Source organism: Pyruvatibacter sp., from assembly GCF_040219635.1.
Classification (GTDB): Bacteria; Pseudomonadota; Alphaproteobacteria; order CGMCC-115125; family CGMCC-115125; genus Pyruvatibacter.
Genome location: NZ_JAVJSC010000009.1, coordinates 112,600 through 167,990, shown reverse-complemented (window position 1 = coordinate 167,990; position 55,391 = coordinate 112,600). Strand labels below are relative to the sequence as shown.

General features: G+C 59.3%; 56 protein-coding genes (2 of these 56 only partly in view). 29 read left to right on the top strand and 27 right to left on the bottom strand.

Annotated elements, in window-relative coordinates; all coding sequences use genetic code 11:
* Together RIB87_RS13045 and RIB87_RS13040 are read left to right on the top strand one after the other, a co-directional pair.
* Window positions 1-498 carry the 3' portion of a hypothetical protein gene (locus RIB87_RS13045; RefSeq protein ID WP_350147358.1) on the top strand. Its footprint begins 246 nt before the window's first position, so only the last 498 of its 744 coding nucleotides appear in the window; the start codon falls outside the window, past its left edge; it ends in the stop codon at window positions 496-498.
* 100 nt (window positions 499-598) lie between these two features.
* Window positions 599-1,219 (top strand): class I SAM-dependent methyltransferase, encoded by a 621-nt coding sequence (locus tag RIB87_RS13040; RefSeq protein WP_350147356.1) that lies wholly within the window; start codon window positions 599-601, stop codon window positions 1,217-1,219.
* Between the two features lie 28 nt (window positions 1,220-1,247).
* Here RIB87_RS13040 and RIB87_RS13035 read toward each other — a convergent pair whose 3' ends face one another.
* From RIB87_RS13035 to RIB87_RS13025, 3 genes are all read right to left on the bottom strand, one after another.
* Window positions 1,248-1,628 (bottom strand): VOC family protein, encoded by a 381-nt coding sequence (locus tag RIB87_RS13035; RefSeq protein ID WP_350147354.1) that lies wholly within the window; start codon window positions 1,626-1,628, stop codon window positions 1,248-1,250.
* A 7-nt stretch (window positions 1,629-1,635) separates the two neighbouring features.
* A complete protein-coding gene (locus RIB87_RS13030; protein ID WP_350147351.1) occupies window positions 1,636-2,100 on the bottom strand; it encodes an SAM-dependent methyltransferase in 465 nt (154 codons plus the stop codon).
* A gap of 80 nt (window positions 2,101-2,180) precedes the next feature.
* Window positions 2,181-2,924, bottom strand: coding sequence for a MerR family transcriptional regulator (locus tag RIB87_RS13025; RefSeq protein WP_350147348.1), 744 nt, complete (start codon window positions 2,922-2,924; stop codon window positions 2,181-2,183).
* Between the two features lie 222 nt (window positions 2,925-3,146).
* On the opposite strand from RIB87_RS13025, the gene RIB87_RS13020 reads away from it, so the two are divergent.
* Window positions 3,147-3,758, top strand: a complete 612-nt coding sequence (locus RIB87_RS13020) for a DsbA family protein (RefSeq protein WP_350147346.1) — start codon at window positions 3,147-3,149, stop codon at window positions 3,756-3,758.
* Here the strand turns inward: RIB87_RS13020 and RIB87_RS13015 are convergent.
* The 4 genes from RIB87_RS13015 to RIB87_RS13000 all read right to left on the bottom strand — a co-directional run bounded on the left by RIB87_RS13015 (window position 3,755) and on the right by RIB87_RS13000 (window position 6,681).
* A complete protein-coding gene (locus RIB87_RS13015) occupies window positions 3,755-4,177 on the bottom strand; it encodes a hypothetical protein (RefSeq protein WP_350147344.1) in 423 nt (140 codons plus the stop codon). The two genes, RIB87_RS13020 and RIB87_RS13015, sit on opposite strands and share 4 nt — an antisense overlap.
* Window positions 4,174-5,349 (bottom strand): vWA domain-containing protein, encoded by a 1,176-nt coding sequence (locus RIB87_RS13010; protein WP_350147342.1) that lies wholly within the window; start codon window positions 5,347-5,349, stop codon window positions 4,174-4,176. The genes RIB87_RS13015 and RIB87_RS13010 overlap by 4 nt, the downstream gene beginning before the upstream one ends.
* A 171-nt stretch (window positions 5,350-5,520) precedes the next feature.
* The gene (locus tag RIB87_RS13005) at window positions 5,521-6,072 is read right to left on the bottom strand and encodes a fasciclin domain-containing protein (protein ID WP_350147340.1); all 552 of its coding nucleotides are present in this window, start codon (window positions 6,070-6,072) and stop codon (window positions 5,521-5,523) included.
* A 165-nt stretch (window positions 6,073-6,237) separates the two neighbouring features.
* Window positions 6,238-6,681: a YaiI/YqxD family protein gene (locus tag RIB87_RS13000; protein WP_350147338.1), complete on the bottom strand. Its 444-nt coding sequence runs from the start codon at window positions 6,679-6,681 to the stop codon at window positions 6,238-6,240.
* Between the two features lie 98 nt (window positions 6,682-6,779).
* Here RIB87_RS13000 and RIB87_RS12995 point away from each other — a divergent pair, with 98 nt between their 5' ends.
* Entirely contained in the window at window positions 6,780-7,025 is a 246-nt protein-coding gene (locus tag RIB87_RS12995; protein WP_350147335.1) for a GlsB/YeaQ/YmgE family stress response membrane protein, read from the top strand.
* Here the strand turns inward: RIB87_RS12995 and RIB87_RS12990 are convergent.
* A complete protein-coding gene (locus RIB87_RS12990; RefSeq protein ID WP_350147333.1) occupies window positions 7,022-7,675 on the bottom strand; it encodes an enoyl-CoA hydratase-related protein in 654 nt (217 codons plus the stop codon). The genes RIB87_RS12995 and RIB87_RS12990 overlap by 4 nt on opposite strands.
* A 19-nt stretch (window positions 7,676-7,694) precedes the next feature.
* Window positions 7,695-8,540 (bottom strand): AAA family ATPase, encoded by an 846-nt coding sequence (locus RIB87_RS12985; RefSeq protein ID WP_350147331.1) that lies wholly within the window; start codon window positions 8,538-8,540, stop codon window positions 7,695-7,697.
* A 342-nt stretch (window positions 8,541-8,882) separates the two neighbouring features.
* On the opposite strand from RIB87_RS12985, the gene RIB87_RS12980 reads away from it, so the two are divergent.
* The 3 genes from RIB87_RS12980 (at window position 8,883) to RIB87_RS12970 (ending at window position 13,758) form a co-directional block, all read left to right on the top strand.
* Window positions 8,883-10,274 (top strand): flagellar hook protein FlgE, encoded by a 1,392-nt coding sequence (locus RIB87_RS12980; RefSeq protein ID WP_350147329.1) that lies wholly within the window; start codon window positions 8,883-8,885, stop codon window positions 10,272-10,274.
* 74 nt (window positions 10,275-10,348) lie between these two features.
* On the top strand, window positions 10,349-12,229 hold the full coding sequence (gene flgK, locus RIB87_RS12975; RefSeq protein ID WP_350147327.1) for a flagellar hook-associated protein FlgK: 1,881 nt from the start codon (window positions 10,349-10,351) through the stop codon (window positions 12,227-12,229).
* A 35-nt stretch (window positions 12,230-12,264) separates the two neighbouring features.
* Window positions 12,265-13,758, top strand: coding sequence for a flagellin N-terminal helical domain-containing protein (locus tag RIB87_RS12970; protein WP_350147325.1), 1,494 nt, complete (start codon window positions 12,265-12,267; stop codon window positions 13,756-13,758).
* Window positions 13,759-14,003: 245 nt separating this feature from the next.
* Here the strand turns inward: RIB87_RS12970 and flaF are convergent, their stop codons facing one another.
* From flaF to RIB87_RS12925, 9 genes are all read right to left on the bottom strand, one after another.
* On the bottom strand, window positions 14,004-14,372 hold the full coding sequence (gene flaF / locus RIB87_RS12965; protein WP_350147323.1) for a flagellar biosynthesis regulator FlaF: 369 nt from the start codon (window positions 14,370-14,372) through the stop codon (window positions 14,004-14,006).
* Window positions 14,344-14,748, bottom strand: coding sequence for a flagellar biosynthesis repressor FlbT (gene flbT / locus RIB87_RS12960; protein ID WP_350147321.1), 405 nt, complete (start codon window positions 14,746-14,748; stop codon window positions 14,344-14,346). The genes flaF and flbT overlap by 29 nt, the downstream gene beginning before the upstream one ends.
* 225 nt (window positions 14,749-14,973) lie before the next feature.
* Entirely contained in the window at window positions 14,974-16,107 is a 1,134-nt protein-coding gene (locus RIB87_RS12955; protein ID WP_350147319.1) for a flagellin N-terminal helical domain-containing protein, read from the bottom strand.
* 226 nt (window positions 16,108-16,333) lie between these two features.
* Window positions 16,334-17,473, bottom strand: coding sequence for a flagellin N-terminal helical domain-containing protein (locus RIB87_RS12950; RefSeq protein WP_350147317.1), 1,140 nt, complete (start codon window positions 17,471-17,473; stop codon window positions 16,334-16,336).
* Window positions 17,474-17,855: 382 nt separating this feature from the next.
* A complete protein-coding gene (locus tag RIB87_RS12945) occupies window positions 17,856-20,000 on the bottom strand; it encodes a tetratricopeptide repeat protein (RefSeq protein ID WP_350147315.1) in 2,145 nt (714 codons plus the stop codon).
* 82 nt (window positions 20,001-20,082) lie between these two features.
* Complete coding sequence (locus RIB87_RS12940; protein ID WP_350147313.1) at window positions 20,083-20,457, bottom strand: flagellar protein FlaG; 375 nt, start codon at window positions 20,455-20,457, stop codon at window positions 20,083-20,085.
* Between the two features lie 171 nt (window positions 20,458-20,628).
* The gene (locus tag RIB87_RS12935) at window positions 20,629-21,036 is read right to left on the bottom strand and encodes a hypothetical protein (RefSeq protein ID WP_350147311.1); all 408 of its coding nucleotides are present in this window, start codon (window positions 21,034-21,036) and stop codon (window positions 20,629-20,631) included.
* A gap of 68 nt (window positions 21,037-21,104) precedes the next feature.
* Window positions 21,105-21,506: a rod-binding protein gene (locus RIB87_RS12930; RefSeq protein WP_350147309.1), complete on the bottom strand. Its 402-nt coding sequence runs from the start codon at window positions 21,504-21,506 to the stop codon at window positions 21,105-21,107.
* Window positions 21,506-22,645: a flagellar basal body P-ring protein FlgI gene (locus RIB87_RS12925; protein ID WP_350147307.1), complete on the bottom strand. Its 1,140-nt coding sequence runs from the start codon at window positions 22,643-22,645 to the stop codon at window positions 21,506-21,508. The genes RIB87_RS12930 and RIB87_RS12925 overlap by 1 nt, the downstream gene beginning before the upstream one ends.
* Window positions 22,646-22,956: 311 nt before the next feature.
* Between RIB87_RS12925 and RIB87_RS12920 the strand changes: the two genes are divergently transcribed.
* Both RIB87_RS12920 and dksA read left to right on the top strand, forming a co-directional pair.
* Window positions 22,957-23,394 (top strand): flagellar assembly protein FliX, encoded by a 438-nt coding sequence (locus RIB87_RS12920; RefSeq protein ID WP_350147305.1) that lies wholly within the window; start codon window positions 22,957-22,959, stop codon window positions 23,392-23,394.
* 240 nt (window positions 23,395-23,634) lie between these two features.
* Entirely contained in the window at window positions 23,635-24,000 is a 366-nt protein-coding gene (gene dksA, locus RIB87_RS12915) for an RNA polymerase-binding protein DksA (RefSeq protein WP_502943267.1), read from the top strand.
* A gap of 212 nt (window positions 24,001-24,212) precedes the next feature.
* On the opposite strand, the gene flgH is transcribed toward dksA, so the two are convergent.
* From flgH to flgF, 4 genes are all read right to left on the bottom strand, one after another.
* Window positions 24,213-24,971 (bottom strand): flagellar basal body L-ring protein FlgH, encoded by a 759-nt coding sequence (gene flgH / locus RIB87_RS12910; RefSeq protein ID WP_350147301.1) that lies wholly within the window; start codon window positions 24,969-24,971, stop codon window positions 24,213-24,215.
* A 73-nt stretch (window positions 24,972-25,044) separates the two neighbouring features.
* Window positions 25,045-26,025, bottom strand: coding sequence for a flagellar basal body P-ring formation chaperone FlgA (gene flgA, locus RIB87_RS12905; protein WP_350147298.1), 981 nt, complete (start codon window positions 26,023-26,025; stop codon window positions 25,045-25,047).
* A gap of 24 nt (window positions 26,026-26,049) precedes the next feature.
* Window positions 26,050-26,835, bottom strand: a complete 786-nt coding sequence (gene flgG, locus RIB87_RS12900) for a flagellar basal-body rod protein FlgG (protein ID WP_350147296.1) — start codon at window positions 26,833-26,835, stop codon at window positions 26,050-26,052.
* An 81-nt stretch (window positions 26,836-26,916) separates the two neighbouring features.
* Window positions 26,917-27,666: a flagellar basal-body rod protein FlgF gene (gene flgF, locus RIB87_RS12895; RefSeq protein WP_350147294.1), complete on the bottom strand. Its 750-nt coding sequence runs from the start codon at window positions 27,664-27,666 to the stop codon at window positions 26,917-26,919.
* 431 nt (window positions 27,667-28,097) lie between these two features.
* On the opposite strand from flgF, the gene RIB87_RS12890 reads away from it, so the two are divergent.
* The 7 genes from RIB87_RS12890 to RIB87_RS12860 all read left to right on the top strand — a co-directional run bounded on the left by RIB87_RS12890 (window position 28,098) and on the right by RIB87_RS12860 (window position 36,362).
* Entirely contained in the window at window positions 28,098-28,625 is a 528-nt protein-coding gene (locus tag RIB87_RS12890) for a flagellar basal body-associated FliL family protein (RefSeq protein ID WP_350147292.1), read from the top strand.
* A gap of 59 nt (window positions 28,626-28,684) precedes the next feature.
* Window positions 28,685-29,848: a flagellar motor switch protein FliM gene (gene fliM, locus RIB87_RS12885; protein ID WP_350147290.1), complete on the top strand. Its 1,164-nt coding sequence runs from the start codon at window positions 28,685-28,687 to the stop codon at window positions 29,846-29,848.
* The gene (locus tag RIB87_RS12880) at window positions 29,845-30,291 is read left to right on the top strand and encodes a DUF6468 domain-containing protein (RefSeq protein ID WP_350147287.1); all 447 of its coding nucleotides are present in this window, start codon (window positions 29,845-29,847) and stop codon (window positions 30,289-30,291) included. The genes fliM and RIB87_RS12880 overlap by 4 nt, the downstream gene beginning before the upstream one ends.
* Window positions 30,292-30,311: 20 nt before the next feature.
* Complete coding sequence (locus RIB87_RS12875) at window positions 30,312-31,070, top strand: MotE family protein (RefSeq protein ID WP_350147285.1); 759 nt, start codon at window positions 30,312-30,314, stop codon at window positions 31,068-31,070.
* Window positions 31,071-31,270: 200 nt separating this feature from the next.
* Entirely contained in the window at window positions 31,271-31,957 is a 687-nt protein-coding gene (locus RIB87_RS12870) for a hypothetical protein (RefSeq protein ID WP_350147282.1), read from the top strand.
* Complete coding sequence (locus RIB87_RS12865; RefSeq protein ID WP_350147280.1) at window positions 31,954-32,676, top strand: flagellar motor protein MotB; 723 nt, start codon at window positions 31,954-31,956, stop codon at window positions 32,674-32,676. Before RIB87_RS12870 ends, RIB87_RS12865 begins: the two co-directional genes overlap by 4 nt.
* Window positions 32,673-36,362 (top strand): hypothetical protein, encoded by a 3,690-nt coding sequence (locus RIB87_RS12860; protein ID WP_350147278.1) that lies wholly within the window; start codon window positions 32,673-32,675, stop codon window positions 36,360-36,362. The genes RIB87_RS12865 and RIB87_RS12860 overlap by 4 nt, the downstream gene beginning before the upstream one ends.
* Window positions 36,363-36,654: 292 nt before the next feature.
* Here the strand turns inward: RIB87_RS12860 and fliP are convergent, their stop codons facing one another.
* Both fliP and RIB87_RS12850 read right to left on the bottom strand, forming a co-directional pair.
* A complete protein-coding gene (fliP, locus tag RIB87_RS12855) occupies window positions 36,655-37,410 on the bottom strand; it encodes a flagellar type III secretion system pore protein FliP (protein ID WP_502943256.1) in 756 nt (251 codons plus the stop codon).
* Window positions 37,407-37,886 carry a FliO/MopB family protein gene (locus RIB87_RS12850; protein ID WP_350147276.1) on the bottom strand — a complete coding sequence of 160 codons (480 nt, stop codon included), beginning with the start codon at window positions 37,884-37,886 and terminating at the stop codon, window positions 37,407-37,409. The genes fliP and RIB87_RS12850 overlap by 4 nt, the downstream gene beginning before the upstream one ends.
* Window positions 37,887-38,211: 325 nt before the next feature.
* Here RIB87_RS12850 and flgB point away from each other — a divergent pair, with 325 nt between their 5' ends.
* The 9 genes from flgB (at window position 38,212) to alaS (ending at window position 48,708) form a co-directional block, all read left to right on the top strand.
* Window positions 38,212-38,634, top strand: a complete 423-nt coding sequence (gene flgB, locus RIB87_RS12845; protein ID WP_350147274.1) for a flagellar basal body rod protein FlgB — start codon at window positions 38,212-38,214, stop codon at window positions 38,632-38,634.
* Window positions 38,635-38,668: 34 nt separating this feature from the next.
* Window positions 38,669-39,079, top strand: a complete 411-nt coding sequence (gene flgC / locus RIB87_RS12840; RefSeq protein ID WP_350147272.1) for a flagellar basal body rod protein FlgC — start codon at window positions 38,669-38,671, stop codon at window positions 39,077-39,079.
* A 27-nt stretch (window positions 39,080-39,106) separates the two neighbouring features.
* Window positions 39,107-39,433, top strand: a complete 327-nt coding sequence (fliE, locus tag RIB87_RS12835; RefSeq protein ID WP_350147270.1) for a flagellar hook-basal body complex protein FliE — start codon at window positions 39,107-39,109, stop codon at window positions 39,431-39,433.
* 35 nt (window positions 39,434-39,468) lie between these two features.
* Window positions 39,469-39,732: a flagellar biosynthesis protein FliQ gene (gene fliQ, locus RIB87_RS12830; protein WP_350147268.1), complete on the top strand. Its 264-nt coding sequence runs from the start codon at window positions 39,469-39,471 to the stop codon at window positions 39,730-39,732.
* Window positions 39,733-39,750: 18 nt separating this feature from the next.
* Window positions 39,751-40,521, top strand: a complete 771-nt coding sequence (gene fliR / locus RIB87_RS12825) for a flagellar biosynthetic protein FliR (RefSeq protein WP_350147266.1) — start codon at window positions 39,751-39,753, stop codon at window positions 40,519-40,521.
* Window positions 40,522-40,541: 20 nt separating this feature from the next.
* On the top strand, window positions 40,542-41,612 hold the full coding sequence (gene flhB, locus RIB87_RS12820) for a flagellar biosynthesis protein FlhB (protein WP_350147264.1): 1,071 nt from the start codon (window positions 40,542-40,544) through the stop codon (window positions 41,610-41,612).
* A 62-nt stretch (window positions 41,613-41,674) separates the two neighbouring features.
* Window positions 41,675-44,413, top strand: coding sequence for a response regulator (locus tag RIB87_RS12815; RefSeq protein ID WP_350147262.1), 2,739 nt, complete (start codon window positions 41,675-41,677; stop codon window positions 44,411-44,413).
* 358 nt (window positions 44,414-44,771) lie between these two features.
* Window positions 44,772-45,824 carry a recombinase RecA gene (gene recA, locus RIB87_RS12810; protein WP_350147260.1) on the top strand — a complete coding sequence of 351 codons (1,053 nt, stop codon included), beginning with the start codon at window positions 44,772-44,774 and terminating at the stop codon, window positions 45,822-45,824.
* Between the two features lie 205 nt (window positions 45,825-46,029).
* Window positions 46,030-48,708 (top strand): alanine--tRNA ligase, encoded by a 2,679-nt coding sequence (gene alaS / locus RIB87_RS12805; RefSeq protein WP_350147258.1) that lies wholly within the window; start codon window positions 46,030-46,032, stop codon window positions 48,706-48,708.
* A gap of 63 nt (window positions 48,709-48,771) precedes the next feature.
* On the opposite strand, the gene RIB87_RS12800 is transcribed toward alaS, so the two are convergent.
* Window positions 48,772-49,995 (bottom strand): NADP-dependent isocitrate dehydrogenase, encoded by a 1,224-nt coding sequence (locus RIB87_RS12800; RefSeq protein WP_350147256.1) that lies wholly within the window; start codon window positions 49,993-49,995, stop codon window positions 48,772-48,774.
* A gap of 369 nt (window positions 49,996-50,364) precedes the next feature.
* Here RIB87_RS12800 and RIB87_RS12795 point away from each other — a divergent pair, with 369 nt between their 5' ends.
* The 3 genes from RIB87_RS12795 (at window position 50,365) to rpsD (ending at window position 53,241) form a co-directional block, all read left to right on the top strand.
* Window positions 50,365-51,153, top strand: a complete 789-nt coding sequence (locus tag RIB87_RS12795) for an RNA methyltransferase (RefSeq protein ID WP_350147254.1) — start codon at window positions 50,365-50,367, stop codon at window positions 51,151-51,153.
* Window positions 51,150-52,406 (top strand): MFS transporter, encoded by a 1,257-nt coding sequence (locus RIB87_RS12790; RefSeq protein ID WP_350147252.1) that lies wholly within the window; start codon window positions 51,150-51,152, stop codon window positions 52,404-52,406. Before RIB87_RS12795 ends, RIB87_RS12790 begins: the two co-directional genes overlap by 4 nt.
* A 217-nt stretch (window positions 52,407-52,623) precedes the next feature.
* Complete coding sequence (gene rpsD / locus RIB87_RS12785) at window positions 52,624-53,241, top strand: 30S ribosomal protein S4 (RefSeq protein ID WP_350147250.1); 618 nt, start codon at window positions 52,624-52,626, stop codon at window positions 53,239-53,241.
* A gap of 77 nt (window positions 53,242-53,318) precedes the next feature.
* Here rpsD and RIB87_RS12780 read toward each other — a convergent pair whose 3' ends face one another.
* Window positions 53,319-54,359, bottom strand: coding sequence for a zinc-dependent alcohol dehydrogenase (locus tag RIB87_RS12780; protein ID WP_350147247.1), 1,041 nt, complete (start codon window positions 54,357-54,359; stop codon window positions 53,319-53,321).
* A gap of 103 nt (window positions 54,360-54,462) precedes the next feature.
* Between RIB87_RS12780 and RIB87_RS12775 the strand changes: the two genes are divergently transcribed.
* A complete protein-coding gene (locus tag RIB87_RS12775; protein ID WP_350147245.1) occupies window positions 54,463-55,041 on the top strand; it encodes a TetR/AcrR family transcriptional regulator in 579 nt (192 codons plus the stop codon).
* A 56-nt stretch (window positions 55,042-55,097) separates the two neighbouring features.
* On the opposite strand, the gene grxD is transcribed toward RIB87_RS12775, so the two are convergent.
* Window positions 55,098-55,391, bottom strand: the 3' portion of a protein-coding gene (gene grxD / locus RIB87_RS12770; RefSeq protein ID WP_350147243.1) for a Grx4 family monothiol glutaredoxin. The gene runs 54 nt beyond the window's last position; the window shows 294 of its 348 coding nt (coding positions 55-348); the start codon falls outside the window, past its right edge; its stop codon occupies window positions 55,098-55,100.

Below are 55,391 nucleotides of genomic sequence, written 5' to 3'. Positions count from 1 at the left end.
CTGGATGAAGCGTTGCTGCTGCATTGCCGGGATGCGATGCCCAAATGCCTGGGCCTGGCACAGAGCCACGCAATTGCGTTTGTTCTTGGCCAGGGGCAGGCATTTCCGGCAAATCTGGATGCCCCTGACGGCATGGTGTTTGAGCTTTTGCGATCACTCGATGCACCGATTTCCCTTAAGGGTGACGTGGGCGGCGTGGCTGTTGTGACGGCGGATAACTGGTCTGCGTCCGCGGAGGCTGTGGGTGTTGTGGCGCGGTCGGCGGCGCTGGCGCAGTTGTGTGCGTCGGCCATAGAAAAATCCATCACGCGGCCTGCCGGTGAATTGTCGCCTGAGGTGGTGTGGGATGTCCTGGGTGCCGGAGCGCGGGTGGCTTCAGCTCTGCGCGCGGCGGGGCACCTGCGTGGCGCTGTGCTTACATTTCGGGGGCGCGGACGCGTCATTGGACCGCTGGAGGGTGACCGGCTGCTGAGGTTTGGTGTTTCCAACTGGCGCTAGCTATTTGCGGCAGATGTGTTTTCGGCGCAGGTTAATGCAACTAGACTTCAGCATTGCGCTTTCCCAGCACCTTCCCAGCACCTTTTCCGGAGACGACCTGATGGGCCTGTACGAAAAATATGTTCTGCCGCGTTTTCTGGATACAGCATGCGGCGCCAAGCCCATTACCTATCAGCGCCGGAAAGTTGTGCCGCTGGCCGAAGGCCGCGTGCTTGAAATAGGCATGGGCACCGGCTTGAACCTGCCATATTACGACAAAGCCAAGGTAGAGATGATCTTTGGTCTTGAGCCTGCCCAAGAGATGCGCAAACGCGCGGAACCCAAGGTGGCCGAATATGGCATTCCCGTTGAGTTCATTGACCTGCCGGGCGAGGAGATACCGCTTGATGACAAGTCAATCGATACGGTTCTGCTGACCTACACCCTGTGCACCATTCCCGATGGTATCAAGGCGTTGAAGGGCATGGCGCGGGTGCTCAAGCCCGGCGGCAAGCTGATTTTTTGCGAGCACGGCAAAGCTCCTGATGCCAATGTTGCCAAATGGCAGAACCGCATCAACCCGATCTGGAAAAAGATTGCCGGCGGCTGCAATGTCAACCGGCCGATCCCCGACATGCTGGCTGAAGGCGGCTTCAGGATTGAAGGCATGGAGACCATGTACCTGCCATCAACACCGAAGTTCGCAGGCTTCAATTACTGGGGTCAGGCGGTGCAGGGCTGACGCGGGGCAGATTGCTTCCCTCGTGCTTTCAGCTTTTCCGCCCGTCCAGCCGCCACGGCGGAAAACGGCGGTTGCTGCTTTTTTGCAGGAAACACAGCGGGTTGCCGTCGGGGTCACTTAGCAATGCCTCGCGCCACAGCCAGCTTTGGTCCGTTGGTTGCTGGGTAAACACAACACCGCGTGCTTCTGCATCACGCACAGCCTTGTCCACATCATCAAACTCGAAATAGATGCGCGTGCCTGAGGAAAGCATTTTGTCTGCGAGGTGGATTGAGTATGTCTCGCCGCCCGGCAGTTCAAACCGGGCGTAGTGGTCATCCCTTACGATGAGCGCCATGCCAAGTTTTTGATAGAACTCTATGGCGCGCGGGATATCAGTCACGCTGACTGTGACCTGGTTCAGTCTCATGCTGATGCTACCAGTAGCTTGTCATGATTTGCGCGGCCCAATCGGGTTCGCGGACATCGCCTCGGGGCAAGAAGCCTTTCATTACCGGCTTAAGGTCCAGCACAGGCGTGCCGTCGATGGCGTCCAACCCGGTCAGATGAAGTGTCCGGCCGTCAACACGCTCAATGCGGGCAATGGTGGCGCCAATGCGGTTGGGCCTGCCCTTGCCGCGTTGGGCGAAGATGCCGACGCGCGGCCACTGTGTATTGCCGCGCGGGTGGCGGGCTTTGCTCTCAACCTCGGTGTCGGGCACCTGATGAAACAGGTAGATGACTTCAACGTGACTGAAGGCGTCGATACCCATCAGGGCTTCAGCGTCAAAGCGCTCGTCGAGCACGATAGAAGCGGCGACCGAATCCCACTCGTCATCAATCGGTTCCGTGCGTCCAGTGATTACGTGGCCGATTGCAGTTACGTGAAAAGTATCAGGCACGGGTTCCCTCCTGTTGAGGACGCGGGGTTATCAGGCGACGGTGCAGTTTCCCACGCACCCGGCGGCGCAGAAGCCCCGGTTTACGCGCGCTTGCGGTTGGATGTCGTCGTGGGGACTGCCATTGCTTCAGCGTTGCGTTCTGCGATGCGGGTGAGCAGGGCTTTGGTGCGCAGTTGGCCAAATACGTCAAGCGCCTGGGGAATGGCAGCGGAGGCCATGGCTGATGCGGTGTCGGTATCCATACCGTCTGCGAGTTGATCGTAGAAGGCGTTCACTTCCAGTGCGGCCATTGCGTCTGCAAGGTCGGCATATTTTTTCAGGTAGGATGGGCCGTAGCCTTTTTGCGTTGTGAAGCCAAGCGCCTGAATGTTGCGCCACGCGCATAACAACGCGGCGTCATGGGGGCTGAGGGTGGTTTTGCCATCGCTGGTTTGGGCAAGGGCAACAATGCCTGCGGCAGCCATCTCGCGGATTTCTGCAAGCGGCATACCGCTGTCTTCGCTGACCTTGTTGATATCCACCATGCTGCGGCCGGTGTCTGCGCCCAATCTGTTGGCCAACATGATGTCGAGGCCGAACAGGCCGGGCACCATGTCGGGCTCACGGTCTCCGGCTTGCTCGATCAGGCGGCGGATGACGCCGAGCGGCAAAAACCTTTCGCGCTGGAGGGTGCGGATGAGCGTTAGCCGACGCAGGTGATGCTCGCTGTAGATTGCTACATTGGTTTTGGGGCGGTCGGGCTCCGGCAGCAGTCCTTCGCGGATGTAATACCGAATGGTCTCGCGCCCGATACCGCTCTTTTCCTCAAGTTCTTTCATCTTCATGGGCAGCGTCTTTCCTGACAGGACGGCGTAACGGTGCGGATGTATGTTCTTTTATACGGAGCCACACTCCGCATTGATTGCGGAGTGACTTGAAAAGGTCAAGTGTTGCGCTTGTGAACAGACAATTTGGCGCAGCAAAGCTGGTGCTTTGGCGCATTTCATGCTTTGGAGCAGGGCATGGATTTTCCTGATGCGTTCCGATAGGCCATACGCAGCCCCGATATGACAAACATCCCTTTCCGCTTTTATTTCTCGCTTCGCAGCCCGTATGTGTGGGTGGCCCTTGAACGTCTTATGCGCGATTGCATTGATGTGGATCCCATTCCTGTCGTGGCGTTTCCTGATGGCATCGAGTTCAATGACCCTGCGGCCAATGCAGCCCGTCTGGCCTATCTGATTGAGGATGTGGCGCGTCTTGTTGCCCCGTATGGCCTGTCGCTCGCACCACCTACCGAAGGCGTCAACTGGGGCAAGGTTCACCGCACATTCGAGTTTGCCAAGCGGGCGGGCAAGGGCATGGCATTTGCCCATGCTGCTGCCCGCGCCCGGTGGACCGCGAGTGCCAACCTTGGACATGAGGAGGTGATTGCGACGCTCGCATCGCAAGTGGGCATTGACCCCGGCGGCGCTGTGGCGGCACTTACCGATGAAAGTCTGTATGCGGAGTTACTTGACGCTTACATGCCGCTTCTGGAAAAAGATCAGGTGTTTGGCGTGCCGTTTTTTGCGTTTGATGCGGGCGGCAAGACGCACCGGTATTGGGGGCAGGACCGGATTGACATGATGCTTGCGGATGCAGGGGATGCGGGCGTGGCGGCTCAGCCCGGGGCTTAGCTACCCTTCCGGGGCCACACAACATACAGCGCGCCGCCGATCTCGGTGGCAACGAATAGTGTCAGCATCGGCGTCGCACCCTGCCATATCCAGAACACCAAAATGGCCGCGATTGTTATGCGTGCATAGGCATCTGTCAGTGCAAACTCACGGATGGGGTAACGCAGCCGCACCAGTGCCCACATAACGGCCATGACGCCGACGATATTGATGAAGGCCCAGTGGATGGGGGCAAAGCCGGGCACGGCTCCCTGCAAGCCAAGCGCCACATGCAGCGCGTGCAGTATGGAAATATAGATTTCAGAAAAGAAGGGCAGCGCCAGCGGCGTGGTCAGCCACAGGTCCAGCCATGCCACACGGCGGGCCTGGGGCGCGTAACGCTGGCGGGCGGCATCGGTCGCAGCTTGTGTGTCACTCAACGCGACAGCTCACGCATGGCGCGGTCGAGGCCGTCCAGCGTTAGCGGGAACATGCGGTCGCCGATGATCTGGCGCATGATCTCGATGGACGGCGTGTACTCCCAATGGCGCTCGGCAACCGGGTTGAGCCACACAACGTTTTCATAGACCTGCTGCAGACGCTCAAGCCACACGCCGCCGGGTTCTTCATTCCAGTGTTCAACGGAACCACCTGCATAGGTGATTTCGTAGGGGCTCATGGAAGCGTCGCCAACGATGATGACCTTGTAGTCGGATGGATATTTATGCAGCACGTCCCATGTCGCCATCTTCTCGTTGTGGCGGCGGCGGTTGTCGCGCCACAGGTCTTCATAGAGGCAGTTGTGGAAGTAGAAATATTCCATGTTCTTGAACTCGGTACGGGCGGCCGAGAACAACTCCTCACACACCTTGATGTGCGGGTCCATGGAGCCGCCGACGTCAAAGAAAAGCAACGTCTTGATGGTGTTGCGACGCTCGGGCACCAGCTTGATATCGAGGTAGCCGCGATCAGCGGTGGATTTGATGGTGTCATCGAGGTCCAGCTCTTCGGCGGCTCCGTCGCGGGCCCATTTGCGCAGGCGGCGCAGGGCCACTTTGATGTTGCGGGTGCCAAGCTCGACTGAATCATCGAGGTTCTTGTATTCGCGCTTGTCCCACACTTTCACGGCCTTGCCGTGGCGGCCTTCCTTCTGGCCGATGCGCACGCCTTCGGGGTTGTAGCCTTCAGCCCCGAATGGCGACGTACCGGCGGTGCCGATCATCTTGTTGCCGCCTTCGTGGCGCTTTTCCTGTTCTTCGAGGCGCTTTTTCAGCTCCTCCATGATCTTTTCCCAGCCACCCAGGGCTTCGATCTCGGCTTTTTCCTCTTCGGTGAGGAACTTTTCGGTGAGTGCCTTGAGCCAGTCTTCGGGGATTTCAGACACATCCCCCTCGCCGAGGCTCTCTAGGCCCTTGAATACATGGCCGAACACCTGATCGAACTTGTCGAGGTTCTTTTCGTCTTTCACCAGCGCTGAGCGCGACAGGTAATAAAAATCCTCCACCTCGCGGTCGATGACCTCGGCGTCCATCGCTTCCAGCAGCGTCAGATATTCGCGCAGGGAAACCGGCATACCGGCGTTTTTGAGCTCATGGAAGAAATTGACGAACATGGGGACTACCTGAAGGCAAACGTGAAATGACAAGTTGTAGTAAAATCCCACGTCTTGCCCCCAAAGCGCAAGGTTGCGGGTGAAATACCTCTGTGCATGGAAAACGGGTGTACAGACACAAAAAGGGCGGCAATTCCTCAAGGAAACTGCCGCCCAAAATGTGCCAGGTGATTATTCCTGCGGGGGAAGGATCACGGCATCAATGATGTGAATGACACCGTTTGATGTTTCCACGTCAGTTGTGGAAATGGCGGCACCGTTGATTGTCGGCACGTCGCCGGTGGCATCAATGGTCACCTCGGCACCCTGCACTGTGGCAACGGTTGTCACCTTCCCGATGATATCGGCAGCCATCACCTTGCCCGGCACCACATGGTAGGTGAGGACACCGGCAAGAGCCTCTGTGTCTGCAAGAAGGCCATCAAGTGCGCCTTCGGGGAGGGCTGCAAAGGCTGCATCTGTCGGCGCAAATACCGTGAACGGGCCTTCGCTCTTGAGGGTATCAACCAGGCCTGCTGCCTGTACGGCCGCTACAAGTGTGTTGAAGTCGTCAGCGGCGACCGCTGTGTCCACCACATCCATCTGCACGGCTGCTTCCGTCATTGATGCGGCTTCTGCCTTTGCGCCGCTGTCGTAGCCGGAGCCTGCCAGGGCAGGGCCCGCAATCAGGCCGGCTGTTGCGGCCAGCGTCAACGCAAGAGACGTTCGTGTGAGCTTGGTCATAAAGGGGTTTCCTGTTGGGGTAAGCATTTACAAGTCCGGCGCCTGTTGGCGTCGGCGCAGCCATTTCAACGTGCTGCCCTTAAGGTACGCGGGGTGCGAAACGCCGGATCACGCAATCGGCTGCCGCAGGTGTGGTCATTGTGTGGCGGCAATGTGGCGGGTAGCTCAGGCTGGTTTGCGTATCGCCTGTTCAAGCTGGTTCATGAAGCGCGACCGGTCCGCTTTTGAGAACTGCGCGTTGCCGCCCGTCATGATGCCGGTTTCGCGCAGGTGCTGATTGAGCTCACGCGATGCCAGCGCGGAGCCGATGTTTTCAGGCGTGAATGCACGCCCGGTTGGCCCCAATACCTGTGCTGATTTTTCAAGACAGCGGGCGGCGAGCGGAATGTCGGCGGTAATGGCGATGTCTCCGGCTTCAATGTGCTCGGCGATCCAGTCGTCCGCGGCATCCGCGCCGTCTGACACCATGATATTTTTGACGTTGGGGTTGGTGCCAGTGCGCATACCTGAGTTGGAGACAAGAAACACAATCAGGTTGTGCCGCTCGGCGATGCGAATGGTTTCAGCCTTCACCGGGCAGGCGTCGCCGTCAATGTAGAGCGTTGGCATCGGTCGGTTTCCCGTCTTGTGGTTTGCTGCGCTGCATCCTAGCCCGCTGCGTGCGTGTGCCCTACGGTTGGTCTGCGATGAATCACAAGGAGAGAAACATGGCTGGAATGGGCTGGATACTTACAATCATTGTCGGTGGGCTTGCGGGCTGGATTGCTGAAAAGCTGATGAAGGCGGATCACGGGCTGCTGACCAACATTTTGCTGGGCATTGGCGGCGCGGTTGTTTTCAACTTCGTGCTGGGGCTGCTCGGCGTGGCGTTCGCCGGCATTATCGGGCAGCTCATCATTGCGGTGGCGGGTGCGTGTGCGCTGATTTACGGCTACCGGCTTATCCGCTCCTAGCGGACACCTAGCGACAGTTTCATTTCTTGAACGGCGGCGGCACGCAGTGTCGCCGCCGTTTGTGTATAGGCGGTGCGAGGAAGGGCGGCGAGGCGTTCTGCACCCTGCAAGGCGGCTGCATCCACGTTGTCTGTTACGTGATCCAGAAATCCTGCGGCCTGCGCATCATCGGGCGGCAGGAGGTCTGCCAGCGCGGTAGTGCGTGTCAGCCATGTGGGGGTGAGGCGATGGCGGGCCAGCGCGAGCGGCAGGCCGGGCAGGGGCATGCCGATGCCGACTTCCGAAAACCCGACCCGGTAGTTGCCTGGCGTGCCGATGCGCAGGTCTGACACCAAAAGCAGCATGGCACCGGCGGCAACAGCGTGGCCCTCCACCTGCGCGACAATGCGCAAATGTGAGGTGAACAAGCGCAACAACAGGTGTCCCATGGCATTGAGAAGATCCGCTGCTGCGGCTTCACCGTCTGCCAGAACGGCGTTGTCTAGACCCACGCAGAACGCGCCGCCGGGCTTACCCTTAAGGAGTATTGCCTCGACGGCCGGGTCTGCTTCGGCTTCATCAAGTGCGCTGGACAGCGCTGCGATAGCCTCGACCGTCAGCGCGTTGGGGCCTTTGCCCTCAATGGCAATGACGCTAACGGCTGAGGTCATATCGGAAGTCCCCGCTTCGCTAGTTGCGTTCGCGGCGGGCGAGGAAGGCCAGGCGCTCAAACAGGTGCACGTCCTGCTCGTTCTTGAGCAGGGCGCCGTGCAGCGGCGGGATCAGCTTAGTGGCGTCGCGCTCTCGCAGGGTTTCGGGCGAAATATCCTCGTTCATCAGCAGCTTGAGCCAGTCCAGAAGCTCTGACGTTGAGGGCTTCTTTTTGAGGCCGGGCACGTCGCGCATTTCGTAGAACACGTCGAGTGCTTCCTTCACCAGTCGCTCTTTCAGCTTGTCGAAGTGCACATCGACGATCTGCTTCATGGTGTCGGCGTCGGGAAACTTGATGTAGTGGAAGAAGCAGCGGCGCAGGAAGGCGTCGGGCAGTTCTTTTTCGTTGTTCGAGGTGATGATGACGATGGGGCGTTCTTTCGCCTTGATGACCTGATCGGTCTCGTACACGTAGAACTCCATGCGGTCGAGTTCCTGCAACAGGTCATTGGGGAACTCGATGTCGGCCTTGTCCACCTCGTCAATCAGCAGCACCACTTTCTGGTCGGCGTCGAAGGCCTCCCACAGTTTGCCCTTGTTGATGTAGTTGCTGATGTCCTTGACGCGCTCGTCGCCAAGCTGGCCATCGCGCAGGCGGGTGATGGCGTCATATTCATACAGACCCTGATGCGCCTTGGTGGTGGATTTGATGTTCCACGTAATCATCGGCAGGCCCAGCGACGACGCAATCTGCTCGGCGAGCACGGTTTTGCCGGTGCCTGGTTCGCCTTTTACCAGCAGCGGACGCTCAAGGGTGATAGCTGCATTCACCGCAACGCGAAGATCCTCGGTTGCGACGTAATCCTTTGTGCCTTCAAAACGCATCAACAAGTCCTGCCATTTTTCGATGTCGGGTTTTCGAGATCGGGTTTTCGAATATCTGAACGGGCGCAAACCTAGGGGCACGCGCGCCTGCGGGCAAGTCGCATGACACATGGTCAGTTATGCGGGTGGCCGGTCGGGCAGGAGCGCAGGTTGCCCGGCAAAAGCTGCCGCTGACGGCAGATAGTGCTTGGATGCCAATGACAAGGATTCTGCTAACTCATTGAAATTGCTTACGTAAAGTTCTGGCCCGGCGCTTGCTCATGTGGTCGTGAGTTTCTGCGCGTGCCACCCGGATTTGTCGGGGATGCCGCCAGCCATCTGACCGTCTTTAGGAGAGATCCGATGACCATCTTCGGCGCAATGACCACAGCCATTACCGGCCTCAAGGCCAATTCGAAGGCGCTGGGCCATATCTCAGACAATATCGCCAACACGCAGACCATCGGGTTCAAGCGGACCGAAACCAATTTCCGCGATCTGGTGACCTTTGCCACCTCGCGCAACAATGCTCCGGGTACGGTGCTGGCGGAAGCACGATTTACCAACACCGTTCAGGGCGCGCTGGAAGCCGCTCAGGTGCCCACGCACATGGCCATCAATGGTGACGGCTACTTCATGGTGTCTGAGCGGGTGGCCACGCTGGACAACTCGCCGGTGTTTAACCAGATCGACTATTACACCCGTCGCGGTGACTTTGAGGTGGACCGGTTCGGCTATCTGCAGAACGGTGCCGGCTATTACCTGCAGGGCGTGGAAATCAATCCACTGACCGGCAACAAGGTGGGCGACGTGCCGACGCGCATTCAGATTGAAAGCGACTTCGTGTCTGCGCGCCAGTCCACAACCATGGAATATACCGCCAACCTGGCATCGTTCCCCAAGACGGTGGTCGCAGATGCCAACACGCCCAACTCCGAACTGATGCTGGACGCGACCTTCACCAACAACCCGTCAACGTTTGGTGGTGACGGGTTTGTGCAGGGGCAGGACGAGCAGCTGTTTTTGGACCGCTCGCTCGCCGGTGGTGCCATCACCATGTATGACGCGATCGGCAACCCGGTGAATGTTGAAATGCGTTGGGCCAAGGTGAACAACACCGGCAACGGTGCGGCTCAGGCCGGTGGTGCTGACACCTGGAACCTGTTTTACCAGACCAGCACCACAGCCACGGGCGCAACCGCCAAATGGAACAATGTGGGCCAGGCTTACGTGTTCAATGGCTCAGGCGTTGCAACACCTGCTGTAACCTCGGCCACCGTCACCGGCCTTACAGTGGATGGCGTGAACCTTGGCAACATCACGCTCAATCACGGCTCCAACCAGATTACACAGTTTGCGGACACCAACGGCTCTGTGTCGGTAACGGAAATTGAACAGGACGGCTTTGCCTCCGGCGCTTTGGCCTCTATCGCCATTTCTGATGCGGGCCGCGTTGTGGGCACCTACACCAATGGCAAGCAGCTTGATCTGGCGGAAGTGACGCTGGTGAAGTTCAATGCCGACAACAAGCTGCGCAAGCTTGATGGCGGTGCCTGGGCTGCGACGCAGGATTCAGGTGAGGCCATTCAGGGGGCTTCCGGCGAGATTGTGGCGGAGGCGCGCGAAGCGTCCAACGTGGATATCGCTGACGAGTTTTCGAAACTCATCATTACCCAGCAGGCTTATTCAGCCACAACGCGCATCGTGACCACGTCAGACGAACTGGTCCGTGAAACGCTCAACATGAAGCGCTAAGGCACAAGCGCTCGTGATGGCGGCAGAAGCCGCCACCTCTCTTTCATTCGGTTCATTCAGGTTTTCAGGAAACCATGTCCCTCTCCAACGCCCTCAATGCCGCCGTCTCCGGGCTCAAGGCCAATCAGGCTGCGGTCGATCTTGCATCACGCAATATCGCCAACGCCACGACGCCTGGGTACACGCGCAAGGTTGGCAGCCAGACCAACCTCATTGCCGGTGGCGAAGGTATTGGTGTGTCTGTGCGGGCGGCCGTGCGCGAGGTGGACAACTATCTGTTTGGTCAGTTGCAGCGGTCGTCCGGCATTACATCCAAGCTGGATGTACGCTCGGAGTTTCTGACCCGCGTTGACCAGATGTTTGGTACGCCCGACAGTGAAACGTCGGTGGCAGCCTACATCAACCGTCTGGGCACGGCGTTTCAGGATCTGGCGACGACGCCTGAAAGCACCGTGACCCGTGAGGCCACGCTGGCGGCGGCAGAAGAAATGTCGGTTGAACTCAACCGCATGTCTGACGAAATCCAGCAGATGCGGCGTGAGACTGAGCGCCGGTTGAATGATGCGGTGTCACGCGCCAATGGTGCGCTGGAAAAAATCCACGATCTCAACCTCAAGATTTCAGCCAACCAGGGCGGCTCTATTGCCGACCTGCAGGACGAGCGTGATGTGGCGCTGCGTGAGCTTGCGTCGCTGATGGATATCCGCACGGTGGAGCGTGAAGGCGGGCGGCTTTCGGTGTTCACCACGGGTGGGAACCTGCTGCTGGATACACAACCGGCCAAGCTCTCGTTTGATGAGCACCCGACGCTTTCGGCATCCTCTTTTTACAATTCAGACCCTGCCTTGCGCGAGGTCGGTACGGTTACATTGCAGATTGGCGGCTCGGCGCCGATTGACCTTTTGCGTGATGGTACAATCCGGCAGGGCGAGATCGCCGGTCTTGTGGAAATGCGCGACACCACGCTTGTGGAAGCGCAGGCACAGCTTGATGAAATTGCCCACGCGCTTGCCAAGTCGCTGTCGGAAACTACCATCACATCGGCGGCAGTTGCAGGGCCGCCTGCGGGCTTTGATGTTGATCTGGCCGGGTTGCAGAACGGCGATCAGATAAACCTCACCTACACCCAAACGCCCGGCGGCACGCAGCGCCAGGTGACAATCATTCGGGTGGACGACCCCGCCACGTTGCCGCTTTCCAACACAGTGACACCCAATGCCGGCGACACGGTTGTGGGTGTTGCATGGGGTGGCAGTGCGGGCGCGTTTGCCACCAACCTTGATGCGGCCCTGGCGGCGGCCAGCATCAACATTGATACGTCCAACCCTGCGGGCACAACGCTGCGCATTGTGGATGACGGCGTTGGCGCAACCACCGATGTGGATGCGGTGACGGCCACGGTTACGGCTACAGGCCTGACCGGGCAGGGCACGGGATTGCCGCTGTTTGTTGATGGCATCAACGCGCAGGCAGCCTATACCGCGTCGCAGGACGGTGTAACGCAGAAGGTTGGCTTTGCCAGCCGTATTGCTGTGAATGCCAGCGTGGCGGCGGACCCGTCGTCGCTGGTGGTTTATTCAACGTCACCGGCAACGGATGCGGGTGATCCCGCCCGCCCGACAGATTTGCTTGAGCGTCTGACCGGTACGTCGCGGGCGTTTGACCCGGCAACGGGTATTGGCGGCACGGGCCAGCCTTTTGAGGGTGGCGTTGATGAGTTCGCCCGCCGGGTCGTGTCTTTCCAGGCCAATGAGCTGGTGCTCGCCAACCGGGCGCTGGACAGCCAGCAGGTTGTGCAGCTTGGGCTGGAAGAGAAAGTTCAGAACACCACGGGTGTGTCGATTGATGACGAAATGGCGCAGCTGTTGCTGCTGCAAAATGCGTATGCCGCAAATGCGCGGGTGATGTCGGCGGTTCAGGACATGATGTCCCTGCTGACAAGCATTCTTCGCTAGGCGGCGGGCGTTCACAGGATAATCAGGATCAGGCCATGCAGGTTCCCTCACTCCTCCAGTCGCTGACAACGCGCGATCAGATCAAGACCATGCAGCTCCAGTTGACGGATCTGCAGACGCAGCTTGCTACCGGCAAGAAGGCGCGCACCCATGCGGGCCTGGGCGTTGACGCGTCGCTGGTGCTCAATCTGCGTGCTGAACTCAACACCATGGACGGCTATATCCGCACCATCGACCAGACGCAGCTTCGGTTGACTACCACCCAGATGGGTTTGTCACGGATTGACGATATTGCTGCTGAAATGCGCACGGCGTCGCTGACTTCGGGCTACGAAACGCTCGACACCAAGCAGACACAGCTTCAGTTCACAGCGGCAGAGCGCCTTGAAGAAGTGCTGGCGGTGCTCAATACGGATATTGGCGGGCGGCATCTGTTTGGCGGTGCGGCCACGCAGACCCAGCCCGTTGAGCCAGCGTCCCGCATGATGGATGGTGACATCGGCCTGGCCGGGTTCAAGCAGATTGTCAGCGAACGTGCGCAGGCTGATCTGGGTGCGGACAATCGCGGGCGGTTGAACATTCCGGTGCCGGCGGGTGCGTCTGTGACCGTTACTGAAGACAACGCGCCACCGTTCGGGTTCAAGCTCAACGCGGCCGACACCAACATGAACGGCACGACGGTTGGTATTGCCGGTGTGCCGCAGGTGATGACGGTTGATTTTACAGCCACCTTGCCGGCGCATGGGCAGACACTGAACGTTTCGTTTGATCTGCCTGATGGCACCACTGAAACCCTTGAACTGCGGGCAATCACCACCGGCACGCCGAAAGCTGGCGAGTTTCTGGTGGGGGCGGATGCCAATGCCACGGCAGCGAACTTTCAAACGGCACTTGCAGCGGAAGTTGAAATTCTGGCGCAGACATCGCTCAAGGCGGCGTCGGCCCAGCGCGCTGCGACTGAGTTTTTTGAGTACGACCCGTCGAACCCGCCGCAGCGTGTGGACGGTCCGCCGTTTGCCACAGCAACGGGCGTGCGGGATGCGACAACGGCGGACACAGTGTTCTGGTACAAGGGCGACGGCACCACGACGCCGATCCGCAACAGTGCGCTGGCAAAAATTGATGGCGGGCGCACCATTGGCTATGCATCGCGGGCTGACGAAGGGCCTGTGCGTGACACAGTGAAGGCGCTGGCTGTATTGGCGGCGCTTGAGTTTCCCGAAGCGGATGCGTTGTCGCAGCGCGGCTACACTGAAGCAACGAGCCGGTTGAGCCGTGCGTTTGCGTTTGAAGGCACAACGTCACTTGCGGATGTGCGCACGCAGCTTGGGCTCAAGGAAAGCAGCCTGGCGAGAACCAAAGACCGGCATGAGCGCACGATCAACGCAACACAGCAGTTGCTGGCAGAAACCGAGAACTCGGATACCAACGAGGTGGGCTCAATGATCTTGCAGTTGCAAAACCAGTTGCAGGCGAGCTTCCAGGCGACGTCCATCGTCTCGCGACTGACGTTGACAAACTACCTCTAGGATCACGCTTAGCGTCTTCTTCGGCTCACGGAACACAAACACCATCCTCCGGCATGACTGGAGGATGGTGTTTTTCGTGAGGGAGCAGGGAGGCGGCAACGCCCACACACCTGTCACCCCGGACGTGATCCGGGGTGACAGGTGTGTGGGCGTAACTGGTTGCAGTTCTGCGCTACAAAACCAAAGTCGTGCGATGAGACCGGGGAAAGATCACGTGATGCGGTGGTGGTCGCAGTCAGCGGTGCCTAGGCTGGCTTCTGATAGAGGCCGGCGGCAATCTCGCGGTTGATGTTTATCAGCACATCGAGTTTTTCAGGCGCGGGGTTGGCCTGCACGCTGACAGTGTGCTTGAGAATGAAAATGCCCAGATTGGCGATGTTCTGCTTGATCTGGTCGGGCAGGGGGTTGTCTTCGCCTGTCACAGAGCCTGCAAAAACCGTCCACAGTTTGCGATTGTAAATGAGGGCGTTGCGCAAGGCGTCGCTGCGTGGATCAAACGGGTTTTTTGCTGCCTGAAGCTGCTGGGCAGCCTTGGTGAGCAGATTGGCTTCGTGTTCACGGGGGTTGGCGACAACTTTTGCTGTCTTACCGTACGCCTGCGCCGGATTGTGCATTCGACATCAGCTCCTGCTCATATTTGATGAGCTTCTTTGCTTCCTTGAGAGCTTTATAGAACGCGCCGGTTAAGATTTGATTGTTCATCCGCTCGATGTACTCAAGCGTGCTGGGTGCCGCGCCAATAATCTCGTTGGTGAGCTGAAAATAGACGCTGTGCTGTTCGGAGGGGTTGTTGCTCAAATACATGAGCTGAACCGCCAGGTAGAGCCTTTTGCACGGGGTGTCGGCGTCTTCGGGGCGCATGATGTCTTTTTCGCGCAGGATCGGGGCGGCACCTTCCACAAACAGCCGTGTGCGCTGATCGTCGTTGGTGATGACAGCGTTGCCCAGAATAAACCGCTCGCCGGGCTTGAGTTCGATTTTCAGCGCCATTGTCTCGACCTCCCATAGCGGCATCAGCCTGCCGTGTGATTCGTATGTCACAGTATAGGGGGGAACGCGGGCAGGGGCTGGCACAAAGAAAAACGGCGGTGCGTTCTGCACCACCTGACGGAGACGTCAACACACAGAAAAACGGCGGTGCTTTCTGCACCGCCGTTTTCCGTATGTGTAACCAGATGGCGTCGCCTTCGTGGCTTGGCCCTGGGCCAGGTCTGATTAGAACAGACGCAGCACGTTCTGGTCGGACTGTGAAGCCAGAGACAGGGTCGTGGTACCCAGTGACTGACGGGTCTGCAGAGCAAGCAGGTTTGCACCTTCAACGTTGGTGTCAGCGAGCGTGAGCTTGCCGGCGCCTGTTTCCAGCGTGTTGATCAGGTTCTTCGTGAAGTCCTGACGGTTTTCCACGATGGAGAGGTTGTTACCAAAGCTGGCAGACTGCTGACGCAGCGTTGACACGGCGGCGTCCAGAGAGGCCAAAGACGCCTCAATGTTGCTGTCGGTGCCAAAGTCAGCTTCCGTAGCTGCAGAGATGTTCAGACCGCCTGAAGATGTGTCCAGAAGCCGGGACGCAATTGTCAGGTTGGAAGACTGGTCTTCGTTGAAGTTCACCGTCAGGTCGTTACCGGCCTGAAGCAGGTTCACGCCCTTGAACGACGAGTCAGCAGCCAACTGGTCGATCTGTGTGCGCAGCGTGTTGAAGTCAGCCACAGCCGAGTCACGGTTCACACCGTTGGTAGCCGTACCTGCAACACCGAGCGTAGCAGCCGTCGAGCCGGTTGTGTCAGTAATGGTAAGGTCCTTACCATTCGTGCCTTCGACCTTCAGCTTGCCTTCCGACGTGATGGAAGCCGTTACGCCGGACAGGCCGTTAACAGCGGCAACAATCGCGGATACTGCCGTGGTGCTTGCACCAACAGTAACAGTGAGAGCTGTAGCCGTGCCAACCTGAACAGTGAAGATGTCACCAGCGTCAACACCAGCCGTCTGGCTGACGTTGGCAGTACCGGTAACGGAGCCTGAGCTCGTGATGCTGGAGGCAGTGACTTTGGTTGTCAGGGCCGTGCTGGCCGTTGACTTCAGGTTTTCCACGAGGGTCGTGATCGCCTTGATACCATCGTCGGCAGCTTTCAGCGTATCCACAGCCTGACCAATGTTGTCAGACAGAGCAGCAAGGTCATTGGCACGGTTGTTGAGGCCAGCGGCTGTGAAGAAAGCAGTCGGGTTGTCAATCGCGCTGTTCACTTTCAGGCCCGTCGAAAGACGTTCCTGGGTCTGTGACAGAAGCGAAGCTGTGTTCTGGAGAGAGGTAAGGTTGGAGCGCAGTGCACTCGAGAGAACGACGTCAGCCATGTGGCTATTCCTTTCCTAGGAAATACTGAACTAAACAGACCCTCTTTCTGAGGCGTCGGAAAACAATCTGGCGGAAAGGTCTTAAGGGTGGGTTACCGTGGCAGTACACGGAACAATATTTGGCGTGCATAAGGTTTTGTTCACCACGAAGAGCCAGGTGAGGCAACAAAAAGGGGCGAATGCTTTTTTTGCATCCGCCCCGATTTTTTTTGTTCGCGTGTGTATTCTAGAAGAGCTGCAGCACGTTCTGGTCGGCCTGGGCGGCCAGCGACAGGGCGGTTGTGCCCAGTGACTGCCGGGTTTGCAGGGCCAGAAGGTTTGCACCTTCCTGGTTGGTGTCGGCGATGGTCAGATTGGCGGCACCTGATGTAAGGGTGTTGATCATGTTGCCGGTAAAGTCAGACCGGGTCTCAACCACTGACAGATTGCCGCCGAACGTGGAGGACTGCTGCCGAAGCGTGTTGATTGCCTGATCGAGCTGGTCGATGGCATCAGAGATGCTGCCATCGGTTGCCCAGGCCTTGGCGACAATCTCAGAGATGTTGATGCCGGCCGCCGATGTATCAAGCAGCTTCGAGTTGATTGTCAGACTTGATGTCTGTCCTTCGTTGAAGAAAACAGTCAGGTCGTTGTCGGCCTGAAGCAGATTGACGCCCTTGTAGGAGGCATCTGCAACCAACTGGTCCATCTGCGTACGCAGACCGTTGAAGTCTGACTCGAAAGAACGGCGGTTGGTGCCGTTGGTGGCTGTGCCGGCGACACCCAAAGTGTTGGCCGCAGAGCCTGTTGTGTCTGTGATCGTCAGGTCTTCGCCGGTATCACCTTCAATCTTGATTTTGCCATCAGATGTCAGTGAGGCGGTGACGCCCGCAAGGGCGCTGATGCTGGCAATCAGCGCAGACACATGTGATGTGCTGGCGCCAACCGTGACAGCAACTGCTGCTGCGGTGCCGACCTGAATAGTGAAGATGTCACCCGCATCAAGGCCGGTGATGTTGCTGACGGCCGTCGTTGCAACATAGGCCGTGCCGTTGGAGCTGGTTGCAGACGACGCCTTGACCTTTGTCTCAAGCGCCTGGTTTGCCGTTGCCTTGGCATTCTCGATCAGCTTGATGACTGATTTGATGCCCTGGTCGGCTGCATCCAGTGTCTGGATCGCCTGATCCATAGATGTGAGCAGGGATTCAAGATCGCGTGCGCGGTTATTGAGGCCCTGCGCCGTAAAGAATGCGGTCGGGTCGTCAATGGCACTGTTCACCTTCAGGCCCGTGGCCAGTCGGTTTTGCGTCTGATCCAGAAGCTTTGCCGTGTTCTGAATGCTCAGAAGGTTGGCGCGGATACCCGCTGAAAGTACTACATCACCCATATCTCGTGTCCTCCTAGGACCAAACACCGGCGCCCTCACGATGAGGCAAGTGTCCCAATTCGTTACGCCGGATACTGCGCGTTAATGCTTAATCGCCCGTAAACATCGCCACCTAGTGTCCATCGTTTTGGGACACTGGCCATTTGGCCGATCCCGATGGGGGAGGTGGCTGGTTTGCGTTGACCAGCACTTGGCCCTTAAAGAGCACGAGCCGTGCCACTTCAAAATATCAATAAAATCAATATGTTATGTGTTCTGAGCGGCAACCGGCACGGTAGAGTTTGCCGCCATGCGGCACAAAATGCCGGGCAGTCGGCCGCGCTGGCCACGCTTGACTGACACCTGTTTGTGCCGGCAGCGCGGGGGCGTTCGGGGGGGGTGTCTAGCTGAACTCGCCGGTGCGGTAACGCTCGGCAAAAGCCTGCACATCACGGGTGATGATATCGACGATTTCGCTGATCGGCTGCTTTGCCTCAATGCCGACAAAGCGGGCCGACGGATACCAGGGGAAATGGTCGGTGCCCAACTGCATCGGGTGGTGGGCTTCGCCATAAAAGATGGCAGGGGTGCCAACCGCTGCCGCCATGTCGGCCACTGACGTGCCTGCGCTGATAACAAGATCGCAGGCTTTGGTAAGTGCGGCTGCTTCGTCCAGTTCGTCCTTGAGGTTGAGGCCCTCCATGACGTGCAACGTGAGGCCGGTTTTTTCGGCCAGGGCTTTCACTTCATCGCTGGGGTCATCGTATTGCAGATTGATGGCGGTGATGCCCGGCGTTGCAATCAGCCGCGCCCAGTCCTCAAGCTGTGAATAGGTGCGGTTGCGGGTGACGTTGCGGTGCATACTGCGCCAGGCAAGACCAACACGAATGCCGTCGCCAGCGGCCTCAACTTTTTCGCGCCAATAGGCCACGCGCTGCGGATCGGGTTTCAGGTAGCCATCTTCTGCGGGAAAATCTGCCAGTGACCGCCTGAAATGCGTGGCGAGCTGGCCTGCGGGCGTGGTGGTGCTGAAGTCAGGCGGGCCGTATGGAACCAGCGACGGCTTGGTGCGCTCTTCGCGCACGATCGCCTCTGGAAACGAGCGCTGATAGAGCGAAACAAGACGTTTGTCTGTTTCGATGATGACTTGTCCGGCGCGGGCGATCAGGTCAGGGATGCAGGACATAAAGCGCAGATCATCGCCGATGCCCTGTTCCTTCCAGACCAGGATCGAACGGTCGGAAATGTCTTCGCCCTGCCAGTGGCCGGTGTTGAACTGGCGCAGTGGCGTGCGCAGGCCTGCGTTAAACCCATGCGCATACAGATCCCAGCCATCTTCGATGTGACCATGAGCCAGCAGCAAGTGGGAAAGGTTTGAGCCTGCGGTTGAGTAGTCCGGGTTGATTTCCAGGGCGCGGCGGTAGAGGTCGGCCGCGCGGTCAAAGTCGCCAAAACGCTGAAACAGCACGGCCATGTTGAGGTAGCTCTGCTCAACATCGGGATTGATGCGCAGCGCCTCCATGCCTTCCTCAATCGCCTTCTCATACTCCTCGATGCCGATGTACAGGCCAACAAGGTTGGCCCAGGTGCGGGCTTCGGTGGGGGCGAGTATTTTCAGCTTTTCATAATGCGCAATCGCGTCGTCAAACCGTTCAAGGGTTTGGTACGTGAAGGCCAGCTTCAACAGCAAGGCCTCGTCGTTGGGCCGGTGCGCATAGACATGCTCAAGGATCGGCAGGGCGTCCTTGAAGCGTTTCATGTTGGCCAGCAAAAACCCCATCTTGAGCCGTGCCATGAGGTCGTCAGGGTATTCATCAAGCAGACCCTGCACGAGGGGCAGGGCTTCGCCGTTGCGTTCCAGATCAATAAGGATGCCGGCGTAAGAGGAGCGTGTGAGCCTGTCAGTGGGGTCAACATCCAGTGCTTTTTTGAGCACGCGCAGGGCATCGGGTCTGCTGTTCTGGTCCACACGTCGCTTGGCGACTTCACGCAGCATGAGTGCGGGTTCTTTCGCGTTGGCCGCGAGATATTCCAGATCGGCCACAATGGCGTTTTCGTTGCCCAGTGCCAGATTGAGGCTTAGGCGTTCAGCGCGCACCGGGTCCAGGGCCGGATCAATTTTCAGGGCGCTGGAAAACGCCGCGACAGACTCCTCCTTGCGATCAAGCTCGGTAAGCGTGTTGCCATAAAGAATGAGTGCGTCCAGGTCATCCGGCGTGATGGTCAGGCACTGCTCAACACTTCGGGCAGCAGCCTCAAACTCATTCAGTGCCTTGTAACAGCGGGCCAGATTGTAATGCGCCGCGGCCATGGTGGGATTAAGGGCAACGGATTTTTCAATAAGCTCACTTGCGGCGCGCGGGTTGCCGCGCTGCAAATCAAGTACGCCGAGCATGTGAATGGCCGAGGCGTGGTCGGGAGCTTTTTTCAGCACCCGTTTGTAGCCGCGTTTGGCCCGGTCCAGCTTGCCTTTTTGATGGCTTTCAATGGCGCGGCTGAAATCCTCGGCAACGGCGTTTGCTGTCGTTTGCGGTAAGGAACCGGACATAGGCAACCTCTTGCGAATCTGGATCAGGCAATAGTGCCCTACCTGATGTCGCAGATCGTGGTTACCGGGCTGTTAATTTGGCTCAGGCCTTTTTATCCACCGCCAAGCCCAGGTCTTCGCGCAGGCCACGGATCAGCCGTTGCATCTGTTCGGTGGGGAACTCGATCACGGTTTCGCCGGTGACCTTGCTCACGCCGCGCACGACTTCACGTTTGATGGTGTCATCAAATGTAATATCGAAGCTGACATTGAACGACAGGCGGGCTTCGAGTTTTTCCAGCACCTTTTGGAGTTGCGCGCTGTCCGATGCTTTTTTGGCGTCGGGGCCAGGTCGGCTGCTGCGTTCGGCAGGCGCAACAGCGCGCTGGCCGGCAACAAGGTCTGTGCTGGAGGTGGATATGCGTGGGGCCTGCGGTGCAGGCGCTACAACAGGCTTCGGGCCAGAAATACTTTCCATGGCAGCACCCTTTTCTAGGGTCGCGCCCCCCGGTTGAGCGGGCATCCCACTGCTCGCATGACTGCACGGGCAGACATGGGCACATTTTGCCCAGTCAGGAGTAAACGACGGCTTAATTGAGCCGTCGCAATGCAAGGTTTAGGTAACAGGCACGTGTGAGGGAACGGTTTGCTAAACGCGCTTGTCGAGTGCGATGGTGGCCGTTGCGGCCAGCGGCCGTTGCTTTGCTGTGGATTTGGGCGCGTAGCCGATTGTAGGTGCGCGCGCTTCGCTGGCAGCGCGAGCAGCGGCCGCTACAATCCCCTCGGATATTTCTTTCGCGGCACCCAGATAGCGCGTGTTGTCCTCAAGTTTGCTTTCAAGCGAGCCGATGGCGGCGCGCAGGCGGGCCCGCAGCGCGTCGGGCGCAGCATGAAGCCGCGACGGATCGGCCTTCAGGGCACGCACATGGCGGTGATAGTCCACGGCCAGTTGGGTTTTTTCCGCTTCCATGGCGCCGATCTGCGACAGCTTGTTCTCGCGGGCCAGCGTGTTTTCACGGGTGATGATGGTGTCCAGCGCGGTTGCAAGCGACGCCATATCCTCCAGAAAAGAGGCTGGTGGTTGCCAGAGTTGCGCGGGGGGCTGCTGCCGGGTCTGAGGATGCATTATCGTTCCTGGTTGTCGTAAGCATTTGCTGCGGTTGCGGCGCTGGTGCCAGGCACAGTCATCGGGCGGCTTGCAGCTTCCTGCTGCGCAATCATGGAGCGCATCACCGCATCAGCAATGCCGATGCCGCCGGATTGTGCAATGGAGCGGCCCATTTCCTGGCTTAACTGGGAGCGCCACATATCTTCTGCATGGCCGCCACCAAAAGGCTCTTCGCTTTTGAGGCCGGCAAACATCGCTTCGGTCATCTGGCCGATGAATACGGCTTCGAACTCCTGCGCTGTCTCGCGCATGGCCTTTTCGTTGCCTGTTGCGCGCGCGTTTGGAGCTTTGGCGAGTGCTGCGGGCAGCACCTGGCCGAACGGGTTTTGCGCGATGCCGGGGGAGAGTGTGAGGTCCATTACAGCACCTCAAGCTCAGCCTGCAGGGCACCGGCGGCGCGGATGGTCTGCAGAATTGAAATCATGTCGCGGGGGCCAACGCCCAGCGAGTTGAGGCCGTCCACGAGGCTTTCCAGTGTTACGCCCTCACGCAGCAGACCAAGACGGTTTTCGGCGTCATCGTCGATCTGAATGTCGGTGCGCGGCACCACAACCGTTTCGCCCTGTTCGGCAAACGGGTTGGGCTGGCTCACCTGCGGGGTTTCGGTCACACGAATGGTGAGGTTGCCCTGCGCAATGGCCACAGTGGAAACGCGCACATCCTTGCCCATGACGATGACGCCGGAGGCCTCATCAATCACGACTTTGGCAGGAGTATCCGGTGACACGCGAAGCTGTTCGATTTCCGTCAGCATACTGACGACGCTGCCGCGGCCCTTGTTGGGTATGTCAACGCTCACGGTTGACGGGTCAGACGCCTGCGCGGTGCCGGCGCCGACAAAAGTATTGATGACGTTGGCCATGCGCTGGGCGGTTGTCAGGTCAGGGTTGTGAAGCGACAGGCGCACTGTGTCCATATCTTCAAGGGCAAAGGCGATCTCGCGTTCAATGATGGCACCGTTGGGAATGCGGCCTGAAGTTGCAACGCCACGCTTGACGCTGGCACCGTCGCCTTCCGCACTAAAGCCTGAAATGGCCACAGGGCCTTGCGCCACGGCGTAAACCTCGCCGTCAGCACCCATCAGCGGTGTCACAAGCAGTGTGCCGCCGAGCAGGCTTTTGGCATCGCCAAGGGTTGAGACTGTAATGTCCATGCGGCTGCCCTGTGCGCCGAATGGCGGCAGGTTGCCGGTCACCATGACGGCGGCCACGTTGTTGGTGTTGAGGTTGGCATCGCGGGTGTTGACGCCCAGCCGCTCAAGCATCGCCTGGAGACTTTGACGGGTAAACGGCGCATTGCGCAGGCTGTCGCCGGAGCCATCAAGGCCGACCACAAGGCCGTAGCCGACCAGATGGTTTTCGCGGATGCCTTCAACGGAGGCCAGATCCTTGATGCGGGACGAGGCGTGCGCGGCGGTGGGGGCGAGCAGGGCAAACGCCACAAGGCTCACGGCAACGTGGTGCATCAACTGGCGGAAGGGAATGAGAGAGAACGGCATTTTCGGGTCTTTTCCGTTTCTTGCAAGGGTGCTTTCAGGTCAGGCAGGCACACCGGTGGTTTTGCTTTGCGTCCTACAAAGCGAAATGCGTGCCACGGCGCGCGATTTCTAAGTCTTTGAAAATACGTGCAAAAATGAAGTGCGATGTGGCAGGTGCCAGGCAAAGGCTGCCATTGAGGCCGGTAACGCGGCAGGTTTTGCCGGGGTGGTGGAGCGCTGTTAAGGCGGCGTTAAGCAGTTTGGCGCAGCGTGCTTTCAAGTGAAGTAATGATGCGCGCAGTGCGTGTCGTGATTGGCAGGAGCCAAAGGCAATGAAGGTCAGCGGCGCCGGACGCGCGCAGGGACCATCGGGTGCAGGGCGCACAGGCAAATCAAGGTCTGCGGGCGGTGAACGCTTTCGTGTTGCCGGTGGCGCGGGCGCTGAAACATCAAAAGGTGTTTCAGGAGTTGTGGCTGCAACACCGGTTGATGCACTGATTGCGCTTCAGGAAGTGGACACGGCAACAGACGGCAAATCGCGGGCGGTTGTGCGCGCGGAAGCCATGCTGGATGTGCTGGACGACCTCAAACTGTCGTTGCTGGCTGGCGGCATATCTAAGACCAAACTTTATGAGCTGGTGCGGCTGGTGGACCAGCGTCGCGATTCGCAGTCCGCTTTTGTGGACCCGCGCCTGGCCCAGGTGCTGGATGAAATAGAACTGCGTGCCCGCGTCGAGCTTGCGAAATATGAAAGCGTACTGACCCGATAGTTCCTTTTGCTGCAAGGCTTTTTGGGCTGTCCAGAGACTGTGGCAGAGCCGAATTATACAAATAATTCATGGACTAAGCGGCGGATGCGATGTTGTGCATCTGTCCACCCGCCGATATATTCCCGCGCCATTGAGCCTGTGTTTCCAAGTAGGGGTATGCAGGTGGCGCCAGTGAAGGGAGAGACACCGGTGACCGCAGAGTTGACGAAGGACTATGAGCCGTCTGACGACGAGCCATTCATGAATGATCGGCAGAAAGAGTATTTCCGCCGCAAGCTGCTCGACTGGAAGGAAGACATCCTCCGCGAGACGCGCGAAACCATCAGCCATCTGCAGGAAGATACATCACATCATCCCGACCTGACGGATCGTGCATCGTCGGAAACAGAGCGCTCGCTTGAGTTGCGCGCGCGTGACCGGCAACGCAAGCTCGTCAACAAAATCAATTCAGCCCTCAAGCGTCTTGAGGACGGGTCCTACGGCTATTGCGAAGAAACGGGCGAACCCATCGGCCTCAAGCGGCTTTCCGCCCGGCCGATTGCAACGCTATCCATTGAGGCGCAGGAGGCCCACGAGCGTCGCGAGAAAGTGTATCGCGACGACTAGGCCTTCACGCGAGGCGGGCTGATGTCGGCCAAGCCAGCGTTACTCACCTTAAAAACAAGAACGGCGTGTGAGCTTGTTTGCTCACACGCCGTTTTGGGTTTGCACCACCTCCCGCATGTTTGACGTGCGGGTCCCGATGGCGGTGCAGGTGGAGAGGGCGGCCTGAACGCCCGCTCCGTCAGCTCGTCTTGATCGTGCCGTCGAGGGCTGATCTAGAACGGCATGATGATGTCGAACACCTGCTGGCCATAGCGCGGCTGCTGCACATCGGTGATCTGGCCGCGGCCACCGTACGAAATACGGGCTTCGGCGATCTGGGTATGGTTGATGGTGTTCTGGTTGGAGATGTCTTCCGGGCGAATGACACCCGCCACCAGAAGTTCGCGCACTTCATAGTTCACACGCACTTCCTGCTTGCCCTGAATGACCAGATTTCCGTTTGGCAAAATCTGCGTGACAATGGCGGCCACTGTGAGGTTGACGGTTTCTTCGCGGTCAACCGAGCCTGCCCCCCGGCTGGCGCTGGTTGAATCAAGGCCCACCAGGTTGGCATTATCCACCTGGTCGGGAAGAAAGCGATCAAGGTTCTGGGCGTAGCCGAACAGGTTGTTGAGGCCGGCGTCTTCCGAGTTGGAGCGTGACCGCTCGGTGGTGTTTTCAATTTCTGCCTTGTCGGTGATCTCAATGGTCACCGTCAGAATGTCGCCAACGGTTGAGGCGCGCTGATCGCGGAAGAACGCACGGCTGCCAGCACGCCACAACGAGTTGGGCTGATAGCTCACGGTTTCAGGTTCGGGCATCGGCAGCGACACGGTTTGCACTTCTGCGCGTGATGCAGGGTTTTGAATGGGCGTCAGGTCTGGGGCCTTGCCGATGTTCTGCAGGCGGTCTGCGGCGTTGCAGGCGACCAGCGAAAGGGCGAGGCCGCTGATGGCGGCAAGGCGGAAAACTGAACGGTAGGTCAATGTCATCGGTTTCATCCTTCAGGCTTGGACGGGGTGTATGCCGGAGGGGGGCGGGTGCCCCCGGCAGATAAGAAACGGGTTACTCGGTAGCGCGACCTGCGACCTGCACAGGTGCGCTGCTTTCCACCACCACGCGGTCTGGCGTGATGACGCGCGCATGGACGGTGCGGTGCGAGCGGGTGTTGATGACGCGCACAAGGCCGCCGATCGGGGCGTCTTCAAGCGCGCGGCCGGTGGCGGTCAGAACCATGCCAGGCATTTCAAACAGCAGAGTGACGCGAGCATCTTTTTCAACGGCGACCGGCAGGTGAAGATCCGAAACACGCACGGACTGGCCACGGCGCAGCGCGGTGCGCGGTGCCATGCCCACCAGGTCTGATCTGGACAGGGCGGTGCCCGGTGCAATGCGGGCGACTTCCATGTCGATCATGGTCAGCATGTCGTCACGCATGACTTCACCGCGTGCGACGGGGCCTGCGGGCACAGGCACCTTGCGGGTCAGGGTTGCGCGTCCGGTCAGGTGCCGGGGTTTGGCACCGCGCGCGTCCGCTTTGACATGGGCGTTGAAGTGGCCTGTGCGGGCATCAAAAGTGAGGTCGGTGACGATGACGCGGGGGGCTGTGCCTTTGGCAACGTAAAGCGCCTCTGCTTCACGGTCGAGTTCGACCAGAAACGATGTGTCTGCGGTGTTCTGTTGGCGCGACAGTTCAAGGGCAATCGCCTCGTGCACCTGTGCTGCTGTAACGGGGGTGCCGTCGCGATTAACGATAAGGTGTGTGTAGCGCTCGTGATTGGGCCACAGCAGGCCTGCCGCGCGGGCGGCATTGGCAACATGTGCTGAGTTGATCGCCGCACGCTGGCCGGGGGCTGGCGCACGCGAGACAGGGGTGGAGGCCTTGTCGCCTGCGTTCATGAAGAGGTCGCCAAGCGTCACGGTATCGCCAACAACAATCGCCTTGTCGCGCAGCACGGCCTCTGTCGGGGCTGCGGCCAGCGGGCTGATGCCAATGGCGAGCGCGGCAAATGCGGCGGATACGATCAGGGTACGGAGCGGTTTCATTTTCGTGGCTTTCTTCACACGTGCCTAGCGGAGGTTGGAGGCGACGGAGAGCATTTCATCCGTTGACGTGATGACTTTGGCGTTCATCTCATAGGCACGCTGGGCACTGATGAGATTGGTGATTTCGCCAACCGAATCCACGTTGGAGGTTTCCAGGTACCCCTGCAGCAATGTGCCGTAGCCCACAGACCCCGGCGTGCCTGCAACTGGTGCACCGGAGGCTGCGGTTTCAAGGAACAGGCTTGAGCCTTTGGCCTCAAGGCCGGCCTGATTGAAGAAGCGAACAATCTCAAGCTGGCCCAGGATGGTGGGGTCAGTCTGGCCGTCCAGGAAGGCTTCCACCTGGCCCTGGCTGTTGATCGAGACGTCCCGCGTATCCTGAGGCACGGTTATGGCAGGCGACAGTTCGTAGCCGTCGGTAGTGACGATCTGGCCGGAGGCATTGAGCTGGAAAGAGCCAGCGCGGGTATAGGCATCTTCGCCGGTGGGCAGTGAGATGCGGAAATAGCCTTCGCCCTGGATTGCCAGATCATAGGTGTTGTCGGTCGGTGTCAGGTTGCCCTGGCCGGAGATGCGATAGACAGAGCCAGCTTTCACACCAACGCCGATCTGGATGCCGGTGGGCACAACCGTGCCCGCATCAGATGATGTGGAGCCGACGCGGCGCAGGTTCTGGTAGATCAGATCCTGAAACTCCGCGCGCTGGCGCTTGTAGGCCGTGGTGTTCATGTTGGCGATGTTGTTCGAGATCACCTCGACATTGAGCTGCTGGGCGAGCATGCCGGTGGCTGCGATACTGAGCGACTTCATCTCTTCGGTCTCCTCTTGGCGGGCTGGCCCGCATCAGGTCTTGAGGAAGGGGCCGGGAAAACCCCTCATGTTGGTTGGTGTCTAGCGGGGCTCGCGGCCAAGCTGGCGAATGGCGGTTTCCTGTAGTTCGCCCATCTTGTTGATGTTCTTCTGGGTCGAGGTGTAGGCACGCATCACTTCAATCATCCGCGTCATCTCAACAACGGACTTTACGTTCGAGCTTTCAATCGAGCCCTGAATAACGGATGGGTTGGCGACGGGCTGTGCGGCCTGATCTGTTTCCAGATAGGTGTCACCGGTTTTCTTCATGGCGCGCTGGTTGTCGAACGTAACGACGCCAAGGCGGCCAATGGTGTTTTCGCCTGCCGAGATGGTGCCGTCACGGCTGATTGCAATCTGGCCGTCGTCCGGGTTCAGCGTAATGGGGGCACCGGCGGCGGACAGCACGGGGTCGCCCTGCGGCGTCACAAGCTGGCCGTTCACATCAACGGCGAAGTGGCCGCTGCGGGTGTAGCGCTCACCTGCGGGCGTCTGCACCGCGAAAAAGCCGTCGCCTGCAATGGCAATGTCGAACGGGTTGCCGGTGGGGGTTATGTTGCCTTCAGAAAGGTCACGATGGGTGCCGGTGTCCTGCACATAAGAGAGCGCGGGGAGCGTGCCTGCGCCCTTGCGGTCGTCGGCGGTGGCGCCGGGCATCAGGAACTCTGAAAAGATCGGAGACTCGGCCTTGTACGCAGACGTGTTCACGTTGGCCACGTTGTTGGCAACGATATCCATCGCGCGGCGCAGCGTCATCTGACGTGACAGGGCAACTGAAAGAGCTTGTTCCATCGTAAAGACCTCAGGCTGGTCAGGTGGTCCGCTTTACTCCGGGAAGAGATCGGCAGACCGGGTTTGTTTCGTCATGAAGCTAAAAGCATGTCGGACCATGCCTGTGGCTTCGGGACAGTCACTGCAGCCGCTGTGCCAGTTTGAAATATCAATAAAAACAGTGGGTTAGAGTTATTCTGCGTCTTGCGATACCCGGCAAAAGGGTGCCTCTTGCCGGTGACCCGGCATTTTTTGCCGGTTTTTTGGGTGTGTGGCCGTTTGCAAAACGCTTCGTTAACCGCATGGGGCCAAACTGCGTTTCATCAAAGCCACCGGCAGAATGCACGGCGGCGAACATGTCAGGCGCTCTCATTCAAGGATGCGAGAGGGAAGTGCCAGGATAGTTCGCGGGACATTTTTTCAAATGCTCCCCCACGCGCAGGGCCGGAATCATGAGTGACCAAGCAGCAACCGCTGACGACATTGCCGACATCGACGGTGAAGATGCGCCGAAGAAAAAGATGTCCGGCCGCACGCTTATCCTGTTTATCGCGCTTCCACTGTTGCTGATTGTCGGCGGCGTGGGCGGAGCCTTCATGATGGGTGTGTTCGGCGGTGGTGAAGAAGAACACGCCGCGGTGGATGAACACGGCAAGAAAGTGGTCGATCCTTCACAGATCGTATTTTACGAACTGCCGGAGCTGATCATCAATCTGCAGACGGATGATCCGCGCGGATCATTTGTGAAGTTCAAGGTCACGCTTGAGCTGCATGATGCCAAGATGCTGCCGATGATTGAGCCGCTGATGCCGCGTATCATCGACAATTTCCAGATTTATCTGCGTGAACTGCGCGCTGACGACCTTGCGGGTTCGGCCGGGCTGTTCCGCCTGAAAGAAGAAATCCTGCGACGCATCAATATGGATGTCCGCCCGCACGAGGTTGCGGATGTGCTGTTCACCGAAATGATTATTCAGTAACGCCTCGCTTTTTGTTTTCCCGTGCTGCGACGTGCAGCGCAAACCCCTGGGCACCCGACATGACGACCGAAGACGATCTTAATCAGGATGAAATGGCTGCCGCCTGGGAAGCAGAGGCGGCTGCTGCAGAGGGTGGCACAGATGATGCCATGGCCGCTGAGTGGGAGGCGAGCCTCTCCAAATCAGACGACAGTGCGCCGACGCCAGGTATGTCGGGTGCAGCCGAGCGTGTGCTTAATCAGGACGAGATCGACAGTCTGCTGGGCTTTGAGCTTGATGAAGACGGTGGCGGCGACCGGACCGGCATTCGCGCCATCATCAATTCGGCGCTGGTATCCTACGAGCGGCTGCCGATGCTCGAAATTGTGTTCGACCGGCTGGTGCGGCTGATGACCACGAGCCTGCGCAACTTTACGTCTGACAACGTGGAAGTGAGCCTCGACAACATCACGTCCATTCGCTTTGGCGATTATCTCAATTCCATTCCGCTGCCTGCCATTCTGGCGGTGTTCCGGGCGCGCCAGTGGGACAACTTTGGCTTGTTCACCGTTGACTCAAATCTCATCTACTCGATTGTGGATGTGCTGTTGGGCGGGCGGCGTGGCACCGCGGCCATGCGCATTGAGGGTCGCCCGTACACCACCATTGAACTCAATCTTGTGCAGCGGATGGTTGAGGTGGTGTTGCAGGATGCCTGCGCCGCCTTTGAACCCCTGTCGCCGGTGGATTTTGAACTGGACCGGCTGGAAACCAACCCGCGCTTTGCCGCTATCGCACGGCCGGCCAATGCGGCCATTCTGGTGAAGCTGCGCATTGACATGGAAGATCGTGGCGGGCGCATTGAGCTGATGCTTCCCTATGCCACGCTGGAGCCGATCCGCGAACTTTTGTTGCAGATGTTCATGGGCGAAAAGTTTGGCCGTGACTCGATCTGGGAAAATCATCTGGCAACAGAACTGTGGTCCACCGAGGTGCAGCTTGATGCGCTGCTCGACGAACAGGTGATGTCGCTGCGTGATGTCATGAAGTTTGAAAAGGGCCAGACGCTGATGCTGAACTGTACGGCTGATAGCCCGGTACAGCTTCGTTCCGGCGGCATTCCCATAACCACGGGCCGCATGGGACGCGTGGGCAACCATGTGGGTGTGCTTGTGGACAAGGCGCTCAAGCAGACATCGCATCGTGCCGCGTTGCTGGGCCTGAGGGGGGATGCCGGAAAATGAGTGCTTTTTCCATTGGCCTGTTGATTGAAGTGATTGTTGCGGGACTACTGGTTGCAACCATCGCCTATTGTTTTTTGCTGGACCGTCGGCTGCGCGCGTTGCGCGACGGGGAAAGCGACCTCAAGCAGATTGTCGTGTCGCTGGACCGCGCCACCAGCCGCGCCCAGAGCGCCATTACTGATTTGCGTGTTCATGCGGACGGTATGACCCGCGACCTTGAGCGTGATCTCAAGAAGGCACGGGCATTGGCTGATGAGCTGGCCTTGATGGTTGAAGCTGGTGACAGCATTGCCGACCGGCTGGGCACGTTTGCCGGTGCCGGTGGGCCGTCGAAGACCCGCAAAGACACGAGCGCGGATGCTGCCGGGATCTTTCAGGACGATCCGCAGGACGATCCCTTGGCTGAAACCGGTCTTGCGGCGGCCCTTCGCCAGGTTCGCTAACGTTTTTGGAGTAACCGTTGATGAGTACCACACCTACAGAGCGTATGCGTCTGCTGCCTGCCGTGATGATTGCCGCAGCATTGCTGTTGACCCTCAAGGTCGCCGGTCTGGCAACGGGAACATCGCCGCTGGTGCCTGTGGTGCAGGCTGCTGATGCGGTTCCCGACGAGGGTGCCGAAAACGCTGCCGACAACGCTGCCGGGGAAGAAACTGCGGCCGCGCAGGAGGTGGCACCTGCAGCAGACGCCGAAAATGCGCGCCCTGCTGTCAATCTTGCAACCCGCCCGCAGCCCGTGAGCACCCAAAGTGAGGATGTGCTGGAGGCACTGGCCGCCCGCCGCAAGGCGCTGGACGAACGCCAGGGCGAAGTTGAAATGCGCGAGAAACTTCTGGCTGCTGCCGAGGCGCGTATTGATGACAAGATCGCTGAACTCAAGGAACTCAAGGCACGCGTGGACGAGGTTTTCAAAACCGAGGAGTCGCGTGGCAACAAGAAGTTTGAAAGTCTGGTCAAGGTCTATGAAAACATGAAGCCGAAAGATGCGGCGGCCGTGTTTGAACAACTGGAGATGACCGTTCTTCTGGAACTTCTGGACCGGATGAATGAACGCAAGCTGGCTGCCATATTGGCTGCCATGGACCCGGCGCGGGCGCAGGTTGTGACCGTGGCACTGGCGACTGAGAACGAGAATCGGTTGTCGGCCATCCCGATGCCGGATGCGCAAGCGCCCATGGGCCTGCCCGAGCTTGAGCCCATTCTGCCTGAGAGTGCAGGCTAGGCTGCGGCCTAACCCCAGTGAAACTGCCGGTTTAGCGGACCCTTTGGTCCGCCAGCGCTTCGCGCGCGGCGGTAATCCTTAACGGCTGTTTAACTGCTTTGGCGGTAGGTTTTGCCTTCATTTTCGGGAATGCACGGGCGCCTCGGGCGATTCGTATTCCCTGTCCGCAGATGCGGATAAGGCGGGCAGGAGGCTCACCGGTGAACGCAGGCTTGTTGGCCCAGCACTCAGGTGCTCCGTATTCAGGTGCTCCGTATCAGGAGCAAGGAACGGTCGCGCGCGCGCCCGCGGCGACGCTGTATCTCGCGTTGTTCCTGATGCTGCTGGCGTTCTTCCTGTTTCTCACGTCAATCTCGACATTTGATCCGGCGCGCTCGGTATCGGTGCTCGATTCAGTCGAGGCGCGGTTTGCCGACGGTGTTGCAGCACAGGCCGGGCCTGAGCGGGTCAGTCCACCGTTCGCTGGTCCAGCCGGCGAAGCCATTGTGGCGGATGCGGGATTTGTTTCGCAAGTAGCGCGGGCTTTGGCACCACTTGAGGGTGGCGCTGACGATGCCGCGGGCCGCGACGGTGTGCCGTGGCACGGCGTCAGGCTTTCACAGGATGTTTTGTTTGTTGATGCCACCGCTGCTGTCAGCGCGCAGGCGCGTCAGGTCATTGAGGCGGCTGCGGTTGCGCTAATTGATGCAGGGGAGCAATCGACCAACCGGCGCGTTGATATCGTGGTCGGCGGCAGTGATGAGCTGGCCCGCCGTCGTGCTGCGGTTTTGGCCGCGCTTGTTGCTGGTATCGCAGGGCCGGAAGCGGTCAGCCTGCTGTCCGCCCCCCAACACAGTGCCGTCGAGCTTGTTTTTTATGCAGTCACGCCAGCCCGGAGCGGGTCATGAGCAATTCTGCATTGGAAGTTGCAATGGACGCCGTGCTGTCTGATGCAGACATCACCGAAACTGATCGCGTTGACCGGCAGGGTGTGGTCGCTCCGCCGCGTCGGCACATGGCGTTGCCCTATGTCGGCCTCGTCGCCGAGCAACCGCAACGCTGGCTTACGACCTTCGCTGACCTTGTTGCGCTGCTGGTGGCGTTTTTTGTCATGATCCTGTCGATGTCGGCGTTTGAGCCTGATGCGGTGGCGCGGCTCAATGGTTTGCCCGCAGGTGCTGCGGGTGCTGAACGTGAGGCGGTCCCGTCCGGCGGCGAGGGGCGTGCGTTGGTGCAGTCTGGTGATACTGAATACGATGCAGGTGCGCACTATCTTGGCGGGCTTCTGCTGGCACAGTCACAGGTGCTGGGTGTCTCCGGCGTAACGCTTGAGCGCAAGGACGGGGGTGTTGTTTTAACCCTGCCTGCGACGGTTTTGGGATCGGACAGCATCTCGCTGGAGGTTGCCGCCGTTTTGGACCGCATAGCCGGGGCTGCACCGGGGCGGGTCAGCATTTTTGGTGCCGCGCCCATTGGCGATGCGGTAAGCCTTTACGAGGCTTCTTTGTTTGCCCGGCTTGATGCCGAAAAAATTGCGACTGGTGCCGCAGGCTGGGTTGTGCCCGGCACGGTTGTTGTTGCCATCCAGGATGGGCCTTCCGCCCCATATGGGGGGCGCAGGCAATGACCATCGCACGCATTCTCATGGCGGGGCTGCTGGCGGCCGGGCTGTCGGTGATTTCCATTCTGGCGGCGTTGCCTGCGCACGCGGCTGATGCTGTGATCGTCAAGGGCGAGGAACTGAACGGTTTCGCACGCCTGCGGTTTCAGTGGCCGGATGCGGTTGAGATATCTGCACAGGAATCCAACGGTGTGGTCGTGCTTAAGTTCGACCGTGCCTTTGATGCAGCGCTCAACGATCTGCCGATCAGCCTGCCCAACTATGTGGCGCTGGCGCGGCAGGATGCAGACGGCAAAACCCTGCGCCTCGCGCTCAAGTTTCCGTTCCGCGTGGAAACCGCAACGGCGTCCAACGAAGTGTATGTCAATCTCATTCCTGAAACCTGGCAGCAGGCACTGCCCGGTCTGCCCGCAGATGTGCGTGCCCGCGAGCAAGCCGCGCTGGCGGCTGCCGAGCAGGCCGAAGCCGCGCGGCGGGCGCTGGAACTTGTGGAGCTGCCTGACGTTGATGTGCGCATTGGCGTTCACAATTCCTATAGCCGTATCGTTTTCGAATGGCCTGATGATGTGAACTACAAAGTTGCCCGCGACGGTGCCCGGCTGGACCTGACGTTTTCGGCACCCGGACATTTGAAAATCGGCCGCCTGCGTGTTGATCCGCCGCCCTTCGTTGTAGATGCGCAGACCGATACTGATGCGCAGTCGGCCAGCCTCAGTCTGACAATTTCACAGGATGCGGAGTTCCGCATGTTCCGCGAGCCAACCGGCATTGTGCTGGATCTGACGGCCGCCAACGAAGATGCAGGCGCGCTGGCCTCGCTTGAAATAAATCAGGAACAGTTTTCAGGCGTTGTACCATCTGATGCCGCCACGGCCGCGCGCCGCGCCGATGGTGTGCTTGTTCCGGTCGCGCAGGAAAATGCACCGCAGGCACCACCTGCCGACACCCCTGCTTCGCAAACCGAGGCCGCAGTTCCGGCGGTGACCATGATTGACCCGCGCCGCATCGGACGGCCGGATGCATCACGCATTGTCAAAGACAGTGGCTATGCACAAGAGGCGACGCCGGCGACATCTGCAGTTTCCCCCGCTGCAGATGCAGACTCACAAGATGACAATGTTAACACTGCCGATGTTGCTTCCGGCACAGAACAGGCAGATGTCGCTGCGCCGACCGTTCCCGGTGACACGCTGCAGGTGGATGCGCCGCGCATTGTCAAACCGGCAGGTGACGCCGGTGACGGCTCTGCGGACACACCCGATGTTGCGGATGCGGCGCCTGTTATGCCGGTGCGCGAACCGGGTAGCGTGCAGGTGCGCCGCGTGGCTGACAGCGTGACGTTTGAGTTTGCCGGGCTGGCCGATGCACCGGCTGCCGTTTTTGAACGCGCGGGTCGCGTGTGGGTTCTGTTTGAAACAGATATTGCGGTTGCCCGTCCGGACCTGACGCAGGAACACCTGCCAATTGTTGATGCGGCTGAACTGATTACATCAGACGGGCTGCGCGGTGTACGGCTTCGGCTTGCAAAAGAAGCCCTGGTAACCGCGCGTGTGACGAATGGCGTCTGGTCGGTCGCGATCGGAAATACGGTTCTTGAGCCGCCGGGACCGCTGGCAGTGCGGCGGGGCGTCAAGGCTGACGGCGGTGGCAAGCTGTTTGTGATTGCACCGGACGCTGGTGATACTCACAGTCTGACGGACCCTGAAATTGGCGACACGCTGGCCATTGTGCCGGTGCCCACGCCGGTACGCGGCGTGTTGTCGCCACGCCAGACGGTTGATCTGGAAGTGTTGCCCTCGGCGCACGGCCTGGTATTTCGTCCGATTGCGGATGATGTGGTGATTGCGCTCAACAGTGATGGTGAAGTGACCGCATCACGCCGCTCGGGCCTTGTGCTGACTGCAAACCCGCGCCGCCCGGCACCTGCGGAACTTGGTACACAGAACAATATTTTTGCGCCCGGCGTTGTTGGCTTTGAGCTGGCCAGCGGTGATCCGGATGATTTTCACGGCACTCTTGCGGCGCTCAATGCATCTGTTGCGGCGGCAACCACACCTGACGAGCGTAAAGACGCGCGCAAGGCGTTGGTGCGGTTTTATCTTGGCTATGAGTATGGCTCTGAAGCGCTGGGCGTGATGCGATTGATGGAAGCGGCGCGCAAGGACCAGACGTCTGATCCTGAGTTCATCATGTTGCGCGGCATCGCCTACTACCTCAACGGTCGGTACAAGGATGCAGAGGCTGATCTGTCCACTCCGGCTTTGCTGTATGACCCCAATGCAGCCCTGTGGCGGACACTTGCAAGCGCAAAGCTTGCCCGCTTTGTTGAGGCGCGGCCGGATGTGGGCCGGGCACGCACTGTGGTTCCCGACTATGCGCCGAGTGTTCAGGCGCGGTTCCATCTTGCAGCCGCGCAGATCGCGCTGGGCGTGAATGATGTGGCAGGTGCTGAAAGCGATCTGCGCAAGGTGCCTGATGATGCATTGGACGAAGCGCTTTTTGCCGAACGCACACTGCTTGAAGGCCAGCTTGCACAGGCGTCCGGTGAAAAGGAAGAAGCATTGTCGCGGTATGCTCAGGCGATTGCGCTTGATTACCGGCCGGTCACAGCACGCGCCACATTGGCGCAGGCGTCGCTGTTGCGGCAGTTCGCAACGAGCGAGACACATGAAGAAGACATGGCGCAGGCGATTGATACGCTGGACCGGCTTCGGTTTACCTGGCGAGGCGACAGTGTAGAGCTTGAAGCAGTTGCCGAGCTTGCAAAGATTTATGAAGAGCAGGGCGATTATCGCAGCGCGCTGACGGTCATGCGCACGGCGGCCACGCAATTTCCCGAAGCGCAGATGGGCCGCGAGATTGCCGACCGCATGGTCGAGATGTTCCGTCGCCTTTTCCTTGAAGGGGAAGTGGACAGTCTGCGCCCGCTTGAAGCGCTGAGTTTGTTTTACGATTTTCGTGAGCTGACGCCGGTAGGCCGTGACGGCGACCGGATGATCCGTAGTCTTGCAGACCGCTTGGTGGCGGTTGATCTGCTCGATCAGGCGATTGAGATGCTGGACCATCAGGTGACACATCGCCTTCGCGGTGTGGCGCGGGCGCAGGTGGCGGGCCGGTTGGCGGCTGTGCATCTGTTGAACCGCCAGCCCGGCGAGGCGCTGGGTGCCTTGCGCAAGACGCGGCAGGCGCAGTTGCCGCAACAGATTTCAGATGAGCGGTTGTTGCTTGAAGCCAAGGCGCTGAGTGCGCTTGGTCGCCATGACCACGCACTTGAGCTTCTGGCTGACAACAGATCTGACCCGGCGCGCGCGCTGACGGCGGATGTGTATTGGGAGTCCGGCGACTATGCGTCTGCCGGTCGTGCGCTGGAGGATTTGCTGGGCCTGCGCTGGACGCGGGACGAACCGCTGAGCGCTGAAGAGCAGTTTGATGTTCTGCGCGCCGCCATTTCATATGTGCTGGCGCGTGAGAGCGACGGGGTGGAACGCATCCGCCAGAAATATGCGTCGAAGATGTCGGACGGGCCGCAGGCGTCGTCGTTCTCGATCGTTGCCAGTTCCTCAGACGGGCGAGGCATCGCGTTCCGTGACCTCGCCCGCGAAATTGCCCAGGTGGATACGCTGGACAGGTTCATGACCGGCTACCGCAACCGCTACGAGGCGGAGCAGGCGGGCGAGGGCGTTATCAACTAGGCGTTCTGTTTGCACCATCTGGTGTAGCCGTGACCTACGCATTGATCCTCCGGTCAAGCCGGAGGATGGTGTTGTTTAAGGGGTGTCTTTCAAAATTATTGTCATCCCGGCTCAAGGCGGCATCAACCTGCGGGCCGGATCCTTAACTGACCACAAAACCACCATCCTCCGGCTTGACCGGAGTATCCATGCTGAGGGGGGCTGCGCGTTCTGTAGGTTCAGACAGTCGTCAACGACAAGGGTCGCGAAGCCAGGATGACCGGGGCGTACTGGCCGCCAGGAGTGCGCCTTGTCAGGCCCCGAAACTCTGGACGAGGGAGCCTGCGACCAGTCGCCAGCCGTCCACAAGCACGAAGAATATCAGCTTGAAGGGCAGCGAGATCATGATGGGGGGCAGCATCATCATGCCCATGGACATGAGGACGGACGCGACCACAAGGTCAATCACCACGAAGGGTATGAACAGCAGGAAGCCGATTTCGAATGCGCGGCGCAGCTCTGAAATCATGAAGGCCGGGATCAACACGTGCACCGGCGTTGCCTGCGGTGTTTCTGGTACCTCACCGTTTGACAGGTCGATGAACAGTTTGAGGTCGTCTTCGCGGACCTGGCTCAGCATGAAATCGCGGAATGGGGCAGACGATATTTCCCACGCTTCTTCGGTGCTTATTTCGTCTGCCATGTAGGGGGCCACGCCCTGCGTGTAGCTTTGCTGCAGAACCGGCGCCATGACGAAGGCTGTGAGAAACAGCGCAAGGCTGATGAGCACCGAGTTGGGCGGGGCCTGTTGCACACCCATGGCGGCGCGCAACAGCGACAGCACCACAATGATGCGCACAAAGCTTGTGACCATGATGAGAATGGACGGGGCCAGACTCAAAATGCCGATCAACAGCACAAGCTGAATGATGCGTGATGTCAGCGCGCCTTCTTCGGGCAGCGCCAGCGATATTTCCTGCGCGCCAGCGGGCATGGCCGTGAGGACCAGCGCGGCAGCCGCGGCCCCTGCGAGGCCGATCAGGCGCTGTGTGCGGGGGGTAAAACTCACCGGCGGTCTCCGGCAATTTTGGGTCTGGGCAGCGTCGGGTTTGCTGCGGCCTCGTGCGGTTTGCGTCCTGTGCGCAATGAGAGTGCGCGCTTCTCGTTCATGAGTTCCGCCACCTTGCGCAGCCGGGCAAAAACGTCGTCGTCTGCGCTGGGTTGCTCGTAGGGTTCTTCAGCGGGCGTTGCATCTGTTTGTGCAGGCAGTTGAGCCTGACGGGCGATGTTGGTCTCTATGATGGTCTCGGTTTCGCCGCCCAGAAGAATGAGATGTTCAGCATTGTCGCGGCGGATGATGAGCAGGCGGCGTTTGGGGTCTAGCGCCAGGTTCTCCACAATCTCAAGCCGCTTTTGGGTGGCACGACCGCCGGTAGCCGCGCCGGGTGCAAAGCCGAACCTGCGGGCGAGAATGGCGGTGCCGCCAATAAGCCCGACGACAAACATCAAGGCGAAGGCGAAGCGCATGTAATCTGCATATTCCATGGCGGCTCTCATTTTGGTTCGGCTGTGCGCGGGTGGTTTGCGCATTTCAACTAGGCAGGATTTTCCCTGCACGCGCTTAACAACCGATTAAGCCTAATGAGACATTTCGCAATTCCCTGACTGACACAGCATTTGCGTGTGGCGCGCGGATGTTTGCAGCGCTTAAGCCCTTCTTAATCCACCCGGCAGATACTGCCCACTCAAGACGAACCCAGGACGGGTTTCACACAGCGTCATTTATTGGCGCACCACCGCAGAATAATCCGCGTGGCTTTTATCCGTCCTTATGCTGAGCAATTGCTTGGCCCAAACTACAGGGTTCGCTATGTCGTTATCCGATATTCCGCTTTTTGGCATGTTGAAAGAGCGCATGAACTGGGTCCAGTCGCGCCAGAGCGTGCTGTCGCAAAACGTGGCCAACGCGCACACGCCGGGTTACACGGCGCAGGACTTGAAAGAGCCTGACTTTCGCAACGTGCTGAAAAGCACAACAGGCGGGCAGCTTCATCTGGCGGCCACGCGCGAAGGGCATATGAGCGGCTCCAAAACATCAGCAGGGGCGCGCGGTGATTTTCGTCCGCACAAGTCTCCTGACAGCGAAACAACATCCACCGGCAACTCCGTGGTGCTGGAAGAGCAGATGATGAAGGTCGCTGAAAACCAGATGGATTATCAAACCGCCACGAGCCTGTATTCCAAGGGGCTGGGCATGTTGCGCATGGCCGTGACCGGGCGGTCGAGCGCTTAAGCGTTTTTGTTTCCTCGTTGAAAGGATTTTCAAAATGGACTTGATGAAATCAATGCTGATCGCAGCATCCGGGCTCAAATCGCAGAGCGGGCGGATGCGCATCATTGCTGAGAACATGGCGAATGCAGGCTCCACCGCGCAGACGCCCGATGGCGACCCGTATCGCCGCAAGATCCCCACCTTTACCAATGAGCTTGACCGGGCTACCGGCGTCGAGCGTGTGAAGATGGGCAAGATCGCCGTTGATAAAGGTGCTTTCGGCGAGCGCTATGAGCCCGGACATCCCGCCGCCAACGAGGCGGGCTACGTCAAGACATCCAACGTCAACAGCCTGATCGAGAGCATTGATATGGGGCAGGCGCAGCGTGGCTACGAGGCTAACCTCAATGTCATCAACACGTCGCGCCGCATGTTGAACGCCACCATCGAGCTGCTGCGCCGCTAAGGCCGCCGAGCAACAAGGATCTGACAGATGAGTATTTCAGTTACCAATGCCGCAGGGGCCTATACGGATGCGATCAAGCGCATGGCTCAGTCTGCAACCGGAGAATCGGGCGCGGGCGCAGGCGCCAAAAACCCCATTGAGAGTTTCGGGCAGGTTTTGTCGCAGCAGGTAAGCGCTGTTGAAAACACTGCCAAGGCGGGTGAAGCGGCAGCCACGCAGGCGGCGGCCGGCCAGGGCAATCTGGTTGATCTGGTCACGCAGGTGGCTGAAGCCGAAGTGATGTTGCAGACCGCCGTCACCGTGCGTGACCGGGTGATCTCGGCCTATCAGGAAATCATGCGGATGCCGATCTAGCGGCATTTTTGAGACAGGCCGGGGGGCTGGAAAAAATGACGGGTCCGGAAGTTCTGGATATTGGGCGCGAAGGCATCTGGCTGCTGTTGCAGTTGTCAGGTCCGCTGATGATTGTCGGCCTTGTGGTCGGGCTTTCCATCGCGCTGGTGCAGGCCCTGACGCAGGTGCAGGAAATGACGCTGGTGTTCGTGCCGAAGATCATCTCGATCTTTTTGGCGATGATTGTGGCGCTGCCATTCATGGCGTCCATCCTTGCAGCCTACATGGCGCGCATCTCTGACCTGATTATTTCGGGTTAGGCAAAAAGAAACCGCGCCATGACCATAGCTTTGCCCGTCGATCTGCTGCCCGAAACCATACTTGTTTATGTGCTGGTATTCTCGCGCATTGGTGCGGCGATGATGGTTTTGCCGGCGCTGGGTGAAATGAATGTCAGCCCGCGCATCCGGCTGGTGATGGCGATCATGGTGGCAGCAGTGCTGGCGCCGGTCGTGGCGTCGTCTTACCCGGCCATGCCGCTGGGTATCGGCAGCATTGCCTCAAGCCTGATTGCGGAAATTGTTGTCGGGCTGTTCATTGGCCTGACCGCGCGCATGTTCATGAGTGCGTTGCAGGTAGCAGGCACGGTAATCGCTTTTCAGACAGGCCTTGCCTTTGCCATGAACATGGACCCGACGCAGGGCGTGCAGGGGGCGATCGTCGGCACGTATCTGGCGGTGCTGGGCACAGCGATGATTTTTGTCACCGACCTGCATCACCTGATGCTGATTGGCCTGCGTGACAGTTACACACTGTTTCCTCCGTCTGCTGCGTTTCCCACCTCTGATTTTCTGGCGGTCGCGGTGGATACGGTTGCCAGCGCGTTTACGCTTGGTTTGCAGCTTGCGGCACCGTTTCTGGTGTTCTCGCTGATTTTTTATCTGGGCATCGGCGTGCTGTCGAAGCTCATTCCGCAGGTGCAGATTTTCTTCATCGCCATGCCGGCCAACATTCTGTTTGGCTTTGTGCTGCTGTTTTTGCTGCTTGGCTCCATCATGCTCTATTTCCTTGAGCACTTTGAAGCCCTGCTCATGCGCTTCATCGTCTAGCTGAGAAGGACATTTGCTGAATGTCTGACAAGCCAGACGAAAGTGAAAAAACCGAAGAGGCCTCCTCCAAGAAGCTGGAAGAGGCCCACAAAAAAGGTGACGTTGCCAAAAGTCAGGAAGTAAGCGCCTGGTTCGGCATGATCGGCATTGCGCTCATTATTGCACTGCTGGCCGGGCCCATGGCCTCGCAACTGGCGCAGCCGCTTTCAACGTTTCTGGCTGAACCACATGCCTATGACATGGATGGCGGCAATATCCTGCGCATCGTGCAGCGGTTGGGTGTGATGGTTTTTCTGGCGCTGGCGCTGCCGCTGCTGTTGCTCATGGTGATGGCGGTGATTGGCAATCTGGTGCAGCACAAGCCGGTGTTCTCGGCTGAAAACATGAAGCCCAAGTTTTCCAAGATTTCGCCTCTTGCGGGTCTCAAGCGTATTTTTGGGCCGATTGGTCTCATGAACTTCGTCAAGGGTTTGGCGAAGCTCACCATTGTGTCCGTCATCGCTTTTCTGGTGATCTGGCCTGAGCGCGACATGCTGGGGTCTTTGATGCGCGTTGAACTGGCGATGATCCCGCTCATCATGCAGCAACTGGCGCTGAAACTGGTGATCGGCATTATTGCCGTTCTCACCATCATTGCAGCGCTGGATTTCGCCTTCCAGAAAGCCCAGTGGGCCAAAAAGCAGCGGATGACGCAAAAGGAAGTCAAAGACGAATACAAGCAGATGGAAGGCGACCCGGCGCTGAAAGGCAAGCTGCGGCAGATACGTGCCGAGCGTGGCCGCAAACGCATGATGGCGCAGGTGCCGGACGCGACCGTGATTGTGACCAACCCCACTCACTATTCGGTGGCGCTCAAATATGAGGAGGGCATGGCAGCCCCCATTTGTGTGGCCAAAGGTGTGGATCTTGTCGCCTTCAGGATCAGGGAAGTGGCCAGGGAGCACAATATTCCGCTGGTCGAAAACGTACCGCTGGCGCGTGCGCTGCACGCCACCGTTGAAGTGGACGACGAAGTGCCGCCGGAGCATTACAAGGCCGTTGCGCAAGTCATTGGCTATGTGATGAAACTCAAGGGTAAGCTGCGCCGATAGCCCGCGCCTGATTCTCTTGCTGACAGTGTTGTCGCGCGTTCGCGGGCCGGACGGAGAGCCGGATGGCAAGCGCACCAGATACGTCGTCAACTGATCCACAGCCGTCTCAGGGGCTGGAGTCTGCGTCGGTTTCAGCGTCGGTTTCAGCGTCGGTGGCCGCGTTTGAACCCGCGCCTGAAGACATCGACCAGGCACCCAAGCCAGCAGGGCGCTGGCTGGGAATCCTGCTATGCGTGGTGGGGTTGGTAGCGGTCGGCTTTGCGCTGGCGGACCCGGCCACCACGGGACAGATCGCATTTTATGTACTGGGCTTTTTCGCGGTGCTCGGCCTGCTGGTGATGGCCGGCATTTTTGCGGGCCTTGTGCGGCTGGATCTGCGCGGCCGGTTGCTGGGCGAGCGGCTTGCAGCGGGACTGGCTGAAACATCTGATATCGCCATGGCCGTCACCAATGATCGTGGCCGCATGGTCTATGCAAACAGCGCGTTCATGGCGCTGGCAGGTGGCAAAAAGCTGCGCAATGCCGAAACCCTGCTGGGTGGTGCGGGCGATCATGATGCGGCCGATCACGATGGGGGTGCGGATGAAAGCCAGACGGCGGGGGCGCGGGCGTTCAGGCTGGCGCGCGCTGCGCGTGCCGGGGCCGCCGCGCGCGAAGAGATTGTACTCAACATTGCGGAAGGTGAAACGCGCCGCGTGACGGCAAGCGTTGAGCCACTGCCTGCACGCCTTTTGCCGGGCACCGTCGGGCAGAGCTATGCCCTGTGGCGCGTAACGGACCAGACTGCCTCGCGTGAGACGCTGGAGGCGACCGCGCGCGAGGCGGGGCGGCTGGATGCTTATCTCAACGGTCTGGTGTCGGGCGTGTGTGCGCTCGATCAGCAGGGGCGTGTTCTCTATCTGAATGAGACACTGGCAGGGTGGGCGGGGCTTGACGCTGCCACATTCACGGCAGGTGCCATTGAGTTCGACAGTCTTCTGGCCAGCCCGCGCGTACCGTTGGGGCGCAAGGCTGATGTGGGTGATGTGCAGGTCAGCGATGCCGACATGAAGCCAAGGTCAGCCGGGGCGGATACGGCTGTTGTGCCGGTGCGTATCGTCGAGCGTGACGGCACAATGCCGGATGGACGCAAAGTGACGTTTCTCGCGCTGCATGACCGGCGGGCCAGTTGGGGTGGTGATCTGCTGGATGCTGCCGAAGTGCGTTTCGCGCATTTTTTCAACAATGCGCCGATTGGCATGGTGACGGTCAATGGCGACGGGCAGGTCGTATCGCTCAATCGCACCTTCCGCGATCTTGTTGGTGCGGATGTCCTGCCTTCCGTTGATGACGCAAAACCTGTTTTGCTTTCAGACCTGGTGGCTCATGAGGACCGCGCCGCGTTTGATACCGCCATTCTGGATGCCGCCAGAGGCGAGCCTCCCAAGGGCCCCGTGGATATTCGCCTGATGCCGCCGCGCAATGCATCTAACCCCGATGATGACAGCGGCGAGAATGACCGGGTGCTTCAGGCTTACATCAGCCGAGCCGGGGCTGTGGCCGATGACGCGGACCCGGCGTCGCCTGAAAGTGCTGCCCGCGTGATGGTCTATTTTGTGGACCTGACCGAGCAAAAGACGCTGGAAGTGCAGTTTGCCCAGAGCCAGAAGATGCAGGCCGTCGGCCAGCTTGCGGGCGGCGTGGCGCACGATTTCAATAACCTGCTGACCGCCATCATCGGCTTTTGCGACCTGCTGCTGGTGCGCCACCAGCCCGGCGATCCGTCGTTTGCAGATGTCATGCAGATCAAGCAGAACGCCAACCGCGCTGCCAACCTGGTGCGGCAGCTTCTGGCTTTTTCGCGGCAACAGACATTGCGGCCAACTGTTCTCAGCCCGACAGATGCGCTGGCTGATCTCTCCAACCTGTTGCGGCGGCTGCTGGGCGAGACTGTTGACCTCAAGATGGTGCATGGCCGCGACCTGTGGACCATCAAGGCGGACCAGAACCAGTTTGAGCAGGTCATCATCAACCTTGCCGTCAATGCGCGAGACGCCATGCTGGAGCCGGATGCAGAAGGTGCCATCGGCGGCACGCTCACCATCCGTACCGCCAATGTGAGCAAGGAGGATGCGGCAGCGCTCGACCATGCCATCATGCCGGCGGCTGAATATGTGCTGATTGAAGTGAGCGACACCGGCTGTGGCATCGCCAAGGAAAACCTAGGCAAGATTTTTGAGCCGTTCTTTTCCACCAAGGAAGTGGGCAAGGGCACCGGGCTTGGCCTGTCCACGGTCTATGGCATCGTCAAGCAAACGGGCGGCTACATTTTTCCGTTCTCGACGCTGGGCACCGGCACGAGTTTCCGCATCTACATTCCGCGCCACATCGAAGCTGAAAAGCCTAAGGAAGTTGTTGCCGAGACACCGAAAAAACCAACAGACCTTTCCGGCAAAGGCACCGTGCTGCTGGTGGAAGACGAAGACGCCGTGCGTGCGTTTGCCGTCCGCGCCCTGCAGACACGCGGCTACACGGTGCTGGAGGCTGCATCCGGCGAACACGCCCTTGAGGTGGTGGAAGCGTTTGACGGCGAACTGGACGTTGTGGTGTCAGACGTGGTGATGCCCAACATGGATGGCCCGACCATGGTCGGTCATCTCACCAAGGCCAAACCCGGCCTCAAGATCATCTTCATTTCCGGCTATGCAGAAGAAGCCTTCAAGAAGAATCTCGGCAAGGATGTCGAGTTCCAGTTCCTGCCCAAACCGTTCTCGCTCAAGCAGCTCGCGGCGAAGGTAAAAGAAGTGATTGAAGGCGAGTAGGCGCTTGCGGCGGCGAGAGGCTTTACGGGCTTCCGTTTGAGGCGTGCGATTCTGGTATGGTGGGCGCTGCGCACGGGTTCGGCCACGCGGACCGGGGGCCTGTCTGTTTAGGCCTCTACAGTGGTCTTGTAGTCTCGTTTTACCGTGAACGTGAGGCGAACAAGATTCTGAAAATATTTATATTTCAATAAGTTATGTGCTGGTGGTGAAAACCGCTTGTCGATGAGAACAAAGTATGTACATTTGACCCATGAGTCATGCGGGGCCGGGTGGGCCGGTTCTCATTGCCCCCTCACAGGGGGTCTGACATAAGGGGTTAACGATGGGCGAGAATGTAGTGAGTTTTAAGGACAAGAACATGGACAAGTCGAAAGCGCTGGACGCGGCTCTCAGCCAGATTGACCGCGCATTCGGCAAGGGCTCCATCATGAAGCTCGGCAAGGACGGGCATGTGGTGGAAATCGAGTCCATTTCCACGGGCTCCCTTGGCCTTGATGTGGCGCTGGGCATTGGCGGGCTGCCGCGCGGTCGCATCATCGAGATTTATGGTCCTGAATCATCGGGCAAAACCACCCTGGCACTGCACACGGTTGCCGAAGCTCAAAAGGCGGGCGGCATCTGCGCGTTCGTGGATGCGGAACACGCGCTTGATCCGTCCTATGCCAAGAAGCTGGGCGTGGATATTGACGAGTTGCTGATCTCGCAGCCGGACGCAGGCGAGCAGGCGCTTGAGATTGCGGACACGCTGGTGCGCTCGGGTGCCATTGACGTGCTGGTAATTGACTCGGTGGCCGCCCTCACCCCGCGCGCCGAGCTTGAAGGCGACATGGGCGACATGCAGCCGGGTATGCAGGCGCGGTTGATGTCCAAGGCGCTGCGCAAGCTGACCGGCTCTATTTCCAAGTCCAACACCATGGTTATTTTCATCAATCAGATCCGGATGAAGATCGGCGTCATGTTCGGCAACCCGGAAACCACCACCGGGGGCAACGCGCTCAAGTTTTATGCGTCGGTTCGTCTTGATATCCGCCGCATCGGTGCCATCAAGGACCGCGACGAGGTGGTGGGCAACCAGACCCGCGTCAAGGTGGTGAAAAACAAGGTGGCCCCGCCGTTCCGGCAGGTCGAGTTCGACATCATCTATGGCCAGGGCATTTCCAAGACCGGCGAGTTGCTGGATCTGGGTGTCAAAGCCAACATCGTTGAAAAATCAGGCTCGTGGTTCTCCTATGACAGCCAGCGCATTGGGCAGGGCCGCGAAAACGCCAAGACGTTCCTGGCGGAAAACCCGGACGTAGCAGACGAAATTGAGCGTAAAATCCGCGCTGATGCCGCAGGCGTTGTTGAACTCGCCGGTGAAGATGTCGATCGCGACGAAGAAGATGACGGCCCCGTGGAAGAAGCGGTATAGAGCTGCCGTCCACAGACATATACATCCCCAATCGGCGGCTGCTCTCAGCTAAAAAGGGCGCATGGAACTCCCATGCGCCCTTCTTTATATATGGGCTATGAAAGGCTCCGAATCCGGGGTCATATCGGCCCGCCGACCTCCCCGACAGCCGCGTTTTGGCTGAAGTAGGGCGGCGCTGTGAAGGTAAGAGTGCAGGACCAAGGGTATGGCAAGCGTCAACGACATCCGGCAGACATTTCTGGATTTTTTCAAGAGCAACGGGCACACGCCCGTGCAGTCAGCGCCGTTGGTGCCGCGAAATGACCCGACTTTGCTGTTCAACAATGCGGGCATGGTGCCGTTCAAGAACGTGTTTACCGGCGCGGAAAAACGCGACTATGTGCGTGCGGCCTCATCACAAAAATGCGTGCGCGCCGGCGGCAAGCACAATGATCTCGACAATGTGGGCTATACCGCGCGCCATCACACTTTCTTCGAGATGCTCGGCAACTTTTCGTTTGGCGACTACTTCAAGGAAGATGCGATTGCACTTGCCTGGGAACTGCTCACAAAAACCTACGACCTGTCGCCTGACCGGCTGACGGTAACTGTCTATCATGAGGACGAAGAGGCACCGGTTCTGTGGAAGAAGATTGCCGGTCTGCCCGACGAGCGCATTATCTCGATTGCCACTGCGGACAATTACTGGTCGATGGGTGACACCGGTCCGTGTGGTCCGTGCTCGGAGATTTTTTTCGACCACGGCGACCACATACCCGGCGGGCCGCCCGGTACACCCGAAGAAGATGGTGACAGGTTTGTGGAAATCTGGAACCTGGTTTTCATGCAGTTCGACCAGCAGGCGGGCGGTGACAAAATTCCGCTGCCCAAACCATCCATTGATACGGGCATGGGTCTTGAGCGCATTGCCGCGGTTTTGCAGGGCAAGCACGACAACTATGACATCGACCTTATGCGCGCCCTCATCGAGGCGTCGGCGGATGCCTCCGGCGTGGCACCCGATGGCGACCATGCGGTCAGCCACCGTGTCATTGCCGATCATCTGCGGGCCACAAGTTTTCTGATCGCTGACGGTGTGTTGCCGTCCAACGAAGGTCGTGGGTACGTGCTGCGGCGGATCATGCGCCGCGCCATGCGCCATGCGCACATCATTGGTGCCCAAGACCCGCTGATGTACCGCCTGGTTCCAGCACTTGTCACGCAGATGGGCCAGGCCTACCCCGAGTTGCAGCGCGCCCAGGCACTGGTAACTGAAACTCTCAAACTTGAAGAGGAACGTTTCCGTACGACCCTTGATCGTGGCCTCAAGCTGCTGGACGAGGAAGTGGCCCGGCTTGGTGATGCAAAGTCGCTACCGGGCGAAACTGCGTTCAAGCTGTATGACACCTATGGTTTTCCCCTCGACCTGACGCAGGATGCCTTGCGGGTGCGCGGGCTGGGTGTTGATACGGCAGGGTTCGACGAAGCGATGGCGCGGCAAAAAGCAGAAGCTCGCGCAGCATGGTCCGGTTCCGGCGAAGCGGCGACGGACATCATCTGGCTGGAGCTGCGTGACACCCACGGGGCGACAGAGTTTCTGGGGTATGACACCCAAAGCGCGGAAGGCAAGATTGTCGCGCTGGTGAAAGATGGTGTTGTCGTCAATGAACTGGCGCAGGGCGATGAAGGCGCTGTCATTGTCAACCAGACGCCATTCTACGCCGAGTCAGGCGGTCAGTCGGGAGACACCGGCATCATGATCGGGGCGAACGCCACCAGCTTTGCTGTCAGCGATACCGCAAAGCGCGCGGGCGACCTGCATGTGCATATGGGCAAGGTCACCAAAGGGTCGCTTGCGACCGGTGGCATTGTTGAACTGCGCGTTGATGATGAGCGCCGCACGCAACTTCGCGCCAACCACTCAGCCACACACCTTTTGCACGAGGCGCTGCGCCGCGTGCTGGGCGATCATGTGACGCAAAAAGGTTCGCTGGTCGCGCAGGAACGGCTGCGCTTTGACTTCTCGCATCCGCGCGCCCTCACCGCCGATCAAATTGCCGATGTGGAGGCTATTGCCAATGCAGTGGTCCGCAACAATGGCGATGTGGCTACGCGTTTGATGACACCTGACGAAGCCATTGAGGCGGGTGCGCTGGCGCTGTTTGGTGAGAAATACGGCGATGAAGTCCGTGTGCTGAGCATGGGGCATTCGGGCGCGCTCGACCGGGCCGGGTATTTCTCGACTGAGCTGTGTGGCGGCACCCATGTGGCCCGCACCGGCGACATTGCACTGATAAAGATCATCTCTGAAAGTGCTGTCGCCTCTGGCGTGCGGCGCATTGAGGCGCTGACCGGTGAGACTGCACGTCAGCATATGGCTGCACAGGAAGCCCGCGCGCGCGAAGCTGCGGACGTTCTTAAAACCACCATTGATGATTTGCCCGCCCGTGTGGCGCAGCTTGCCGAGGAGCGCAGGAGACTTGAACGCGAGCTCGCCGAAGCGCGCAAGCAGGCGGCGCTGGCGGGTGCAAGCGGCGGCGGTGCCAGCACTGCTGCTGTGCGGCAGGTAGCGGGTGTCAACGTCATCGCCCGGCGTCTTGATGGTGTGCCGGCAAAGGAACTGCGCGGCCTTGTTGATGACGGAAAAGGCGAAATCGGCTCAGGCATTGTTGCCATTGTTGGTGTGGATGACGGCAAGGCGGCTATCGCTGTCGGTGTCACGTCTGATCTGACCGACAGGTTCAGTGCCGTTGATCTGGTGCGGGTCGGCTCGGCAGCACTTGGCGGCAAGGGCGGCGGTGGCCGTCCTGACATGGCGCAGGCCGGTGGGCCGGATGCCACCAAGGCAGACCAGGCCCTTGAGGCGATCGCAAACGAGATCGAAGCACCTGCAAGCGCGGCGTAACCGGGGCAGGCTGGACAAGTCTCATGAAAGGTGCGGGCGTCTGAGCGCTGCGGGCTGAGAAGCCTAGCCGACCTTAGACATGGCCTTTTCAAGATTGTCCGAGACTTTGTCGAGAAAGGCTTCCGTTGAAAGCCACTTTTGCTCGGCCCCCACCAGCAGCGCCAGATCCTTGGTCATGTGACCGCCTTCAACGGTGGAGACACAGGTTTTTTCAAGCGCTGTTGCAAAGGCTGCCAGCTTGTCGTTGCCATCTAGCTTGGCGCGGAATGACAGGCCACGGGTCCATGCAAAAATGGAGGCGATGGAATTTGTGGAGGTTTCCTTGCCTTCCTGCCACAAACGGTAGTGGCGGGTGACCGTGCCGTGGGCTGCTTCCGACTCACAGATTTTTCCATCCGGCGTAAGCAGCACTGAGGTCATCAGGCCCAGCGAGCCAAAGCCCTGTGCCACTGAGTCAGACTGCACATCGCCGTCATAGTTCTTGCAAGCCCAGATGAACTTGCCGGACCACTTCATGGATGACGCCACCATGTCGTCGATCAGACGGTGCTCGTAGGTGATCTTGGCGTCTTCGTATTTTGCCTTGAACTCTTCATCAAAGACCTTCTGGAACAGGTCTTTGAAACGGCCGTCATAGGCCTTCATGATGGTGTTCTTGGTGGACAGATAGACCGGCCATTTGCGCTGCAGGCCGTAGTTCAGGCAGGCGCGGGCAAAGTCAATGATCGAGGCATCAAGATTGTACATGCCCATGGCGATGCCGGAGCCAGGGAAATCAAAAATCTCGAACTCTTTTGAGTCCGAGCCATCTTCGGCTTCCCATTTCATGGTCAGCTTGCCGGCTCCGGGCACCAGAAAATCTGTCGCGCGATACTGATCGCCGAAGGCATGACGGCCGATCACGATGGGGTCTGTCCAACCCGGCACAAGGCGTGGCACATTTCTGCAGATGATCGGTTCACGGAACACCGTACCGCCCAGAATGTTGCGGATGGTGCCGTTGGGAGAGCGCCACATTTTCTTGAGGCCAAACTCCTCCACGCGCGCTTCGTCCGGTGTGATGGTGGCGCATTTGACGCCGACGCCGTGCTTCTTAATGGCTTCGGCGGCGTCAATAGTCACCTGGTCGTCGGTCTGGTCACGGTATTCCATGCCCAGGTCGTAGTATTCGAGATCAATGTCCAGATAGGGGTGGATCAACTTGTCCTTGATGAGTTGCCAGATGATCCGGGTCATCTCGTCCCCATCAAGTTCAACGACGGGGTTTTCCACCTTTATTTTTGACATCTAATCCTCTGTCCCGGTCCGGGTCGTTCGAGTAATTGGCCATCAGAATCATCGTGAGAATCATCGCGGGCATTTGAGCGTTGCAGCCATAGTAATCAGGCGCAGCGGCTAAGCATATGACAGTGCGCTGAAACCTTGAGCGCTCGCCAGGTTGAGCAGACGTCGGATGGCGCGGGGCCAGATGCCGCGTCGGCGCGGAGGGTGCCATGCAGCGCCGGGCGTGGCGCTGGGGGCCGTTTTCGTATAGCACCCCATCGTTAACGATTAAAGCTGCCCAGGTCGTCCGGGTGCTGGAAAGTGCGGTATTTCATGGCGGGAACGAACCGATCCAGGCAACAAACTGTCACGGCGGCCAAAAGTGGTCCGGCGGTGATACTGGTTTCCCCACAGCTTGGTGAGAATGTGGGCACGGCCGCGCGCGCCATGCTCAACTTCGGGCTGACGGATTTGCGTCTCGTGCGTCCGCGCGATGGTTGGCCCAACGCCTATGCGGTCAAGGCGTCGTCGGGCGCGATGGAACAACTGGGACGGGTACGCCTGTTTGACCGCACGGAAGATGCCATTGCTGATCTTGAGCGCGTCTATGCCACCACGGCGCGTCACCGCGACATCATCAAGCCGACGGTGACGCCGCAAACTGCAATGGCGCAGGCGCGCGGGCTTGAGCAGGAGGGGGCGAGGGTCGGCATTCTGTTTGGCGGCGAGCGCTCCGGTCTCAACAACGATGATGTGACGCTGGCGCATGCCATTTTGACGGTGCCGGTGAACCCGGCCTTTGCGTCCATCAATCTGGCGCAGGCGGTGTTGTTGATGGGCTACGAGTATTTTCGCCAGACCACCAATGCGGAGCCGCATGTAGCCGCCGTGCTTGAAAAAGATCTGGCTCCTGCAGGCGAACTTGTTGGGTTCTTTGAGCAACTTGAAGCCGAGCTTGATACGCACAATTTCCTGTATCCGCCTGAAAAGCGTCCGGCGATGGTGCGCAATATTCGCAACCTTTTTCAGCGTGCCGAGCTGACCCTTCAGGAAGTGCGCACGTTGCGCGGCATTGTTACCGCGCTGGTCAGGCCGCCGCGTGAGCGGGTGCCATATAAGCAACGCGCTTCGCGTGGCGGAAAGTCAGGTGTTGCACCCGGCGACGCGGAAAGTGACACGTGACCACTCCGCGGGCGGATGATAATGCCGGGGTTGGTCCGCCACAGATCCTGAGCATGGCATTCTGGCGCGGGCCATTGGCCATTTTGTTTGTGGCGCTGGTCACGGTCGGCATTTCGCGCTCCATGCTGTTTGCAGTGCTGCCGCCGATTGCCCGTGAGCTTGGCCTGACGGAAGCGCTGGTGGGGCTCATGTTCGCCGCCGCCGCCGGTACGTTCGCGCTCACCTCGCCCTATTGGGGTCGGCTGGCTGATCGCACGGGACGGGTGGTGGTGATTGCCGCAGGTCTTGCGGGCTTTGGCCTTTTCATGGGGCTGTTCACGCTCGCGGTCGCGGCGGGCCTCGCCTATACGTTGCCGCTGTGGATGATTTTTACGCTCATGCTGGTGCCGCGTGTGGCGTCCGCCGCTGCGTCCGCTGCCGTCATGCCTGGTGCGCAGGCCTATGTGGCAGATACCACCACAGCGCTTGACCGCACGTCCGGCACGTCGCTGGTGGCCTCCGCCATGGGCTTTGGCCTGATTGCCGGGCCGGGCATAGCGGCGCTGATGTCCGGTTACCAGCTTTTGGCACCCATGTATCTGGCGGCTGTGCTTGGTGTGCTCGGCGGGGTGATGGCGTGGCGCATTTTGCCCGAGCCGCACCGGATCATTGAAAAGGATGAGCGCCCACATCCGCGACTGCGCATTCGTGATCCGCGTATCGCTGCGATGATGCCGCTGTCGATGGCCATCTCCATGATGGTTGCAGTTACCCAGCAAACGTCCGCGTTCTATTTTCAGGACATATTGGGGCTGGATGCTGCGGGCACCGCGCGGGCAACCGGCGCGGCGCTGATGATGATGGCGGGAGCCACGCTGTTTGTGCAGACAGCGATCGTGCAGCGGTTCCGGTTGCCACCGCCGGTTCTGATTTATGGCGGGCTCGCGCTTGGGCTGGCGGCCTATGGTATTCTGACTGTGGCCGCCTCGTTCTGGGTGCTGACAGCGGGACTGGTGATGGTGGGCATTGCATTCGGCATGGCCAACCCTGGCATATCAGCGGCAATTTCGCTCAGCGTGACAACGGGTGAGCAGGGCAGCGCTGCGGGGCTCAATGCCTCGATGAGCGCAACCGGGTTCATGATTGGCAGTCTGGTGGGCCCCGGCGGCTATACGGTGTCGCCGGACCTGCCGCATTACTTCGGTCTGGCGGCCCTGGCGGTCATGTTGGTGGCGGCGTTGTTCGTGCGCTTTCCCGACCCAAAAAGCAGCTGACGGAGCCCCGGAACAACCGGCGAAATCGCTGGTGTTTTAAGGGTTTGACACACAAGGGCGCGTGGCTATACTCCGGCGCAATTGAGCGGGCTCAGCCGGAATCGGTCGGGCCCGTGTTTAATTTTCGGCAGTTTTCGGCGCTTTTTCTCTTGCTTTTGAGGGGTGCGACGGGCCGCCAGCAACAGCACATACCACCTCTAAAGACAGAGACTGAAACATGACAAAGCGCACAAGCGCCAAATACAAGATCGACCGCCGCATGGGCGAGAACATTTGGGGACGTGCCAAGAGCCCGTTCAACACACGTTCTTATGGCCCCGGCGAGCATGGCCAGCGTCGCAAGTCGAAGGTATCTGACTTCGGCGTTCAGCTACGCGCCAAGCAGAAGCTCAAGGGCTACTATGGCGACGTGACTGAAAAGCAGTTTCGGGCCACGTACGAAGAGGCCGTGCGCCTGCGCGGTGACACCGGCGAGAACATGATCGGCCTTCTGGAGCGCCGGCTGGATGCGGTTGTGTACCGTGCCAAGTTCGTGCCGACGGTGTTTTCCGCGCGTCAGTTCGTCAACCACGGTCATGTGCTGGTGAATGGTCAGCGCGTTACCATCCCCAGCTACCGGGTGAAGGAAGGCGACGTGATTTCCGTCCGCGACAAGTCCAAGCAGCTTCCGCTGGTGCTCGAAGCCATCGGGTCGCCGGAACGTGACCTGCCGGACTACCTGGACGTGGACCACAACAAGATGACTGCTACCTATGTGCGCATCCCGCAGCTTATGGATGTGCCTTACCCGGTTGCGATGGAACCAAACCTGGTGGTGGAGTTTTACTCCCGCTAAGTTTGTTCCCATACGGACGATCAAAAGGGCTGCTCTTTCCGGGCGGCCCTTTTTGTTTGTGGGGAGGGTCCCTTACATCATGTTTCGCGCGCAATTATGAGCTTGGTGAAAGGTTCCACCAGCGCATCTGCCGCGTCATCCCACGATACGACGCGGGATGTGACCGGCATTGGATCAAACGCGCCGGACTGAATGAGCGCCATTGGTTCGGGCATCACCGTGTGGGTGTGTACCCAGCCTGTGTGAAGTGAGATGGCGTTGCGGTACATGTGAAACATCGGCACCGGCACGTCGCCGCCAATGTACACAGCAGCGCTGGTTGATGTGCACACTCCGGCGCGGCCGGTCATGCGCAGCAACTCGGCGATGGTGTCAGGCCGGGCGCTGGCATCAACGGTAATGTCAAAGCGCTGGCGAATGCCGTCCAGCCATGTGGTGCCCAGTTCCCAGATCTCAGCACCATATCTTTGCGCTATGGCGAGGCGCGACGGGTCATGGTCCGCATAAACAACGCGGCCTGCACCCAGCGTTTTTGCGAAACCGACGGCAAACAGGCCGATAGACCCCGGCGCCGCTCCACCACACACCAGAACATCCGCTCCCGGACGTTCCTTTATGTGGGGGGCGATGGCGCGATACCCATCAGGAATGTTATCGCCCAGACCTGACGCCTTGAGCGGATCCAGCCCTGTTGGCAGAGGCGTCAGCATTGTGTCTGCCCAAGGCACAGGCACAGTGTCCTGCAAAAAGCCGCCCCATTCCGGGGCTGTGGGTGCCCAGCCGTAGGCGGCCTCGCGGTCAACAGATATGCACATGGCAGTGTGTCCACGCCCGCAATGCAGACAACTGCCGCAGGCGATTTTCCACGGCATGATCACCCGGTCACCGGGTTTCACTCTTGTTACCTGCGACCCGGTTTCCAGCACCTCGCCTACACCTTCGTGGCCGAGGGGAACCGGACCTTTAAGCGGTACGGCACCCTGAATGACCGCACCGTCCATATCGCAGGTGGAGACTACCAGCGGCCGGACCAGGGCACCTGTCTCGCCGGGCAATGCGGGTGCGGGAACGTCTCGCCACTCCACGTGCCGGGTGCCGATATAATTGAGTTGCTGCATCTGGCCTCTCCATTTCTGATTTAGACCAGTCTATATAATTTTTATCCTGTGCTACACGTGAATTGTGCAAACTGCTTTGCACTCATTGGCAGGAGGTTAGGCGATGCCGCGAGCAGCGGAGCACAAACAGGCGCTTGTTGAGGCGGCGGCCGGGCTGTTTCGGCGGCGTGGCTATGGTGCGAGTGGACTCAACGACATTCTCGCAGCATCGGGCGCTCCCAAAGGATCGCTCTACCACTATTTTCCCGGCGGCAAGGAGCAACTGGCAACCACAACGGTCAAGGCGGGTGGCATCGTTGTGGCGGCGACGCTTGGGGAGCTTGCGGCCGCCAGCAAGGATGGTGATGTTTACCTGCGCGGGTTTGCAAAACTGTTGTCCGGGTGGCTGCGCGCATCCGATTTCAGGGACGGATGCCCGATATCCACAGTGTTGCTGGAGATGGCGGGGGAGAGCGAGATGATCTGTGAGCAGGGTCATACCGCCTATGATAAATGGCGGCAGGTGAGCGTGGATAAGTTTTTGGCCGATGGGCTATCGGCGCGGGACGCACGTGCGCTTGCAACGCATACTTTGTGCGCGTTTGAAGGCGCGATGATGGTGGCGCGGGTTGAAAAGAAAGACGCGGCGATCAAAAACGCGGCGTCACTCTTATGCCGTCAGCTTGCGACCATGAAGGCGTAACCCTTAAGTCATCCCTGCCGTGAGCCGGTATTGCACTCAAGAGGGGTAAGGTGCGCTTATGCCTCTGCCTGCGCTTCCATCTCAATGCCCTTGCCGGCCAGGTAGTCGCGCAGTTCGCCTTCTTCAAACATCTCGCGGATGATGTCGCAACCACCAACAAACTCGCCCTTCACGTAAAGCTGGGGGATGGTCGGCCAGTTCGAGTACTGCTTGATGCCTTCGCGCACGTCCATGTCATCCAGCACGTTGACGGATGAAAACTTCACGCCGAGATAGCTCAGGATCTGCACCACGGTGGATGAGAAGCCGCATTGCGGGAACACCGGTGTGCCCTTCATGAACAGCATCAC

Excerpts from the sequence above, each read along its gene's own strand:
- RIB87_RS12850 (WP_350147276.1), bottom strand. The coding sequence starts at position 37,886 with ATGGAATATGCAGATTACATGCGCTTCGCCTTCGCCTTGATGTTTGTC.
- RIB87_RS12880 (WP_350147287.1), top strand. The coding sequence starts at position 29,845 with ATGAGTGCTTTTTCCATTGGCCTGTTGATTGAAGTGATTGTTGCGGGA.
- RIB87_RS12990 (WP_350147333.1), bottom strand. The coding sequence starts at position 7,675 with ATGACCTCAGCCGTTAGCGTCATTGCCATTGAGGGCAAAGGCCCCAAC.
- RIB87_RS13035 (WP_350147354.1), bottom strand. The coding sequence starts at position 1,628 with ATGAGACTGAACCAGGTCACAGTCAGCGTGACTGATATCCCGCGCGCC.
- RIB87_RS12920 (WP_350147305.1), top strand. The coding sequence starts at position 22,957 with ATGAAGGTCAGCGGCGCCGGACGCGCGCAGGGACCATCGGGTGCAGGG.
- RIB87_RS13010 (WP_350147342.1), bottom strand. The coding sequence starts at position 5,349 with ATGTTCGTCAATTTCTTCCATGAGCTCAAAAACGCCGGTATGCCGGTT.
- RIB87_RS12995 (WP_350147335.1), top strand. The coding sequence starts at position 6,780 with ATGGCTGGAATGGGCTGGATACTTACAATCATTGTCGGTGGGCTTGCG.
- RIB87_RS13025 (WP_350147348.1), bottom strand. The coding sequence starts at position 2,924 with ATGAAGATGAAAGAACTTGAGGAAAAGAGCGGTATCGGGCGCGAGACC.
- RIB87_RS13040 (WP_350147356.1), top strand. The coding sequence starts at position 599 with ATGGGCCTGTACGAAAAATATGTTCTGCCGCGTTTTCTGGATACAGCA.
- flhB (WP_350147264.1), top strand. The coding sequence starts at position 40,542 with ATGTCTGACAAGCCAGACGAAAGTGAAAAAACCGAAGAGGCCTCCTCC.
- RIB87_RS13005 (WP_350147340.1), bottom strand. The coding sequence starts at position 6,072 with ATGACCAAGCTCACACGAACGTCTCTTGCGTTGACGCTGGCCGCAACA.
- flgH (WP_350147301.1), bottom strand. The coding sequence starts at position 24,971 with ATGACATTGACCTACCGTTCAGTTTTCCGCCTTGCCGCCATCAGCGGC.
- RIB87_RS12890 (WP_350147292.1), top strand. The coding sequence starts at position 28,098 with ATGAGTGACCAAGCAGCAACCGCTGACGACATTGCCGACATCGACGGT.
- flgK (WP_350147327.1), top strand. The coding sequence starts at position 10,349 with ATGTCCCTCTCCAACGCCCTCAATGCCGCCGTCTCCGGGCTCAAGGCC.
- dksA (WP_502943267.1), top strand. The coding sequence starts at position 23,635 with ATGAATGATCGGCAGAAAGAGTATTTCCGCCGCAAGCTGCTCGACTGG.
- flgB (WP_350147274.1), top strand. The coding sequence starts at position 38,212 with ATGTCGTTATCCGATATTCCGCTTTTTGGCATGTTGAAAGAGCGCATG.
- RIB87_RS12875 (WP_350147285.1), top strand. The coding sequence starts at position 30,312 with ATGAGTACCACACCTACAGAGCGTATGCGTCTGCTGCCTGCCGTGATG.
- fliE (WP_350147270.1), top strand. The coding sequence starts at position 39,107 with ATGAGTATTTCAGTTACCAATGCCGCAGGGGCCTATACGGATGCGATC.
- RIB87_RS12800 (WP_350147256.1), bottom strand. The coding sequence starts at position 49,995 with ATGTCAAAAATAAAGGTGGAAAACCCCGTCGTTGAACTTGATGGGGAC.
- RIB87_RS12955 (WP_350147319.1), bottom strand. The coding sequence starts at position 16,107 with ATGGCTGACGTCGTTCTCTCGAGTGCACTGCGCTCCAACCTTACCTCT.
- RIB87_RS12970 (WP_350147325.1), top strand. The coding sequence starts at position 12,265 with ATGCAGGTTCCCTCACTCCTCCAGTCGCTGACAACGCGCGATCAGATC.
- RIB87_RS12935 (WP_350147311.1), bottom strand. The coding sequence starts at position 21,036 with ATGGCGTCGCTTGCAACCGCGCTGGACACCATCATCACCCGTGAAAAC.
- RIB87_RS12985 (WP_350147331.1), bottom strand. The coding sequence starts at position 8,540 with ATGCGTTTTGAAGGCACAAAGGATTACGTCGCAACCGAGGATCTTCGC.
- RIB87_RS12945 (WP_350147315.1), bottom strand. The coding sequence starts at position 20,000 with ATGTCCGGTTCCTTACCGCAAACGACAGCAAACGCCGTTGCCGAGGAT.
- RIB87_RS13020 (WP_350147346.1), top strand. The coding sequence starts at position 3,147 with ATGACAAACATCCCTTTCCGCTTTTATTTCTCGCTTCGCAGCCCGTAT.
- flbT (WP_350147321.1), bottom strand. The coding sequence starts at position 14,748 with ATGGCGCTGAAAATCGAACTCAAGCCCGGCGAGCGGTTTATTCTGGGC.
- fliM (WP_350147290.1), top strand. The coding sequence starts at position 28,685 with ATGACGACCGAAGACGATCTTAATCAGGATGAAATGGCTGCCGCCTGG.
- RIB87_RS12925 (WP_350147307.1), bottom strand. The coding sequence starts at position 22,645 with ATGCCGTTCTCTCTCATTCCCTTCCGCCAGTTGATGCACCACGTTGCC.
- flaF (WP_350147323.1), bottom strand. The coding sequence starts at position 14,372 with ATGCACAATCCGGCGCAGGCGTACGGTAAGACAGCAAAAGTTGTCGCC.
- RIB87_RS12860 (WP_350147278.1), top strand. The coding sequence starts at position 32,673 with ATGACCATCGCACGCATTCTCATGGCGGGGCTGCTGGCGGCCGGGCTG.
- RIB87_RS12980 (WP_350147329.1), top strand. The coding sequence starts at position 8,883 with ATGACCATCTTCGGCGCAATGACCACAGCCATTACCGGCCTCAAGGCC.
- flgF (WP_350147294.1), bottom strand. The coding sequence starts at position 27,666 with ATGGAACAAGCTCTTTCAGTTGCCCTGTCACGTCAGATGACGCTGCGC.
- flgC (WP_350147272.1), top strand. The coding sequence starts at position 38,669 with ATGGACTTGATGAAATCAATGCTGATCGCAGCATCCGGGCTCAAATCG.
- fliR (WP_350147266.1), top strand. The coding sequence starts at position 39,751 with ATGACCATAGCTTTGCCCGTCGATCTGCTGCCCGAAACCATACTTGTT.
- fliQ (WP_350147268.1), top strand. The coding sequence starts at position 39,469 with ATGACGGGTCCGGAAGTTCTGGATATTGGGCGCGAAGGCATCTGGCTG.
- flgG (WP_350147296.1), bottom strand. The coding sequence starts at position 26,835 with ATGAAGTCGCTCAGTATCGCAGCCACCGGCATGCTCGCCCAGCAGCTC.
- RIB87_RS12950 (WP_350147317.1), bottom strand. The coding sequence starts at position 17,473 with ATGGGTGATGTAGTACTTTCAGCGGGTATCCGCGCCAACCTTCTGAGC.
- RIB87_RS12940 (WP_350147313.1), bottom strand. The coding sequence starts at position 20,457 with ATGGAAAGTATTTCTGGCCCGAAGCCTGTTGTAGCGCCTGCACCGCAG.
- flgA (WP_350147298.1), bottom strand. The coding sequence starts at position 26,025 with ATGAAACCGCTCCGTACCCTGATCGTATCCGCCGCATTTGCCGCGCTC.
- RIB87_RS12815 (WP_350147262.1), top strand. The coding sequence starts at position 41,675 with ATGGCAAGCGCACCAGATACGTCGTCAACTGATCCACAGCCGTCTCAG.
- RIB87_RS12780 (WP_350147247.1), bottom strand. The coding sequence starts at position 54,359 with ATGCAGCAACTCAATTATATCGGCACCCGGCACGTGGAGTGGCGAGAC.
- RIB87_RS12930 (WP_350147309.1), bottom strand. The coding sequence starts at position 21,506 with ATGGACCTCACACTCTCCCCCGGCATCGCGCAAAACCCGTTCGGCCAG.
- RIB87_RS12775 (WP_350147245.1), top strand. The coding sequence starts at position 54,463 with ATGCCGCGAGCAGCGGAGCACAAACAGGCGCTTGTTGAGGCGGCGGCC.
- RIB87_RS12865 (WP_350147280.1), top strand. The coding sequence starts at position 31,954 with ATGAGCAATTCTGCATTGGAAGTTGCAATGGACGCCGTGCTGTCTGAT.
- recA (WP_350147260.1), top strand. The coding sequence starts at position 44,772 with ATGGACAAGTCGAAAGCGCTGGACGCGGCTCTCAGCCAGATTGACCGC.
- alaS (WP_350147258.1), top strand. The coding sequence starts at position 46,030 with ATGGCAAGCGTCAACGACATCCGGCAGACATTTCTGGATTTTTTCAAG.
- RIB87_RS13000 (WP_350147338.1), bottom strand. The coding sequence starts at position 6,681 with ATGCCAACGCTCTACATTGACGGCGACGCCTGCCCGGTGAAGGCTGAA.
- rpsD (WP_350147250.1), top strand. The coding sequence starts at position 52,624 with ATGACAAAGCGCACAAGCGCCAAATACAAGATCGACCGCCGCATGGGC.